Annotated in this window: 40 protein-coding genes, 2 tRNA genes and 3 rRNA genes (1 of these 45 only partly in view); 15 read left to right on the forward strand and 30 right to left on the reverse strand. The window is 68.5% G+C overall.

The genetic code is table 11. The features are described 5' to 3' along the window. Positions 1-285: 285 nt before the first annotated feature. The 7 genes from ACTIMO_RS14635 to ACTIMO_RS14665 all read right to left on the reverse strand — a co-directional run bounded on the left by ACTIMO_RS14635 (position 286) and on the right by ACTIMO_RS14665 (position 16,171). The gene (locus ACTIMO_RS14635; RefSeq protein ID WP_448182865.1) at positions 286-576 is read right to left on the reverse strand and encodes a hypothetical protein; all 291 of its coding nucleotides are present in this window, start codon (positions 574-576) and stop codon (positions 286-288) included. A gap of 1,870 nt (positions 577-2,446) precedes the next feature. Next, a 5S ribosomal RNA gene (rrf, locus tag ACTIMO_RS14640) occupies positions 2,447-2,563 on the reverse strand. 270 nt (positions 2,564-2,833) lie between these two features. Beyond that, positions 2,834-5,989: ribosomal RNA gene (locus ACTIMO_RS14645) — 23S ribosomal RNA — on the reverse strand. A gap of 557 nt (positions 5,990-6,546) precedes the next feature. Continuing rightward, positions 6,547-8,081, reverse strand: a 16S ribosomal RNA gene (locus tag ACTIMO_RS14650). Together the 16S, 23S and 5S rRNA genes form the textbook arrangement of a ribosomal RNA operon. Before the next feature lie 463 nt (positions 8,082-8,544). Next, positions 8,545-12,366 carry a 1,4-alpha-glucan branching protein GlgB gene (glgB, locus tag ACTIMO_RS14655; RefSeq protein WP_448182866.1) on the reverse strand — a complete coding sequence of 1,274 codons (3,822 nt, stop codon included), beginning with the start codon at positions 12,364-12,366 and terminating at the stop codon, positions 8,545-8,547. After that, positions 12,363-14,132 carry a maltose alpha-D-glucosyltransferase gene (treS, locus tag ACTIMO_RS14660; RefSeq protein WP_055765119.1) on the reverse strand — a complete coding sequence of 590 codons (1,770 nt, stop codon included), beginning with the start codon at positions 14,130-14,132 and terminating at the stop codon, positions 12,363-12,365. The genes glgB and treS overlap by 4 nt, the downstream gene beginning before the upstream one ends. Then, a complete protein-coding gene (locus ACTIMO_RS14665; RefSeq protein WP_448182867.1) occupies positions 14,132-16,171 on the reverse strand; it encodes an alpha-1,4-glucan--maltose-1-phosphate maltosyltransferase in 2,040 nt (679 codons plus the stop codon). Before ACTIMO_RS14665 ends, treS begins: the two co-directional genes overlap by 1 nt. Positions 16,172-16,302: 131 nt before the next feature. On the opposite strand from ACTIMO_RS14665, the gene glgP reads away from it, so the two are divergent. Next, positions 16,303-18,915: an alpha-glucan family phosphorylase gene (gene glgP / locus ACTIMO_RS14670; protein ID WP_448182868.1), complete on the forward strand. Its 2,613-nt coding sequence runs from the start codon at positions 16,303-16,305 to the stop codon at positions 18,913-18,915. 114 nt (positions 18,916-19,029) lie between these two features. On the opposite strand, the gene glgX is transcribed toward glgP, so the two are convergent. The 6 genes from glgX to ACTIMO_RS14700 all read right to left on the reverse strand — a co-directional run bounded on the left by glgX (position 19,030) and on the right by ACTIMO_RS14700 (position 25,696). Then, positions 19,030-21,201 carry a glycogen debranching protein GlgX gene (gene glgX / locus ACTIMO_RS14675; RefSeq protein WP_448182869.1) on the reverse strand — a complete coding sequence of 724 codons (2,172 nt, stop codon included), beginning with the start codon at positions 21,199-21,201 and terminating at the stop codon, positions 19,030-19,032. A 10-nt stretch (positions 21,202-21,211) separates the two neighbouring features. Continuing rightward, positions 21,212-22,195 (reverse strand): 23S rRNA (guanosine(2251)-2'-O)-methyltransferase RlmB, encoded by a 984-nt coding sequence (rlmB, locus tag ACTIMO_RS14680; protein WP_055765130.1) that lies wholly within the window; start codon positions 22,193-22,195, stop codon positions 21,212-21,214. A 156-nt stretch (positions 22,196-22,351) separates the two neighbouring features. Beyond that, positions 22,352-23,815: a cysteine--tRNA ligase gene (cysS, locus tag ACTIMO_RS14685; RefSeq protein ID WP_448182870.1), complete on the reverse strand. Its 1,464-nt coding sequence runs from the start codon at positions 23,813-23,815 to the stop codon at positions 22,352-22,354. Between the two features lie 25 nt (positions 23,816-23,840). Next, the gene (ispF, locus tag ACTIMO_RS14690; RefSeq protein ID WP_448182871.1) at positions 23,841-24,374 is read right to left on the reverse strand and encodes a 2-C-methyl-D-erythritol 2,4-cyclodiphosphate synthase; all 534 of its coding nucleotides are present in this window, start codon (positions 24,372-24,374) and stop codon (positions 23,841-23,843) included. After that, complete coding sequence (gene ispD, locus ACTIMO_RS14695; protein WP_448182872.1) at positions 24,361-25,143, reverse strand: 2-C-methyl-D-erythritol 4-phosphate cytidylyltransferase; 783 nt, start codon at positions 25,141-25,143, stop codon at positions 24,361-24,363. Before ispD ends, ispF begins: the two co-directional genes overlap by 14 nt. Positions 25,144-25,213: 70 nt before the next feature. Further along, positions 25,214-25,696 (reverse strand): CarD family transcriptional regulator, encoded by a 483-nt coding sequence (locus ACTIMO_RS14700; protein ID WP_028280415.1) that lies wholly within the window; start codon positions 25,694-25,696, stop codon positions 25,214-25,216. Positions 25,697-25,953: 257 nt separating this feature from the next. Here ACTIMO_RS14700 and ACTIMO_RS14705 point away from each other — a divergent pair, with 257 nt between their 5' ends. After that, a complete protein-coding gene (locus tag ACTIMO_RS14705) occupies positions 25,954-26,484 on the forward strand; it encodes a hypothetical protein (RefSeq protein WP_055765139.1) in 531 nt (176 codons plus the stop codon). A 71-nt stretch (positions 26,485-26,555) separates the two neighbouring features. Here the strand turns inward: ACTIMO_RS14705 and ACTIMO_RS14710 are convergent, their stop codons facing one another. Both ACTIMO_RS14710 and ACTIMO_RS14715 read right to left on the reverse strand, forming a co-directional pair. Beyond that, entirely contained in the window at positions 26,556-27,236 is a 681-nt protein-coding gene (locus tag ACTIMO_RS14710) for a response regulator transcription factor (RefSeq protein WP_055765141.1), read from the reverse strand. Next, entirely contained in the window at positions 27,233-28,486 is a 1,254-nt protein-coding gene (locus tag ACTIMO_RS14715) for a sensor histidine kinase (RefSeq protein ID WP_448182873.1), read from the reverse strand. Before ACTIMO_RS14715 ends, ACTIMO_RS14710 begins: the two co-directional genes overlap by 4 nt. 171 nt (positions 28,487-28,657) lie before the next feature. On the opposite strand from ACTIMO_RS14715, the gene phoU reads away from it, so the two are divergent. Next, positions 28,658-29,317 (forward strand): phosphate signaling complex protein PhoU, encoded by a 660-nt coding sequence (gene phoU, locus ACTIMO_RS14720; RefSeq protein ID WP_422391203.1) that lies wholly within the window; start codon positions 28,658-28,660, stop codon positions 29,315-29,317. Between the two features lie 93 nt (positions 29,318-29,410). Here phoU and ACTIMO_RS14725 read toward each other — a convergent pair whose 3' ends face one another. Further along, positions 29,411-30,157 carry a phosphoglyceromutase gene (locus ACTIMO_RS14725; protein ID WP_055765147.1) on the reverse strand — a complete coding sequence of 249 codons (747 nt, stop codon included), beginning with the start codon at positions 30,155-30,157 and terminating at the stop codon, positions 29,411-29,413. An 89-nt stretch (positions 30,158-30,246) separates the two neighbouring features. Between ACTIMO_RS14725 and ACTIMO_RS14730 the strand changes: the two genes are divergently transcribed. Further along, a complete protein-coding gene (locus ACTIMO_RS14730; protein WP_055765151.1) occupies positions 30,247-31,047 on the forward strand; it encodes a class I SAM-dependent methyltransferase in 801 nt (266 codons plus the stop codon). Positions 31,048-31,125: 78 nt separating this feature from the next. Here the strand turns inward: ACTIMO_RS14730 and ACTIMO_RS14735 are convergent, their stop codons facing one another. Further along, a complete protein-coding gene (locus ACTIMO_RS14735) occupies positions 31,126-31,455 on the reverse strand; it encodes a DUF2516 family protein (RefSeq protein ID WP_055765154.1) in 330 nt (109 codons plus the stop codon). Positions 31,456-31,567: 112 nt separating this feature from the next. Beyond that, positions 31,568-32,752, reverse strand: a complete 1,185-nt coding sequence (locus ACTIMO_RS14740) for a trans-sulfuration enzyme family protein (RefSeq protein WP_448182874.1) — start codon at positions 32,750-32,752, stop codon at positions 31,568-31,570. A gap of 84 nt (positions 32,753-32,836) precedes the next feature. Between ACTIMO_RS14740 and tmk the strand changes: the two genes are divergently transcribed. Genes tmk through ACTIMO_RS14755 form a run of 3 tightly spaced genes read left to right on the forward strand, consistent with a single transcriptional unit; the run spans position 32,837 to position 36,296 of the window. Next, positions 32,837-33,484, forward strand: a complete 648-nt coding sequence (tmk, locus tag ACTIMO_RS14745) for a dTMP kinase (protein WP_448182875.1) — start codon at positions 32,837-32,839, stop codon at positions 33,482-33,484. Continuing rightward, entirely contained in the window at positions 33,481-34,674 is a 1,194-nt protein-coding gene (locus ACTIMO_RS14750; RefSeq protein WP_055765159.1) for a DNA polymerase III subunit delta', read from the forward strand. Before tmk ends, ACTIMO_RS14750 begins: the two co-directional genes overlap by 4 nt. Beyond that, positions 34,671-36,296 carry an alpha/beta hydrolase gene (locus ACTIMO_RS14755; protein ID WP_448182876.1) on the forward strand — a complete coding sequence of 542 codons (1,626 nt, stop codon included), beginning with the start codon at positions 34,671-34,673 and terminating at the stop codon, positions 36,294-36,296. The genes ACTIMO_RS14750 and ACTIMO_RS14755 overlap by 4 nt, the downstream gene beginning before the upstream one ends. Here ACTIMO_RS14755 and ACTIMO_RS14760 read toward each other — a convergent pair. Continuing rightward, the gene (locus ACTIMO_RS14760) at positions 36,251-36,997 is read right to left on the reverse strand and encodes an HAD family hydrolase (RefSeq protein ID WP_422391200.1); all 747 of its coding nucleotides are present in this window, start codon (positions 36,995-36,997) and stop codon (positions 36,251-36,253) included. The genes ACTIMO_RS14755 and ACTIMO_RS14760 overlap by 46 nt on opposite strands. A gap of 219 nt (positions 36,998-37,216) precedes the next feature. On the opposite strand from ACTIMO_RS14760, the gene ACTIMO_RS14765 reads away from it, so the two are divergent. Then, positions 37,217-37,292 (forward strand) — tRNA-Thr (locus ACTIMO_RS14765). A 152-nt stretch (positions 37,293-37,444) separates the two neighbouring features. On the opposite strand, the gene ACTIMO_RS14770 is transcribed toward ACTIMO_RS14765, so the two are convergent. Together ACTIMO_RS14770 and ACTIMO_RS14775 are read right to left on the reverse strand one after the other, a co-directional pair. Beyond that, a complete protein-coding gene (locus ACTIMO_RS14770; RefSeq protein ID WP_152816396.1) occupies positions 37,445-37,687 on the reverse strand; it encodes an acyl carrier protein in 243 nt (80 codons plus the stop codon). 212 nt (positions 37,688-37,899) lie between these two features. Beyond that, positions 37,900-38,739, reverse strand: coding sequence for an aldo/keto reductase (locus ACTIMO_RS14775; protein ID WP_448182877.1), 840 nt, complete (start codon positions 38,737-38,739; stop codon positions 37,900-37,902). 111 nt (positions 38,740-38,850) lie between these two features. Between ACTIMO_RS14775 and ACTIMO_RS14780 the strand changes: the two genes are divergently transcribed. Beyond that, positions 38,851-40,632 (forward strand): hypothetical protein, encoded by a 1,782-nt coding sequence (locus tag ACTIMO_RS14780; RefSeq protein WP_448182878.1) that lies wholly within the window; start codon positions 38,851-38,853, stop codon positions 40,630-40,632. Between the two features lie 37 nt (positions 40,633-40,669). Here ACTIMO_RS14780 and ACTIMO_RS14785 read toward each other — a convergent pair whose 3' ends face one another. Genes ACTIMO_RS14785 through ACTIMO_RS14800 form a run of 4 tightly spaced genes read right to left on the reverse strand, consistent with a single transcriptional unit; the run spans position 40,670 to position 43,736 of the window. After that, positions 40,670-41,125 (reverse strand): hypothetical protein, encoded by a 456-nt coding sequence (locus ACTIMO_RS14785; RefSeq protein WP_055765171.1) that lies wholly within the window; start codon positions 41,123-41,125, stop codon positions 40,670-40,672. A 7-nt stretch (positions 41,126-41,132) separates the two neighbouring features. Then, positions 41,133-41,768: a bacterial proteasome activator family protein gene (locus ACTIMO_RS14790; RefSeq protein ID WP_448182879.1), complete on the reverse strand. Its 636-nt coding sequence runs from the start codon at positions 41,766-41,768 to the stop codon at positions 41,133-41,135. 37 nt (positions 41,769-41,805) lie between these two features. After that, on the reverse strand, positions 41,806-42,408 hold the full coding sequence (locus ACTIMO_RS14795; protein ID WP_055765173.1) for a response regulator transcription factor: 603 nt from the start codon (positions 42,406-42,408) through the stop codon (positions 41,806-41,808). Next, positions 42,405-43,736 carry a sensor histidine kinase gene (locus ACTIMO_RS14800; protein ID WP_448182880.1) on the reverse strand — a complete coding sequence of 444 codons (1,332 nt, stop codon included), beginning with the start codon at positions 43,734-43,736 and terminating at the stop codon, positions 42,405-42,407. Before ACTIMO_RS14800 ends, ACTIMO_RS14795 begins: the two co-directional genes overlap by 4 nt. 113 nt (positions 43,737-43,849) lie before the next feature. Between ACTIMO_RS14800 and ACTIMO_RS14805 the strand changes: the two genes are divergently transcribed. Beyond that, positions 43,850-44,836, forward strand: coding sequence for an ABC transporter ATP-binding protein (locus ACTIMO_RS14805; protein WP_448182881.1), 987 nt, complete (start codon positions 43,850-43,852; stop codon positions 44,834-44,836). A gap of 36 nt (positions 44,837-44,872) precedes the next feature. Further along, the gene (locus ACTIMO_RS14810; protein WP_422391195.1) at positions 44,873-45,640 is read left to right on the forward strand and encodes a hypothetical protein; all 768 of its coding nucleotides are present in this window, start codon (positions 44,873-44,875) and stop codon (positions 45,638-45,640) included. A gap of 64 nt (positions 45,641-45,704) precedes the next feature. On the opposite strand, the gene ACTIMO_RS14815 is transcribed toward ACTIMO_RS14810, so the two are convergent. The 4 genes from ACTIMO_RS14815 to ACTIMO_RS14830 form a co-directional block, all read right to left on the reverse strand. Then, positions 45,705-45,914, reverse strand: a complete 210-nt coding sequence (locus ACTIMO_RS14815) for a YbdD/YjiX family protein (RefSeq protein WP_422391194.1) — start codon at positions 45,912-45,914, stop codon at positions 45,705-45,707. Then, a complete protein-coding gene (locus tag ACTIMO_RS14820) occupies positions 45,914-48,190 on the reverse strand; it encodes a carbon starvation CstA family protein (protein ID WP_448182882.1) in 2,277 nt (758 codons plus the stop codon). The genes ACTIMO_RS14815 and ACTIMO_RS14820 overlap by 1 nt, the downstream gene beginning before the upstream one ends. A 197-nt stretch (positions 48,191-48,387) precedes the next feature. After that, positions 48,388-48,621, reverse strand: coding sequence for a hypothetical protein (locus tag ACTIMO_RS14825; RefSeq protein ID WP_422391192.1), 234 nt, complete (start codon positions 48,619-48,621; stop codon positions 48,388-48,390). Between the two features lie 121 nt (positions 48,622-48,742). Beyond that, a complete protein-coding gene (locus ACTIMO_RS14830) occupies positions 48,743-49,717 on the reverse strand; it encodes an NAD(P)H-quinone oxidoreductase (protein ID WP_448182883.1) in 975 nt (324 codons plus the stop codon). Between the two features lie 63 nt (positions 49,718-49,780). On the opposite strand from ACTIMO_RS14830, the gene ACTIMO_RS14835 reads away from it, so the two are divergent. The 3 genes from ACTIMO_RS14835 (at position 49,781) to ACTIMO_RS14845 (ending at position 55,300) form a co-directional block, all read left to right on the forward strand. Further along, positions 49,781-49,868 (forward strand) — tRNA-Ser (locus ACTIMO_RS14835). 164 nt (positions 49,869-50,032) lie between these two features. Continuing rightward, a complete protein-coding gene (locus ACTIMO_RS14840; RefSeq protein WP_422391190.1) occupies positions 50,033-50,563 on the forward strand; it encodes a septum formation family protein in 531 nt (176 codons plus the stop codon). Positions 50,564-50,782: 219 nt separating this feature from the next. Continuing rightward, positions 50,783-55,300: an ExeM/NucH family extracellular endonuclease gene (locus tag ACTIMO_RS14845; RefSeq protein ID WP_448182884.1), complete on the forward strand. Its 4,518-nt coding sequence runs from the start codon at positions 50,783-50,785 to the stop codon at positions 55,298-55,300. A 142-nt stretch (positions 55,301-55,442) separates the two neighbouring features. Here the strand turns inward: ACTIMO_RS14845 and ACTIMO_RS14850 are convergent, their stop codons facing one another. Further along, entirely contained in the window at positions 55,443-57,458 is a 2,016-nt protein-coding gene (locus ACTIMO_RS14850) for an FAD/NAD(P)-binding protein (RefSeq protein WP_448182885.1), read from the reverse strand. A gap of 90 nt (positions 57,459-57,548) precedes the next feature. On the opposite strand from ACTIMO_RS14850, the gene ACTIMO_RS14855 reads away from it, so the two are divergent. Next, positions 57,549-57,671, forward strand: partial view of a prolyl oligopeptidase family serine peptidase gene (locus ACTIMO_RS14855; RefSeq protein WP_448182886.1) — the beginning only. 1,974 nt of this gene lie beyond the right edge of the window; only the first 123 of its 2,097 coding nucleotides appear in the window; the start codon lies at positions 57,549-57,551; the stop codon falls past the right edge of the window.

Raw genomic sequence — 57,671 nt, forward strand, 5'->3', positions numbered from 1 at the left:
CGTCGTTCCGCCGACATCAGGTGTGGGCGCCGGCTGCGCAAGGGGCGCCTATCCGGAGGCAGAGGCGAGTGTTCACCTGCCTCCGTTGTCGCAGCGGAGCAGCACTGTGGCCGCAGCTCGGATCGCCAAGGGCGCGTCGAGGGCACCACGGAGCGCTGCGTCGACGTGCGTCGGATGGTGCGGCACGATCGCTTGCGCGCCATCGTTGCCCGAGCATCCGCATCAGTCTCGACCTCTTGGGAGATCGCAGGACGAAGAACTGCCGGGCTCCGTACTGGAGGGTTGTCAGAGCTGAGTCAGGTCTCGTCCGATGTGCCGCAGATGTGCCCACTCCTCCTCCTCCTCCTCCTCCTCGTTTTGGATGACCCGAAGACGATCGCCGGCTGTCGGGATCCACGAATCGTTACCCTGCGGGTTGCTCAGCTCCTCGTCGAGCACCTCGGCAGTAGCTGGCGCAAGGAACTCCATGATCTGTCGTTGTCGATCAGCTCTAACATCGGGCACCTCCTCGTAGGTCGGCTCCCCGTCGCCAAGGGTCGACATGTCGAGACCTGATTCCTCCGCTTCCGCGAACATCAGTCCGATCTCGCGAGATGGTTGATCGACGCCGAGGACGCTCTTACGAAGCCCAGGCATCGCTGGCCAGGATCAGATGACGCACTGTCTCGGCGAGTGACCATTCATCCTGCACATGCGCGTCGACCCTGCACTGCGGCGTATCGGTCATCATCACTCGCCCAGGAGGTATGGCTGCACCAGCCGTCCTGCAACCCTCCAGGCCTCCGAGCCTTCTGGAGTTCACGCTCGAGGAACTTCTACTTCAGATCTGGGGCGGCCAACGGCGCGACGTCGACCTAACTCGCCATGAGTCGTTTGTAGAACAGGTCACGGCTGTCGATGGCGAGCCCGTCGAGGTCGACTCCCAGCACGAGCATGCTTCTCACGTCCGAGAAGCGAAGCCTAGCGCCCCTGAAACCCACATCCACGCGTTCTGAGCCTTCAAATTGCGCCATGGCGTCGTGGGGTCGTCGTCACCCCAGGATGCGCGCTGGTTGTTCGATCTCGAGCTGACCCTTGACGATGGTCCTCGCCGTCCACACCCCCGAATCTGCATCACGCTACGAGGGAAAGCAGATGATGTTGCGGTGGCATTGCAGGCAATCGAACGCCACATTCGCCCTCGCCCCGCGGCGAGGGCGTACGGGCCTATGCCCGGGGCCTTCCTGGCAACAGGACATGAGGAAGAGCTCGCAACGTTGAGGACTGTCGTCCGGGCTCCTCGTGGATGCTGCCATGTCCGACGGCCTACCTTTGAGCGTGGACGGTGAGCGCCAACGCAGTGTGTGGATTCTGAGCGGCGCTCGATCGGCTTGCGGGCCGGCTGTGCGCCTGGTGACGTCGTCTGTCGACTTCTGCCCACGTCTCCCAGGATCAGGACGCTGCGACGGGGCTCGATGCTGACGATAGCCGGCTGTGCCGGCTGCGCAAGCCAAAGGTCGACTGTTCCTCCCAAGCGTTGGCGTCATCAGTGTCTTGCCGCCTTCGACGGCTGGACGTGGACAGGTTGCAGCTCGGCGGCGACGAACACGGACTGGAGGGTAGTACCGGTACTGCGGGTAGGCGCAAGGTCTAGAGCATGGCTGTGCCTCGGTGCCGGCCGGGGCTTGCCGGCATCAATGAGCGCTAGGTACCTCTGGAGCTCCGCTGAACAGTGAGCAGTCCGCGCAGTTGGAGTCTGCCCACACGCTGGCCGAGCGGTGGTGACCTGTGGTGACACCGCGCCTGACCGCACTCCTGCCCGAGCTGTGAGCCGCCGCCTGCCCGCCTACGCTCACGACAAATCCCCGGCTCGAGCGAGCAGCGGCTGGGCACCAGCAGCGAGTCGACCGGGTGCTTCGCCTACCGCCGCCTGGTGACCTCGAACCGCATCTCCCGACGGGGAACGGGCCGGCTGGTCGGGACTGGGGCGGCCTCCTATGGATCGTCGGTCCACTCCTGTTTCGACGCTGTCGGCCTCCTGCCGGTTGGTCGGGTCTGGGTCGGCACCCTGCGGATCGTCAGTGCTGTCACTCGACGGGCGAGCGGTGGGGCCGGCAGGCGGCCGGGCGGGTAGTGGTGGTGTCGTCGTGCGTCAGGGCATGGCCGCGCCGGGGCGATCGGTTGCGCCTGTGCCCCGGGCGATCGGTTGCGCCTGTGCCCGGGGCGATCGGTTGCGCCTGTGCCCGGGGCGATCGGTTGCGCCTGTGCCCGGGGCGATCGGTTGCGCCTGTGCCCGGGTCGGCCGGCCAGGCTGGCTGGCTGTGGGCCTTCGAACCTGGCCTGGCCTCGGTGCTGAGTGTTCGAATTCGCCCGGGGGTGTTTGCCGTGGGGGTGCTTGCTGTGGGGGTGGGGTTAATGGGGTGAGGCCCCGCACCTGGTGGTGTGGGGCCTCAGCCTGTGAAGTGTTGTCCGGCGGTGTCCTACTCTCCCACACTCTCTCGGGTGCAGTACCATCGGCGCTGTGGGTCTTAGCTTCCGGGTTCGGAATGGGACCGGGCGTTTCCCCCACGCTATGACCGCCGTAACTTTGTTTACCGTGTCCGTCCAGTGTCCTGCCCGGGGTCCGTGTCACCCCTTGGTGCCCGTTAGGGGTGTGGGGTGGGGTGGTCCGGGTGGTGTTGGTGGTGGTAAGTCTGTGGTTACAACTGTGACAACTGTGCTGTATGGAGTTGTGGTGGTGGTTCCTGTTGTTGGTTGGGAACCGCATAGTGGACGCGTAGCATGTTTGATCTTCACTCACCCCTTGTGGTCATCCTGTGATCATTGCTGGTCACGGGGTGGGGGGGGTGGGTGTGTGGTGTAAGTTATCGGCTTATTAGTACCGGTCAGCTTCACAGGTCTGTAGTCCCTGCTTCCACATCCGGCCTATCAACCCAGTGGTCTGGCTGGGGGCCTCTCACACTCTAGGTGTATGGAAATCTCATCTTGAAGCAGGCTTCCCGCTTAGATGCTTTCAGCGGTTATCCCATCCGAACGTAGCTAATCAGCGGTGCACTTGGCAGTACAACTGACACACCAGAGGTTCGTCCGTCCCGGTCCTCTCGTACTAAGGACAGCCCTTCTCAAATTTCCTGCGCGCGCAGCGGATAGGGACCGAACTGTCTCACGACGTTCTAAACCCAGCTCGCGTACCGCTTTAATGGGCGAACAGCCCAACCCTTGGGACCTACTCCAGCCCCAGGATGCGACGAGCCGACATCGAGGTGCCAAACCATGCCGTCGATATGGACTCTTGGGCAAGATCAGCCTGTTATCCCCGAGGTACCTTTTATCCGTTGAGCGACGGCCATTCCACAATGTGCCGCCGGATCACTAGTCCCGACTTTCGTCCCTGCTCGAGATGTCTCTCTCACAGTCAAGCTCCCTTGTGCACTTACACTCGCCACCTGATTGCCAACCAGGCTGAGGGAACCTTTGGGCGCCTCCGTTACTTTTTAGGAGGCAACCGCCCCAGTTAAACTACCCATCAGGCACTGTCCCTGACCCGGATTACGGGCCGAAGTTAGATATCCAGAGTGACCAGAGTGGTATTTCAACGATGACTCCACGTGAACTGGCGTCCACGCTTCACAGTCTCCCACCTATCCTACACAAGCCACACCGAACACCAATACCAAACTATAGTGAAGGTCTCGGGGTCTTTCCGTCCTGCTGCGCGTAACGAGCATCTTTACTCGTACTGCAATTTCGCCGAGTTTATGGTTGAGACAGCGGGGAAGTCGTTACTCCATTCGTGCAGGTCGGAACTTACCCGACAAGGAATTTCGCTACCTTAGGATGGTTATAGTTACCACCGCCGTTTACTGGGGCTTAAATTCCCAGCTTCGTCCCACGCAAGCGTGAAACTAACCGGTCCTCTTAACCTTCCAGCACCGGGCAGGAGTCAGTCCGTATACATCGTCTTGCGACTTCGCACGGACCTGTGTTTTTAGTAAACAGTCGCTTCCCCCTGGTCTCTGCGGCCCTGATCCGCTCCGGTGAGCTAGTCACCATCACAGTTGGGGCCCCCCTTCTCCCGAAGTTACGGGGGCATTTTGCCGAGTTCCTTAACCATAATTCTCTCGATCGCCTTAGTATTCTCTACCTGATCACCTGTGTCGGTTTGGGGTACGGGCGGCTAGAACCTCGCGCCGATGCTTTTCTAGGCAGCATAGGATCACCGAATTCCCCCATACGGGGGTCCCATCAGATCTCAAGCACGGTATCTAAACCAGAACCACGGATTTGCCTATGGTTCGCCCTACATCCTTAGACCGGGACTACCATCGCCCGGCTCGGCTACCTTCCTGCGTCACACCTGTTAATACGCTTACCTCCCGAGATCAGGTCCCGCGATCCACAAAAAACCACGTCACCACAAGGGTGGGCGGTCATGCTTCTGGCGGTTAGTATCCCTCGATCAGTATTGGCGGTTCTTCGCCGGTACGGGAATATCAACCCGTTGTCCATCGACTACGCCTGTCGGCCTCGCCTTAGGTCCCGACTTACCCAGGGCAGATTAGCTTGACCCTGGAACCCTTGATCATTCGGCGGACGGGTTTCTCACCCGTCTTTCGCTACTCATGCCTGCATTCTCACTCGTGTAGGCTCCACCGCTGGTTTACACCGCGACTTCACTGCCCACACGACGCTCCCCTACCCATCCACACCCTTGAACCAAGAGAACAAGTCTCCGGCTTGGGATATATGTGAATGCCACAACTTCGGCGGTGTACTTGAGCCCCGCTACATTGTCGGCGCGGAATCACTTGACCAGTGAGCTATTACGCACTCTTTCAAGGGTGGCTGCTTCTAAGCCAACCTCCTGGTTGTCTGGGCAACTCCACATCCTTTCCCACTTAGCACACGCTTAGGGGCCTTAGTTGGTGGTCTGGGCTGTTTCCCTCTCGACTATGAAGCTTATCCCCCACAGTCTCACTGCTGCGCTCTCACTTACCGGCATTCGGAGTTTGGCTGACGTCAGTAACCTTGTAGGGCCCATTAGCCATCCAGTAGCTCTACCTCCGATAAGAAACACGCAACGCTGCACCTAAATGCATTTCGGGGAGAACCAGCTATCACGAAGTTTGATTGGCCTTTCACCCCTACCCACAGCTCATCCCCTCCATTTTCAACTGAAGTGGGTTCGGTCCTCCACGACGTCTTACCGTCGCTTCAACCTGGCCATGGGTAGATCACTTCGCTTCGGGTCTAGATCACGCCACTCTGGTCGCCCTATTCAGACTCGCTTTCGCTACGGCTTCCCCACACGGGTTAACCTCGCGACGTAACACTAACTCGCAGGCTCATTCTTCAAAAGGCACGCCGTCACAGAAACAAGTCTGCTCCGACGGTTTGTAGGCACACGGTTTCAGGTACTATTTCACTCCCCTCCCGGGGTACTTTTCACCTTTCCCTCACGGTACTGGTCCGCTATCGGTCATCAGGGAGTATTTAGGCTTACCAGGTGGTCCTGGCAGATTCGCACGGGATTTCTCGGGCCCCGTGCTACTTGGGATCCTCTCCAAACGGCATCACGCATTACGGTTACGGGACTAACACCCTCTCCGGCCGGGCTTTCAAACCCGTTCACCTATACGCATGCACTCATTTCACCAGTCCGGCAGAACTGGAACGGAAAGTCCCACAACCCCAGTGATGCAACGCCCGCCGGCTATCACACACCACTGGTTTAGCCTGTTCCGCGTTCGCTCGCCACTACTAACGGAATCACTATTGTTTTCTCTTCCTGTGGGTACTGAGATGTTTCACTTCCCCACGTTCCCTCCACGTACCCTATGTGTTCAGATACGGGTCACCCGGTCACTCGCGCGCCGGGCGGGGTTTCCCCATTCGGACATCCTGGGATCAAAGTTCGGTTATCAACTCCCCCAGGCTTATCGCAGATTCCCACGTCCTTCTTCGGCTCCTGATGCCAAGGCATCCACCGTGTGCCCTTAAAAACTTGACCACTAAGATCAAAAACATATCGAGAAAACCAGGCCCGAACACACACGCACCCTCCCCCAAAAGGAAAGACCACGCATCCACTCGAAACCAGATTTATCTTAGAAATTGCTTCTTTTTAAGATGCTCGCGTCCACTATGCAGTTCTCAACCAACAACCCCAACACACCCCCAGCAACCAGCCACCCACACACACCGAAGCGCATACAGACAACCACCACCAAGGCCACGCCCACCAAAGGACACAACACCACGACAGATAAGAGCCCTGTTATCTCAGGACCCAACAGTGTGCCAAACGATCAACCCGATACCACCCACCAACCTGAGCTTTCCACAACCAGAACACCCACGAACCCACCCCGAAGCCGAAACCCCAGAACAAGACCATGAACGAACCAATCCGTACTCACCAGCTAAGCAGGCACCACCAGGCACCTATCCGTTGATATTCCACCCATGAGCACCCACCGCGGAACAAACGCCCGCGCTATGGGCTGACTCCTGCGAACACCACCCCCACCACACAGGACGAGGACGGACATTCGAGGCGCTCCTTAGAAAGGAGGTGATCCAGCCGCACCTTCCGGTACGGCTACCTTGTTACGACTTAGTCCCAATCGCCGGTCCCACCTTCGACGGCTCCCTCCCACAAGGGGTTAGGCCACCGGCTTCGGGTGTTACCAACTTTCGTGACTTGACGGGCGGTGTGTACAAGGCCCGGGAACGTATTCACCGCAGCGTTGCTGATCTGCGATTACTAGCGACTCCAACTTCATGAGGTCGAGTTGCAGACCTCAATCCGAACTGAGACCGGCTTTTTGGGATTAGCTCCACCTCACAGTATCGCAACCCTTTGTACCGGCCATTGTAGCATGCGTGAAGCCCAAGACATAAGGGGCATGATGATTTGACGTCGTCCCCACCTTCCTCCGAGTTGACCCCGGCAGTCTCCCATGAGTCCCCGGCATAACCCGCTGGCAACATGGAACGAGGGTTGCGCTCGTTGCGGGACTTAACCCAACATCTCACGACACGAGCTGACGACAACCATGCACCACCTGTAAACCGGCCACAAGTGGCTGACACATCTCTGCATCATTCCGGTTCATGTCAAGCCTTGGTAAGGTTCTTCGCGTTGCATCGAATTAATCCGCATGCTCCGCCGCTTGTGCGGGCCCCCGTCAATTCCTTTGAGTTTTAGCCTTGCGGCCGTACTCCCCAGGCGGGGCACTTAATGCGTTAGCTACGGCGCGGAAAACGTGGAATGTCCCCCACACCTAGTGCCCAACGTTTACGGCATGGACTACCAGGGTATCTAATCCTGTTCGCTCCCCATGCTTTCGCTCCTCAGCGTCAGTTACAGCCCAGAGACCTGCCTTCGCCATCGGTGTTCCTCCTGATATCTGCGCATTTCACCGCTACACCAGGAATTCCAGTCTCCCCTACTGCACTCTAGTCTGCCCGTACCCACCGCAGATCCGGAGTTAAGCCCCGGACTTTCACGGCAGACGCGACAAACCGCCTACGAGCTCTTTACGCCCAATAATTCCGGATAACGCTTGCGCCCTACGTATTACCGCGGCTGCTGGCACGTAGTTAGCCGGCGCTTCTTCTGCAGGTACCGTCACCAACCCCGAAAGGCCAGCTTCTTCCCTACTGAAAGAGGTTTACAACCCGAAGGCCTTCATCCCTCACGCGGCGTCGCTGCATCAGGCTTGCGCCCATTGTGCAATATTCCCCACTGCTGCCTCCCGTAGGAGTCTGGGCCGTGTCTCAGTCCCAGTGTGGCCGGTCACCCTCTCAGGCCGGCTACCCGTCGTCGCCTTGGTAGGCCATTACCCCACCAACAAGCTGATAGGCCGCGAGTCCATCCAAAACCACAAAAGCTTTCCACCAACATGGCATGCGCCAGAAGGTCGTATCCAGTATTAGACCCGGTTTCCCAGGCTTATCCCAGAGTCAAGGGCAGGTTACTCACGTGTTACTCACCCGTTCGCCACTAATCCCCCCACAAGTGAGGTTCATCGTTCGACTTGCATGTGTTAAGCACGCCGCCAGCGTTCATCCTGAGCCAGGATCAAACTCTCCGTAAATGATTCACAGACACAACACGGAACCCCGGGAAAACGAGGAACCACGCTGCACAAAATTCGAAACCAGCCAAAAAAACCAGCCACCACACACAAAATGCGCGACAACCAGCAAATTCAACCAATCAAAAAACAATCGGTATCAACAAACTTGGCACACTATTGAGTTCTCAAACAACAGGAGCTACCGGCACCAAACACAACCAAACCGCTGCATTATCGCTCCGAAGCAACTTTTCAAGCTTACCCACACCGGTTCCGTTTCTCCAAATCGGCCGATTCCCGTCTTCCCCGCGTCCCTGGTCCATTCCATGCGGAAAGAACGAGATCCTCGGTTCTGTGGTTGTCGGCCGACCAGATGACTTCATCAGCGCGGATATAAACACTAACACCGGATCGTCAGGAAGTACAACAGCGGCGGATCGTCTCCCTCGAGATGATCCGCCGCTACCCTGCCGAACCCCGGTTAGGCGGTGGCCGGCTTCAGGTACAGCACTCCGAGCGGCGGCACGCGGACGTCCCCGTACGCCGGCTGGCCGTTGTGGGCACCCTCGTGCGCGGTGACGGAGCCGTCGTTCCCGACGCCCGATCCGCCGAACTCCTCCGAGTCGGTGTTGAGGACCTCGGTCCACTCCCCCGCCCAGGGCAGCCCCACGCGGAACCCCTCGTGCGGACCCCCGGCGAAGTTCGCTACGCACACCAGCGGATTGCCCTGATGGTCCCAGCGGATGAAGGACAGGGTGTTGTGCTCGCCGTCGTTCTCGTCGATCCACTGGAAACCGGCCGGCTCGTTGTCGCGTGCGTACAGTGCCGGGGTGTCCTTGTAGACCGTGTTGAGCGATCGCACGAGTTCCTGGACACCCTTGTGGGACGGCGTCTCCGTCAGCCACCAGTCGAGGCTGTGGTGCTCGGCCCATTCGGCTTCCTGGGCGAACTCGGAGCCCATGAAGATCAGCTGCTTGCCGGGGTGCGCCCACTGGAAGGCGAGGTAGGCGCGCACATTGGCGAGCTGCTGCCAGCGGTCGCCCGGCATCTTGCGCAGGAGCGAGCCCTTGCCGTGCACCACCTCGTCGTGACTGATGGGCAGCATGAAGTTCTCGGTGTAGGCGTAGACCATCGAGAACGTGGCCTTGCCATGGTGGTGCACCCGATTGATCGGGTCCTCGGAGATGTACTGGAGGGTGTCGTGCATCCAGCCCATGTTCCACTTGATCCCGAAGCCGAGTCCGCCGCTGCTGGTGGGACGGGTGACCCCGTCGAACGCCGTCGACTCCTCGGCGACCATGACGATGCCGGGGGCCCGCTTGTAGGCCGTGGCGTTGACCTCCTGCAGGAAGGAGATGGCCTCGAGGTTCTCGCGGCCCCCGAACTTGTTCGGACGCCACTGCCCTTCCTCGCGGGAGTAGTCCAGGTAGAGCATGGAGGCGACCGCGTCCACGCGCAGACCGTCGATGTGGAACTCCTCGAGCCAGTAGAGGGCGTTGGCGACGAGGAAGTTGCGGACCTCGCGACGACCGAAGTCGAAGATCAGGGTCCCCCAGTCCTGGTGCTCTCCGAGGAACGGATCGCCGTGCTCGTAGAGGGTGCCGCCGTCGAACTTCGCGAGCGCCCACGCATCCTTCGGGAAGTGCGCCGGGACCCAGTCCATGATGACGCCGATACCGGCCTGGTGCAGCGCATCGATCAGGTACTTGAAGTCGTCGGGCGAGCCGAAGCGCGAGGTCGGGGCGAAGTAGGAGGTGACCTGATAGCCCCAGGAACCGCCGAAGGGGTGCTCCGCCACCGGCATGAGCTCCACGTGCGTGAAGCCCTGCCAGGTCACGTACTCCACCAGCTGCTTCGCGAGCTCGCGGTAGCTCAGGCCCTGGCGCCAGGACCCGAGGTGCACCTCGTAGACGCTCATCGGGCCGTTGTGGGGATCGTTCGCCGCACGGGCCGTCATCCACTCGTCGTCGCCGAAGCTGTAGGTCGACTCGACCACCTTGGACCCGGTGAGCGGCGGGATCTCGGTGCCGCGCGCCATGGGGTCCGCCTTCTCGCGCCACTGCCCGTCGCTGCCGAGGATGTGGAACTTGTAGCAGGTACCCGCACCGGCCCCGGGGATGAAGATCTCCCAGATCCCCGAACTCCCGAGGGCGCGCATGGCGTTGACGCTGCCGTCCCAACCGTTGAAATCACCCATCACCTGCACCGATCGGGCATTCGGCGCCCAGACGGCGAACGACACGCCCTCGATGTCGCCCAGCACCGACGAGTAGTGGCGGACATGGGCGCCGAGCGCAGTCCACAGCGTCTCGTGGCGGCCTTCGCCGATGAGGTGCATGTCGATCTCGCCCAGGGTGGGCAGGAAACGGTAGGGGTCGTCGACCATGACCGGCTCGCCCTCGTAGGTGACCTCGAGCCGGTAGTCCGGCACGTGGCCCGGGTTCTCCGCGGGCAGGGCGCCGACCCAGATGCCGTTGTGCTCATGGGTCAGTTCCGTGCGCCCCGTGCCGGTGACGACGACGACGGAGCGGGCGAGACGCCGCAGTGTCCGGATGGTGACGACGCCGTCCTCGCTGAGGTGCGCGCCGAGGACGGCGTGAGGCTGGTGGTGGACACCCTCCGACACCTGCTGGAGGGTGGCGGTATCGACACCCACGGGCTCGACGACCGCCGGTGGAGCGCCGGCGGCAGGCGAGGATGGCGTGGATGGCGTGTTGCCGGACTCCTTCGCCTTCTCGGCGATACCCGCCGTCGCATCTTTGGCCTTGTCCGCGACGGCCTTCGCGGTGCCGGCGACGGCCTCCGCGGCCTTGGCGGCCTTCGCGGCCAGGTTCTTGCCACCGGCGCCCTTCTCGGGGCCTGTCTTCTTCGAGGATTTCATGTCAGCTGCTTTCGTAGCGTCCGCGCCGGGCTGTGCACCCAGGGCGCGTCGGACGTCGCGGACGGGCATCTCGACCCAGTCCGGCCTGTTGCGGATTTCGTAGACCACTTCGTAGAGGGCCTTGTCGAGCCAGAGTGCTCGGAACAGGGGGCCGTCGGTCTCGACGGGCGCACCGCTCTCCAGCGCATACCCCTCGAGGAAGGCGTGCCGTGCGGCGTCGGACCACTGCTCGGTCTCGAGCGCTTCGGGGGACCCGACGGGGGCCGCCCCGCGGGAGGCGGCCGCGTACTCGAGTGAGCGCACCATGCCGACGACGTCGCGGATCGGCACGTCGGGGACGCTCCGCTCGGCGGTCGGCCGCAGGGGCTCACCCTCGAAGTCGATCACGAGCCACGTGCCGTCCGGAGCCTGGAGCACCTGGCCGAGGTGGAGATCGGCGTGGATGCGCTGGAGGGGCGGGATGTCCGAGAGGTTCCGGACGTCGCGGATGACGGCGTCGACCTCGGCAGCCAGCGGTCCGACGGCGTCGCCCGCCTCGTCCCAGGCCCAGCGGATCCGCTGCACGAGGGCGTCCTTGAACTCCTGCTCCTCGGTGGGGGTGGCGGTGCGGCTGCCGAAGGCGCTGTCGAGCTGGCGGTGGATGCGGGCGACGGCCTGGCCCAGGCCGCGCGCCTCCGCCGAGAAGTCGGCGGCCTCGGCCGCCGCGAGCGAGGCGGTCCGCCAGGCGTCGGTGCTGCCCTCCACGAAGTCCCGGAGGACGCTGACGTGACCCGTGACGTGGCGGCCGGGCTCGCCGTGCGCCTCCTGCCACGTCCCCGTGACCCACCCGAAGGTGTCCGGGGTGTCGGTGGATCCGCCGGCGGTGAGCTGTGCGCTGATCTGCACATCCGGGCTCTCGCCGGCGGCCAGGACCCGGAAGAACTTGACGATCATGGAGCCGGCGCCGGAGCCGTAGACCACCGACGTGTTGGACTGCTCACCCTGGAGCACCTTCACCGGCTGGGCGACCCCGGGTTCCTGGTGCTCGGGCGCCTTGACGACGACGCCGTCGAGGCGCCCGTCGGGCGTCGAGCGCGAGGCCAGGATGAAGTCGACCCAGAGCCGGACGAAGCCCGCGTCGTGGGTGGCGTCGTAGGCCCAGCGGGTCCCGAGGGCGGGGTGCTCCACCTGGCCGATGAGCCCGGCGGCGGCATCGTCCAGCGGCGTGGCGCGGTAGCTGATCGGCACGCTGACGACGTCGGTGCGGGGGCCGGACTCGACTGCGAGGAAGTGCACCTCGAACCCGGCGTCGCCGGACGGGTCCTCCAGCACGGTACCGCCGACGACGGTCACCTCGACGGACCGCCCCTTTGCGGGGAACCACCGCTGGGACGGGAGCCACTCGGTCAGGATCTCCGGGATGAAGGGGGTGTGCGTCGTCATGAGCGGATGGCCTCCGGGAGGGGGATGACAGGCATCGCCTGCGTGTGCGGCGAGGAGGTGTTGGAGTGTGCCGACCGGACACGCAGCCAGAAGAAGTCGTGGCTGCCGAGCGTCAGGGTGATCTCCCCGTCCTCGGCGAAGGCCGGGAAGATCGCTCCGCCGAAGAGATCGCGCAGGCCGCGGCCGGCGAACTCGGGCAGGCGCATCCGGGCAGCGACCGGGTGCTGCGACAGGTTGAAGATGCAGAGCACGGCTTCTGCGGGCTCACCCTCCGCGTTCGGCTCCTCGACCTCGCGGAGGAAGGCGAGCACGTTCTCCGACTCAACGGGCACGTTGCGGTACCCGCCGAGGCCGAAGGCGGGGTGGGCCTTCCTGACGGCGAGCATCTGCCGGACCCAATGGAGCAGCGAACTGGATGTGGCCATCTGCGCTTCGACGTTCACGTGGTTGTAGTGGTAGACGAGGGACTGCACCACGGGAAGGTAGAGCTTTCCGGGGTCCACCGGGGAGAAACCGGCGTTGCGGTCCGGGTTCCACTGCATCGGTGTGCGGGAGGCGTCCCGGTCCTCGAGCCAAATGTTGTCCCCCATGCCGATCTCGTCCCCGTAGTACAGGAACGGACTTCCCGGCAGCGAGAGGAGCAGCGAGTGGATGAGCTCGACCTCCGCCCGCGAGTTGTCCAGCAGCGGGGACAGCCGACGACGGATGCCCACATTCGCCCGCATGCGGGGGTCCGGCGCGTACCAGCCGAGCATCGCCTCGCGCTCCTCGTTGGTCACCATCTCGAGCGTCAGCTCGTCGTGGTTCCTGAGGAAGGTACCCCACTGGGCACCCGCCGGGATGTCCGGGGTGTCCCGCATCGTCTCGATGATGGGCGCTGCCTTCTGGTCGCGCAGGGCGTAGAAGAGCCTCGGCATGATCGGGAAGTGGAAGGACATGTGGCACTCGGGGCCGTCCTCGTCACCGAAGTACTCCACGACCTCGTCCGGCATCTGGTTCGCCTCCGCGATGATGACCCGGCCGGGGTAGTTCTCGTCGACCATGGCGCGGAGGCGCTTCAGGAACTCGTGTGTCTTCGGGAGGTTCTCGCAGTTGGTGCCCTCCTCCTCGAAGAGGTAGGGGATGGCATCCGCACGGAAGCCGTCGATGCCCTGGTCCAGCCAGAACTTGACGACGTCGAAGATGGCTTCCTGCACCTTGGGGTTCTCGAAGTTGAGGTCCGGCTGGTGGCTGAAGAAGCGGTGCCAGAAGAACTGGCGGCGCACGGGGTCGAACGTCCAGTTCGACTCCTCGGTGTCCACGAAGATGATGCGGGCGTCCTCGTACTTCTCGTCCGTGTCGCTCCAGACGTAGAAGTCGCCGTACGGGCCCTCGGGGTCGCTGCGCGATTCCTGGAACCAGTGGTGCTGGTCCGAGGTGTGGTTGACGGGCAGGTCGATGATGACGCGGACGCCGCGCGCGTGCGCCTCGGCGACGAGTCGCTTGAAGTCGCTGAGCGAACCGAACTCGTCGAGGACGTCGTAGTAGTCCGAGATGTCGTACCCGCCGTCCCGCAGCGGGGACTTGAAGAACGGGGGCAGCCAGAGGCAGTCGACGCCGAGCCACTGGAGGTAGTCCAGCTTCTCGATCAGGCCGGAGAGGTCACCGGAGCCGTCCCCGTTCGCGTCGGCGAACCCGCGGACCAGGACCTCGTAGAAGACCGCCTTGCGGTACCAGTGGGGGTCATGGGCCAGTCCCGGTGCGTTGAGCTGGAAGGGGTTGGGCACTAGCGCTGCCTCCTGATCGAGAGAATGTGTGCGGGCTCCACGTGCGCATCGAGGCGGACGTAGTTGTGCTCGCCCCAGGCGAAGGTCTGTCCCGTGATGAGGTCGTCCACCAGGAACGTGCCGTTCTCGTCGAGGTCCGCGGCGTCGAGCTCGAGCTTCGCGAGATCGAGCGACACGGTACTCTCCCGCGTGCTGTGGGGGTCCACGTTCACGACGACGACGATCGTGTCCTTGCCCTCCGCCGTGCGCTTGTGCTTGACGAACACGAGGGTGGCCGGGTCGGTGCTGCGGTGGATGCTGAGGTTCTCGAGGTCACCGAGCGCGGGGTGCGAGCGCCGGATGGCGTTCAGGCGCGTGATGAACGGTGCGAGCGAGCGACCCTCCGCCTCGGCGGCAGCGTAGTCACGGGGGCGGAACTGGAACTTCTCGTTGTCGATGTACTCCTCGGCGCCCGGGCGGGCCACGTGCTCGAACAGCTCGTACCCCGAGTACACCCCCCAGAGGGGGCTGGCCATCGATGCGAGCACGGCGCGGATCTTGAATCCGGCCGGTCCGCCGTACTGGAGGTACTCCGTGAGGATGTCCGGGGTGTTGACGAAGAAGTTGGGCCGGAAGTAGGCGGGCGAGACGTGGCTGATCTCGGTGAAGTACTCCTCGAGCTCCTCCTTGGTGTTGCGCCAGGTGAAGTAGGAGTAGGACTGCTGGAAGCCTGCCCGTCCCAGGGCATGCATCATCGCGGGGCGTGTGAAGGCCTCGGCGAGGAAGATGACGTCCGGGTGCTTCCTGTTCACCTTCGCGATCAGCCACTCCCAGAACTGGACGGGCTTGGTGTGGGGGTTGTCCACCCGGAAGATCTTCACGCCGTGCTCGATCCACATGAGCACGATCCGCAGCACCTCCTTCGACAGGCCCTTCGGGTCGTTGTCGAAGTTGATGGGATAGATATCCTGGTACTTCTTCGGGGGGTTCTCGGCGTAGGCGATGGACCCGTCCACCCGCGTGGTGAACCACTCGGGGTGGCTCTGCACCCAGGGGTGGTCGGGTGAGGCCTGCAGGGCCAGGTCGAGGGCGATCTCGAGGTCCAGTTCCCTGGCGCGTGCCACGAAGGCGTCGAAGTCCTCGAAGGTGCCGAGATCCGGGTGGATGGCGTCGTGGCCGCCCTCGGGGGACCCGATGGCCCAGGGCGAACCGGGATCGGCGGGACCGGCGGTGAGGGTGTTGTTCGGCCCCTTGCGGTGTGCGCGGCCGATCGGGTGGATCGGGGGCAGGTAGACGACGTCGAAGTTCATCGCGGCCACCGCGTCGAGGCGCCTGGTCGCGTCGCGGAACGTCCCGGACGTCCACTCGGCGGTCTCGGGGTCGTAGGTGGCGCCCTCCGACCGGGGGAAGAACTCGTACCAGGCGGCGCGGCCGGCGAGTTCCCGCTCCACGTTCAGGGGGTAGGGGGTGGAGGCGGTCACCAGGTCGCGGATGGGCCGGCGGGCGATCGCCTCGTGGATCTGTGGCGAGAGTCCGGCGGCCAGGCGCGCCTCGACTCCCTGCGTGGTGTCGGACAGTGCGTCGGCGGTCCGACGGAACAGTGCGGCATCCTTCGCCGGGCGGTCGGCCGCCGCGCGGGTGAAGAGGGCAGCACCCTCCGCCAGCATGAGTTCGACGTCGACACCGGCCGCGATCTTGATCGTCGCGTCGTGCTCCCAGGTACCGAAGAGGTCGGACCAGCCCTCGATCGTGAAGGTGTGCAGCCCCTTGGTGCGCGGGGTCAGGGTTCCGGCCCAGCGGTCGAGCCCCGCCCCGACGGGCGTCATGCGGACGCGCTGCACCTCCTTGCCACGGGGGTCGTGGAGGACGGCGGACACGCCCAGCTGGTCGTGTCCCTCCCTGAAGACCGTGGCACCCACGGAGACGTCCGACCCGGGGATGGCCTTCGCCGGGAAACGGCCGTCCTCGACGACCGGGCTGACCGCCGTGATGGGGATGCGGCCAAACCGCAGTCCCTCCGGATACTGGGCATTTCGGTTCTGCTCGCTAGTGGTCGTCACGGGTACGACGTTAGCGAGTAATGGCCCGAATTGCTAAGGGAGCTTGGCGTAACACGCGCGCCATCGAGTATGACGCAAGCGTTTACGCCCAACCCTCCCCACCGCTTGGCAAGTGCGCTAGCGTAACCGGGGTGAAGGCAATCCGCAGATTTACCGTCCGTACCGTCCTCCCCGAGAAGATCGCGCCGCTCGGCAAACTCGCCGGAAACCTGCGGTGGTCGTGGCACCTGCCGACCTCGCGGCTCTTCGAGGAGATCGACCCTGCCGCCTGGGCGGAGAGCGGCCACGATCCCGTCTCCTTCCTCGGTTCGGTCACCCGCGAGAAGCTCGAGCAGCTCGCCGGCGACGACGCCCTGGTGCAGCGGATCCAGGCGGTCGGCGCCGACCTCGAGAACTACCTGACCGAGCCGCGCTGGTACCAGTCCCTCGGCGACGACGCGCCCCGCAGCATCGCCTATTTCTCCCCGGAGTACGGGATCAGTGCCGTCCTCCCCCAGTACTCCGGCGGCCTCGGCATCCTCGCCGGTGACCATCTGAAGTCCGCGTCCGATCTCGGCGTCCCCCTGGTCGGGGTGGGGCTGCTCTACCAGGCCGGCTACTTCAAGCAGTCGCTCTCGCGTGACGCATGGCAGCAGGAGACCTACCCCGTGCTCGACCCGGACGGGCTCCCGCTGACCCTGCTCCGAGAGGAGGACGGTTCCGCGGCGACCGTCGTCCTGCCCCTGCCCAACGGACGCCAGCTCTCCGCGCACATCTGGCGCGCCGACGTCGGCCGCGTCCCCCTCCTCCTGCTCGACTCGAACGTCGCCGGGAACGACGAGGCCGCCCGGAACGTCACCGACCGCCTCTACGGCGGCGGCGGGGACCAGCGCCTGCAGCAGGAGCTGCTGCTCGGCATGGGCGGGGTGAAGGCCCTGCGCATCTTCCAGCGCCTGACCGGCATGCCCGCTCCCGAGGTCTTCCACACCAACGAGGGCCATGCCGGCTTTCTCGGCATCGAGCGCATCCGCGAACTGATGGACCCGGCCAACGAGTCCCCGATGAGCTGGGAGGAGGCCCTCACCGCGGGCCGTGCCTCGACCGTGTTCACGACGCACACCCCGGTCCCCGCCGGGATCGACCGCTTCGACCGCTCGCAGATCGAGCACTTCTTCCACGCCGGCCTGGCTCCTGCCGTCCCGACGGACCGGGTGCTCGCGCTCGGTGCCGAGAACTACGCCGACGGCGATCCCGCCAAGTTCAACATGGCCGTCATGGGGCTGCGCCTGGCCCAGCGGGCCAACGGTGTGGCGAAGCTGCACGGGGAGGTCTCGCGCGGCATGTTCTCGGGCCTGTGGCCGGGCTTCGACACCCGCGAGGTGCCCATCACCTCCGTCACCAACGGCGTGCACGTGCCGAGCTGGGTCGACCCCGAGATCGCCGACTTCGCCCGCTCCACCTTCGGTGCCGAGTCGATCCTCGATCCGCAGTGGAACAAGGTGTACGACGTCCCGGACACCGACATCTGGGCGTTGCGCCGCAGTTTGCGCTCCAACCTGGTGGACGACGTCCGCCAGCGCCTGCGGTCCTCCTGGAAGAAGCGCGGGGCCGCCGATGCGGAGCTCACCTGGACCGACTCCGTCCTGGACCCCGACGTGCTGACCATCGGCTTCGCCCGGCGCGTGCCGACCTACAAGCGCCTCACGCTCATGCTGCGGAACCCGGCCCGACTGAAGGCCCTGCTCCTGCACCCCGAGCACCCCATCCAGCTCGTGATCGCCGGCAAGTCGCATCCCGCCGACGAGCAGGGAAAGCGCATGATCCAGGACCTCGTCCGGTTCACCGACGATCCCGAGGTGCGCCACCGCATCGTCTTCCTGCCCAACTACGACATCGCGATGGCCCGGACCCTCTTCCCCGGCTGCGACGTCTGGCTGAACAACCCGCTGCGTCCGCTCGAGGCATGCGGCACCTCCGGCATGAAGGCCGCCATCAACGGTGGGCTGAACCTGTCCGTCCTCGACGGCTGGTGGGACGAGATGTACGACGGCGACAACGGCTGGGCCATCCCGACTGCCAACAACGGCGCCTCCGCCGACGAGCGCGACGACATCGAGGCCGCCGCCCTGTACGACCTCCTCGAGACCCAGGTGGGACCGCGCTTCTACTCGCTCGTGCCGGCCGAGGGAGCAGGAGCGGCAGGCCCGTCCGAGCCCTCCCGCGACGGCGTGCCGCACGCGTGGATCGCCATGATCAAGCACACCATGGCCACTCTCGGGCCGGCAGTGTCCGCGGAACGCATGCTGCAGGACTACGTGGAGAAGCTGTACCGGCCGGCCTGGCGGGCGGGCCAGGAAGCCGCCGCCGACCAGTTCTCGCTCGCCAAGCGGACCGCTGCCTGGCGCTCCCGCGTCCAGGGCAGCTGGCCCGCTGTGCAGGTGGAGCACGTCGATTCGACGGGCGTGTCCGAGGACCCGCAGATCGGCGATTCGCTCACAGTCAACGCGTACGTCTCGCTCGGTGGACTCGACCCCGACGACGTCGCGGTCGAGGTGGCCTACGGCCGCGCTCTGGACAGCGACGAGCTGAGCGATGTCACGGTCGAGGACCTCGACGTCGCCGAGAACCTCGGCAGCGGACGCTACCTGTTCACGGGTGGGATCCGGATCGACCACTCTGGGTCCTTCGGCTACACCGTGCGGGTGCTGCCCAAGCACACGACCCTGGCCACGAAGGCGGAACTGGGGCTCGTCGTCAACGCCTGACCGGCGTCCTGCCGGCGGCCAGGAACGACGAAGCCCGGGACCTCTGGTCCCGGGCTTCGTCGCTTCCGGCAGCGTCGTCAGGTGTCCCGTCGCGTACCGACGCGTCCGGGCCGGTCAGCAGCGGTAGATGCGGACCGAATCGGCGGCGACGACATCGGCCTCGCCCGAGCGGAGCCGGCCGTCGACACCGCCACCGACACCGCCACCGGTGCCACCGCCGGCCCCGGCACCGTGCACCCGCGGGTCATCGCCACCGGCGGAGTCGAAGGTACGGCTGAACCAGCGCGGCTGCTCCCCCTCCACACCCTGGCCCTGCAGGATCCAGGCCGACGGCAGGTGGATGCGCGCCGGCTCGAGCGACCCGTTGATGACCACCAGGCCGTTGATCGTGCCGCCCGTCGATCCGAGGAGGAGCTGCACGGTCCGGGTGGAGGGGTCGTTCCACTCGTGCGGCGTCATCGGCAGTCCGGCGGCGTTGAACCACAGCAGCGTCGACTGGTCGCCCCGGGACGGGAACGTCGGGGGCTGGCAGGCCAGGAAGTCCCGCCGGATGGCGAGCAGGGTCCGGGTGGCGTCCAGCATGCGGCGGGAGGCGGCGTCATCGGGCCAGTGCACCCATGCGAGCTCCGTGTCCTGGCAGTAGGCATTGTTGTTGCCGCCCTGTGTCCGTCCGAACTCGTCGCCGGCGGTGAGCATCGGCACCCCGAGGGAGATGAGCAGCGACGCCATGATGTTGCGGGCGCTGCGCTCACGGGCTGCGAGGATGCCCTCGTCCTCCGTGCGCCCCTCCGCACCGTGGTTGTAGCTGCGGTTGTCGTTGTGGCCGTCCCGGTTGCCCTCGCCGTTGGCTTCGTTGTGCTTGCGCTCGTAGGCCGTCAGGTCGGCGAGCGTGAAGCCGTCGTGCGCGGTCACGAAGTTCACGGAGGCGAGGGGACTCCTGCCGGACGCACCGAAGGTGTCGGCCGATCCGGCGAGGCACCCTGCGAGCCGTCCGGGTGAGGAGGCCGCCCCGCCACCCGTCAGGGATGCGATGTCCCGCAACCAGAAGTCGCGGACCGTGTCGCGGAAGCCGTCGTTCCAGTCCGCCCAGCCGACCGGGAAGCGCCCGGTCTGCCACCCGTCGGGACCGATGTCCCAGGGTTCGGTGATCAGTTTCGTCCCGCGCAGCACCGTCGACGCCCCGGCGGCGACGAGGAAGGGATGTCGCGGGGTGAAGACGTTGCGCTCGTCCCGTGCGAGGGTGACCGCGAGGTCGAACCGGAATCCGTCGATGCGGCACTCCTCCGCCCAGTACCGCAGCGAGTCGAGGGCGAACTCGACGACGCGCGGCTGGGAGAAGTCGAGGGTGTTCCCGCAGCCTGTGGTGTCCAGGTAGCGTCCGGCGTCGTCGTGCCGGTAGTAGTCGCGGTCCCCGAGACCGCGCCAGCACAGGGCGGGCCGGTGCTGCTCACCCTCCGCGGTGTGGTTGTAGACGACGTCGAGGATGACCTCGAGGCCGCCCTCGTGGAGCGCCTTCACCATGCCCTTGAACTCGTCGAGCACGGCAGCGGGGCCGGCGGTCCGGGCCGCCGCCGTCGCGTAGTCGGTGTGCGCGGCGAAGAAACCCAGGGTGTTGTAGCCCCAGTAGTTGCTGAGGCCGAGCGGCTCGAGGTGCGGCTCGTCGATGTGGAAGTGCACCGGCAGGAGTTCGACGGCGGTGACCCCGAGCTCGCGCAGGTAGGTGACCATCGCCGGATGGGCCAGCCCGGCGTAGGTGCCGCGGAGTTCCTCGGGGACGTCGGGGTGCAACTTCGTGAGGCCCTTGACGTGCGCCTCGTAGACGACGGTGTCCCGCCAGGCCGTGTTCGGGCGCTCGCTCGTACCCCAGTCGAACGCGTGCTCGAGGAACACCGAGTAGTAGGCACGCGAGTCGGCTTCCCCGGCCGCGTCGGTGCCGGGCGCCCCGACGGTGTCGATCGTCTCGATGGCCCGCCCGTAGGGATCGAGGAGCAGCTGCGCCTCGCCGATGGCGCCGGGCAGGTCCTCGCCCGTGGGCCAGAACGCGTACAGGGCACCCGGATCCACCGGCCCCACCACGCCGTGGTGCACGCCGCCGTCGAGCCCCACCAGCGTCTCGGACGTCCACGACCCGTCGCCACGGCGCCAGTGCACGTCCATGGACGGGATGCCGGGGGCCCAGACGGCCGCGTTGGCGTGGGCATCACGCTGCTCCCCCCGCCTGATGGCGTGGAGCCCGAGGGGGAACTCGCGGGAGGCGCGCGGAAGCTGCTGTGCCGGCTGGATCATCGTCGGGCGATCAGGACGAACGCTGGCGTGACACCTCGTACAGCGTGATGCCCACCGCCATCGACGCGTTGAGCGACTCCATGGCGGAATCGATGGGGATGGAGACGATCTGGTCGCAGTTCTCGCGCACGAGGCGCGAGAGGCCCTTGCCCTCTGATCCGACGACGATGCAGATCGGGTCGCGGCCGAGGGACAGCTGGGGCAGGGACACGTCGCCGTCGCCGTCGAGACCCAGGACGAAGATGCCCTTGCCCTTCATGCTCTTCAGGGCGGCGTTCAGGTTGCCGACGCGCGCGACCGGCACCCGTACCGCGGCCCCCGCACTCGTCTTCCACGCCGATGCGGTCACGCCGACCGAGCGGCGTTCGGGGACGATAACCCCGTGGCTGCTGAAGGCGGAGGCGGAACGGATGATCGCGCCGAGGTTGCGGGGATCGGTGATGCCGTCGAGGGCCACGAACAGCGGCGCGTTGCCGATGTGTCCGCGGCGGTACTTCTCGATGGTCTCGTCCACCAGGTCGAGGGCGTCGGCGTACTCGTAGGGCGGGATCTGCAGCATGAGGCCCTGGTGCACCGCGCCGTCGGTCATGCGGTCGAGCTCCGGCTTGCCCGTCTCCATCACGGGGATGCCCCGCTCGGCGGCCATCTTCAGCGAGTCCCGGACGCGGTCGTCCATCTCGATCCGGATGGCGACGTGGAGGGCCTTCGCGGGGATGCCGGCACGCAGCGCCTCGACCACCGAGTTGCGGCCGGTGACGGCTTCTTCGGCCGCCTTGCCCTTGGTCCGCCCGGTCCCGGCGCCCTTGCCGCCCGCGCGCTTGGCGGCGGACCGCTCGGCGAGCTCCTTGCTCTTGTACGCCTTGTGGTACGGGCGGTCCTCCGCCTTCGGCGTGGGGCCCTTGCCCTCGAGGGACTTGCGCCCGTGTCCGCCGGTGCCGACGGAAGGGCCCTTTTTCGACTTGCGCACCGCGCCTGGACGTCCGTGACTGACCATGGAACAACACCTTTAAATAGAGGAAGAATCGCCTCCAGTTTACCGGGCGGCGGCGCCTTCCCTCTGCGCGCGGCCGGGCGGTGGTCACGACTCCGGCGCGAGGCGCCCCGGGACGGCGGCCCCGGCTCCGCCGACGTCCTCCGGTCAGTCCTCCGGTCAGTCCTCCGCCAGGGACCAGCGCGCCCCGTCCGCCGTGTCCTCCAGGACGATCCCGGCGCCCGAGAGCGCCTCGCGGATGGCGTCCGCGCGCGCCCAGTCCCGCGCCGACCGGGCGTCGAGGCGTTCGGCGATGCGGTCCCCGACGAGCGCATCGAGGGCCTTCGTGAGCGCGGCGTCCGCCCCGCCCGCACGGGCGTCCCCGGCGTCGTCGAGCCCGAGCACCCCGGTCATGGCGACGACGGCGGAGAGGGCCGCTCCCACCGCGGCGTCATCACCCGAGGCCAGCGCGGTGTTGCCGCTGCGCACGGTCGTGTGGAGGACCGCGAGTGCCTGCGGCACGTTGAGGTCGTCATCCATTGCGTCGGCGAAGGCCGCGGGCAGGTCCGCCGCCCGGACCTGCTGCACGGCGGGCGCGCCGACCCGGGCCGAGGCCTTGCCGATGAATCCGTCGATCCTGGCGACCGCCGCGGCAGCCTCCTGCAGCGACGTCTCGCGGTAGTCCAGGACGGAGCGGTAGTGCGCCTGCCCGAGGTAGTAGCGCACCACGCGGGGGCCCGCTGCGTCGATCATCTCCTGCGGACTCACGGTGTTGCCGAGGGACTTGGACATCTTCTCCCCCTCGAAGGTGACCATCCCGTTGTGCATCCAGAACCGGGCGAAGCCGCGCCCCGCGGCCTGCGACTGGGCCATCTCGTTCTCGTGGTGGGGGAAGCGGAGATCCAGTCCGCCGCCGTGGATGTCGAACTCCGTGCCGAGGTACTTCGTGACCATGCTGGAGCACTCGAGGTGCCAGCCGGGCCGCCCCACCCCCCACGGACTGGCCCAGGACGCCGTCACCGGATCCGACTCCTTGGCGCCCTTCCACAGCGCGAAGTCGCGAGGATCCCGCTTGCCGCGCGGATCGGCGTCGGGCGCGGCCTGCATCTCGTCGATGTCCTGGCGCGTGAGGCTGCCGTAGGCCGGCCAGGAGCGGACGTCGAAGTAGACGTCCCCCGATCCGTCCGGCGCCGGGTAGGCATGGCCGCGGTCGATCAGGAGCTGGATCAGCGCATGCATCTCGGGGATGTGGCCCGTGGCGCGCGGCTCGTAGGTCGGCGGCCGGACACCGAGTGCGGCGTAGGCACGCTGGAACTCCTGCTCGAAACGGTAGGCCAGGGCCCACCACGGCTCGTCCTGGACGACGGCCGGATCGGCATCGGCGGCGCCCTCGCGGAAGGAGTCCCGGGACTTGGCGAGGATCTTGTCGTCGATGTCCGTCACGTTCCGGACCACGGTGACGCGCAGGCCGCGGGCCTCGAGCCACCGGGTGAGCTGGTCGAAGGCGATCGCGGACCGCACGTGCCCCACGTGGGGCATGCCCTGCACGGTGGCGCCGCAGTAGTAGAGGCTCGCCCTGCCCGGTTCGAGGGGTTCGAAGGGACGCACCTCGGCGCGGGCGGTGTCATGGAATCGCAGGCTCACCGGTCCAGATTACCCGCCGGACTCCTCAGGCCCCCGCGGTGTCGCCGGGCACCCGGCCACCGGACCGCACGACGACGGCGGTCGCGATCGCGGCGATCCCCTCGCTCCGTCCGGTGAGGCCGAGCCCGTCGGTGGTGGTCGCCGAGATGCTGACCGGCGCCTGCGCGGCGTCGGACATGGCCGCTTCCGCCTCGGCGCGGCGCGGCGCGAACTTCGGCCGGTTGCCGACGAGCTGGACGGCGATGTTGCCGATGTCGAAGCCCGCCGCCCGGACGATCCGCGCGGCCTCGGAGAGCAGCGCGTGCCCGGAAGCGCCGGCGTACTCGGGCCGGTCCGTGCCGAAGTGGCTTCCGAGGTCACCGACGCCGGCAGCCGAGAACAGGGCGTCCGCGGCCGCGTGCGCCACGACGTCCCCGTCGGAGTGGCCGCTCAGCCCCCGTTCGCCCTCCCAGAGGAGGCCGGCGACCCACAGCGGCGCCGGCGCGTCCTCGGGGGCGAACGCGTGGACATCCACGCCGATCCCGGTGCGGGGAAGGTGGAGGTGCTCACTCAGGTACATCGGTACTCCTGCCGGATGGGGAAGGGTCTGCTGCACCGCGGCCGTCACGCCTGAGCGCCAGGACGGCCTCGGCCACAGTGAGGTCCAGGGGGGTGGTCACCTTGAACGCGAGGGGGTCGCCGTCGACCACGCGGACCGGCACGCCGAGTGCCTCCATGAGCATGGCGTCGTCCGTGATGCCCGGATCCGCGGCGGCGGATCCGTTGTGCGCCGAGCGCAGGGAGGCTGCGGCGAAACCCTGCGGTGTCTGCACCGCGCGCAGGCCGGCGCGGTCGGGGGTGGACTCGACGACGTCCGCGCGGACGACCTTGACGGTGTCCGCCACCGGCACCACGGGGATCACGGCGGGGGCGCCCGCGCGGACCGCGGCCGCGACGCGCTGGAAGACTGCAGGAGGAGTGAGGGCGCGGGCGGCGTCGTGCACCAGCACGATCTCCGCCGCCGGCGGGAGTGCAGCCAGTCCCGAGCGGACGGAGGCGACCCGCGACGCGCCACCGGGGACCGAGGTGATCCGGCAGCCCCGTGGTGCGGCGCCGGCCGCTGCCTCCACGACGGCGGCCAGAACGGTGTCCCCGGGCGGCAGGACCACCACCACGGCGGCGGCCACGCCCGAGGCGGACACGGCGTCCAGCGCGTGCTCGAGCAGCGTGCGCCCACCGCACAGCACGCGGGCCTTGGGGATGCCGTGCCCGAGGCGCTGGCCGGTCCCAGCTGCGACGACGATCAGGCCGACGACGGGCGGGGCGGGCTGCTGCAGGTTCGGTGGCACTCCGTCACCCTATGACAGGGCAAAGAAAAAGAGGGACCCGGGGGTCCCTCTTCGACGATCAGTCCCGCTCCTAGGAGGCGAGGACCTCGTCGAGGACGCTGGCGGCCTTCTCTTCATCGGTCTTCTCCGCGAGTGCGAGCTCGGAGATGAGGATCTGCCGCGCTTTCGCGAGCATCCTCTTCTCACCGGCCGACAGTCCGCGGTCGTGGTCGCGACGCCAGAGGTCCCGGACTACTTCGGCGACCTTGATGACGTCGCCGGAGGCGAGCTTCTCGAGGTTCGCCTTGTACCGGCGCGACCAGTTGGTCGGCTCTTCCGTGAATTCGGCCCGCAGGACATCGAACACATGCTCGAGGCCTTCCTTGCCCACCACGTCGCGGACCCCTACGAGGTCGACGTTCTCTGCTGGTACTTCTATGGTCAGATCACCCTGTGCCACCTTGAGCTTGAGATACATCTTCTCTTCGCCCTTGATGACGCGCATCTTGATCTCCTCGATCTTCGCTGCGCCGTGGTGAGGGTAAACAACTGTTTCGCCAACCTCAAAAACCATGTGGACTTTCCCCTTTCCCGCCAGTCAGTTTATCACGGCAACGACACGCCGATGGCGCGTTTTCGCAGGTCAGACGGCTTGAACAGGGCGAATTGACTATCATTCGCCTCTTGACGGAAGGGGCTTTTGGTGCTGCTGCAGCATTCGGGCGGCCGCAACGGACACCACGGTTGATGCTCGTAGCCGATAGTCTGTCCTGTAGGTCCGCATCGGATTCCGTCCCTGTCCCACCTGTTGAGCCCCCAGGAGTTTGTGCCGTGAAGAGTGCACCGAAGAACCGAGTGCAGCGGTCCGTCGCTGCCGGCGCCGTGTTGCTGATGCTGGGGGTCTCCGGCTGCAGCTTCACCGCTGAGCAGTCGACGACGACGCAGTACGCCGCATCGGACGGCATCGTGAAGGATCTCGGGCCCGTGCTCATGCGCAACATCCTGATCGTCGGCCGCGATGACGAGACGGCGGGCCGCCTCGTGGGCACGATCTTCAATTCGGGCGACGACCCCGTGAACCTCTCGATCAGCGCCGGCGGTGCCTCCACGAGCTTCACGATCGAGGGCCAGGGCCAGATCAAGCTCGAGGACGAGACCTCGGACGACGCCTCGCTCGAGGGTGTCGACGACATCCCGGGCTCCCTCGTCGACGTCGACTTCGAGGTGAACGGCGACCAGGCGACGTTCGAGGTGCCCGTGCTCGACGGGACGCTCGAGGAGTACCGCGAGTTCGTCCCCGGCGGCTACACGCCGCGCCCGAGCGAGCCTGCGGCCACCGAGGAAGCGTCCGAAGGCGAGTAGGCGGATCCTGCCGACGACACTGCTGCCCGCCTCCGGACCATCGGAGGCGGGCAGTTCTGCGTCGTGCCCCCTCAGGGCTCGTACTTGTACCCGAGTCCCCTGACGGTGATCAGGTAGCGCGGATTCGAGGGGTCGGGCTCCACCTTCCCGCGCAGGCGCTTCACGTGCACGTCGAGCGTCTTCGTGTCCCCGACGTAGTCGGAACCCCACACGCGATCGATCAGCTGGCCACGGGTGAGCACCCGGCCGGAGTTGCGCAGCAGCATCTCGAGGAGCTCGAACTCCTTGAGCGGCAGCGCCACCTGCTCGCCGTCGACGCTCACCACGTGCCGTTCGATGTCCATCCGGACGGGGCCCGCCTGGATGGTGTTCGAGATCAGTTCCTCGGGCTCACCCTGCCGCCGCAGGACCGCACGGATGCGGGCGACCAGCTCGCGGGACGAGTAGGGCTTGGTGACGTAGTCATCGGCACCGAGCTCCAGGCCCACCACCTTGTCGATCTCGGCGTCCTTGGCGGTCAGCATGATGACCGGGACGCTCGAACGCTGGCGCAGCTGGCGGCAGACCTCCGTCCCGGACAGCCCCGGCAGCTGGAGGTCCAGCAGCACGAGGTCGGCACCGGAGCGGTCGAACTCGGTGATGGCGTCGAGGCCGTTGTCCACGACCGACACCTCGAAGCCCTCCTTGCCCAGGAGGTAGGACAGCGGGTCGCTGAAGGACTCCTCGTCCTCGACGATCAGAATGCGGCTCAAGCCTTGACTCCCTGCTCATGGGCAGCGGCGCTGCCCCTCTTGCCCGACGTCGTGTCGGAAATCTGGACGCCCGGGGCATCGGTGCCCGACGTCGTCTCGTGGCCGGGTGCACCGCCGTCCTCCGGGTTGACCTCCATCTCGGGCAGCCGGACCGTGAACGTGCTGCCCTGACCGGCCTGGGACCACACGGTGACCTCTCCGCCATGATTCGCGACCACGTGCTTCACGATGCTGAGGCCGAGGCCGGTCCCTCCGGTCTGGCGGGACCGCGCGGCGTCGATGCGGTAGAAACGCTCGAAGATGCGCTCCTGCTCCTCGGGCGTGATGCCCGTGCCCTGGTCCGTGACCGAGACCTGCACCAGTCCGTCGCGCGACCGCACGCCCACGCCGACCCGCGTGCCCTCGGGCGAGTAGCGGATGGCGTTGTCGATCAGGTTGCGGAACGCCGTCATCAGCAGGTCGCGGTCGCCGTACACGGGCGCCTGGACGGTCCCGCCGACGACGATGTCGATCTGCTTGCTCTCCGCGGGCAGCTTGTTGCGGTCCACCGCCTCGGCGATCACCGCGTTGACGTCCACGGGCTTACCGCGGCGGACGACGTCGGCGCCCTGCAGACGGGAGAGTTCGATGATGTCCTGGACGAGCGCGGAGAGCCGGCCGGACTCCTTGTGCATGCGCTGCGCGAACCGGCGCACGGCGACCTCGTCCTCGGCGGCGTCGTCGATCGCCTCGGCGAGCAGCGAGATGGCGCCGACGGGAGTCTTGAGTTCGTGGGAGACATTCGCGACGAAGTCGTTGCGGATCTCCTCGCTGCGGGTGATCTCCGTCCGGTCATCGGCGAGGATCAGGATGTACTCCGCGCCGAGGGCCGCGACGCGCACCTGGACCACGATGGTCCCCTGCCCCAGCGGACCCCGCGGGAGCTCGAGCTGCTCCTGCTCGATCACGCCGTCGCGCCGCACCCTGGAGGTGAGGTCCAGCAGCTCCGAGTGCACCACGGTGTGCCCGCGGACCAGGCCGAAGGCGTAGGCTGCGGGGCTGGCCCGGACGACGCCGTCGATCGCGTCCACGATGACATAGGCGCGGCCGATGATGGAGAGGACCTCGGCGGCGCCGTCGGGCAGCGAGGGCTCGTCCTCGTAGAGCAGCCTGAGCCGCTGGGCCTCGCTCGCACGGAAGGCCGCCATGCCGCTCACACCGAGGGCTAGGCCGACCAGCCCGGCCACGAGCGTCAGGAGAAGGGGGTCCACGGACACAGCTTATGCCGTTCACTTTCCGGGCCGGCCTCATCCGGTGGCAATGGCTGAGGGGTTCAACTAACGTTCACACAATGCGGGGAAACAGTTCACCGACGGCTGGAAGGCTCGGCGGCAGAACTGTGGATACGGTTGCAGTGCAAACTTCCAGGGAGGGACCCCTACGTGCGTAAGGTTTTTCAGGCCGAGCTCCACCAGATCGGCGAGGAGCTGATCGAGATCTCGCAACTGGTGTCCGAGGCCATCCGGAAGGCCAACAGCGCTTTCCAGGGAGCGGACACCGAACTGGCCCAGGAGGTCATCGCGGCGGACGCGCGGATCGACTTCCTGCAGAACGATCTCGACGAGCGCGCGATCGACATCCTGGCCCTGCAGGGCCCCGTGGCCTCCGATCTCCGCATGATCGTGGGAGCCCTGCGCATGAGCGCCTCCCTGGAGCGCATGGGTGACCTCGCCCGCCATGTGGCGCAGCTCGCCCGCCTGCGCTTCCCCGCGAACGTGATCCCCGAGAGCATCCGCGCCACCTTCGACGAGCTCGCCGACCTCGACGTGCAGATCGCGGACAAGGTGACCGAGCTGCTCGAGACGCGGAACCTGGAGCTGAGCAACGAGATCAATGCGGCCAATGCGCGCGTCAACGAGCTGCACGCGAGCGTCTTCCGCGCCGTGGCTGCCGAGGATTGGGCCGAGACCGCACCCACCACCGTGGACGTCACCCTCGCCAGCCGCTACTACGAGCGCTTCGCCGACCACGGTGTCTCCGTGGCGCGGAAGGTCACCTACCTGGTCACCGGCGAATGGCAGCCGAGCGCTCCGCTGACCTGATCCGCATCCGGCATGACAGGACGACGGCGGCCCCCGCAGGGACCGCCGTCGTTCTGGTTCTGCGACGACCGGTGGGAGTCGCGCTCCCCGCGGCTAGTGCTTGCCCTGGTTCGCGACGGCCTCGATGGCGGCAGCAGCCGCATCGGCGTCGAGGTAGGTGCCACCGGCCTTGACGGGCGTGAGGTCCTCGTCCAGCTCGTACACCAGCGGGATCCCCGTAGGGATGTTGAGTGCTGCGATGTCCTTGTCACTGATGCCGTCGAGGTGCTTCACGAGGGCGCGCAGCGAGTTGCCGTGCGCCGCGATGAGGACGGTCTTCCCGGCCCGGATGTCGACGGTGATGTCGGACTCCCAGTACGGCAGGAAGCGGTCGAGGACATCCTTCAGGCATTCGGTGCGGGGGACGTCGTCGCCGAGGTCCGCGTAGCGGGGATCGCCGACCTGCGAGTACTCGCTGGAGTCCTCGAGCGCGGGCGGCGGGGTGTCGTAGGACCGGCGCCACTCCATGAACTGCTCCTCACCGAATTCGGCGAGCGTCTGGGCCTTGTCCTTGCCCTGCAGTGCACCGTAGTGGCGCTCGTTCAGGCGCCAGTTGCGCTTGACGTCGATCCAGCTGCGGTCCGCGGCCTCGAGCGCGAGGTTGGCGGTGATGATGGCGCGCTTCTGCCGGGACGTGTAGACGACGTCCGGGAGGATGCCGGCCTCGGTCAGCAGGTGGCCACCGCGGGTGGCCTCCTCGCGTCCCTTCTCCGTGAGGGCGACGTCCACCCACCCGGTGAAGAGGTTCTTCTCGTTCCATTCGCTCTGCCCGTGGCGCAGCAGGATCAGTGTGTAGGTCATGTCTCCTAGTCTGCCGTATCCACGTCAGCCGGGTCATGCCGGGAGCGGCCTGTTCCGCGAGTGTTAAGGCCGTGGCCTAGCCTTGACGGGTGCCACCGAGACGACCGCCGACCAGACCCCTCGGGACCATCACGCGCGGCACCACCAACCCGAACCGCCTGCGCCGGGTGGACCGCTGGCTCGCCGGCCCGCAGTCCTCCCGCCTGCGCCGGGCCGCTGATCCGCTCGTCGTCGACCTCGGCTACGGGGCTGCTCCCGTGACGGCCGTCGAGCTCTTCGCACGCCTGCGGGCGGTGCGCGACGACGTCGAGGTGATGGGCGTCGAGATCGACCCGGCGCGGGTGGCGGCGGCGGAACCGCTCGCGCGGCCGGGACTCAGCTTCCGGCAGGGCGGCTTCGAGCTTCCCCTCGACGGACGCCGACCCGTGGTTGTGCGGGCCTTCAACGTGCTGCGCCAGTACGGGGAGGACGAGTACGCCGCCTACTGGGACGAGGTGCGGGGCCGGCTCGCGCCGGGAGGACTCCTCGTCGACGGGACGTGCGACGAGATCGGCCGGCGCGCCACCTGGGCTGCGGTCGAGGCCGACGGGCCGAGCACGCTGAGCATCTCGCTCAGGTTCGGCGCCTTCACCCTGCCCTCGGACGTCGCCGAGCGCCTCCCGAAGGCACTGATCCACCGGAACGTCGAGGGCGAGCGGGTGCACGCCTACCTGCGGGCGCTCGACAAGGCGTGGCTCGACGCGGCGGCGCTCGCGTCCTTCGGCCAGGCGCAGCGATGGCGGTCCATGTGCGCGTCCCTGAGGAGCGCGGGCTGGCCGCTGGTGGACGGTCCGGCGCGCTGGCGCCTGGGCGAGGTCACCGTGGCGTGGGACGCCGTCAAACCCGGCTGAGACGGACGGTGGACCGGGCCCGCCCTCCGCGCTCGGCCTTTCGGCCGGGAGACGCGATCGATCAGGGGAAGCTGTTCCCTACCAGGGGCCGTAGGGGCCGGAGTTGCCGCCGCGTCCGGAGGTCTGGCTGACAGCGGGCTTCACGTCCGCCAGGTACACGCACGCCGCGATGATCGCGACCAGCTGGAAGAGGTTGAAGCCCCCACGGCCGCCCAGGGCGGAGAGGAGGCCGACCACGACGGCGCCACCGGTGAGCGCGAGCCAGAAGCCCTTGGTGCGCTTGAAGGCGGCCTCGAAGGCCGTGCCGGGACGACGCACGCAGTCGGAGAGGGCCCACACCTCGATGCCCAGGGCGACGAAGCCGAGCGCGAGGTACAGGAAGTACTGGGTCTGGAGTACGAGGTCCACGCCCTCAGCTTAGCGGGCCGCCCCGTCCGTGGCGCACCGGCGACACCGACAGACACCGACAGGCACCGACCGACACCGGCGCGTGCTGCGGACCCGACGACGGGTGGTCCGGTCAGAGGCCGCCGTCACGCCCGCCCGTGGCCCGGCGGAGTGCCTGCTCGAGGTCGGCCCACAGGTCCTCGGGGTTCTCGATGCCGACGGACAGCCGGACGAGGGCCTCGGGCACGGTCGCCGGCTCGGCGGGCTGGCGACGGCGGCGCTCCACGAGGGACTCCACGCCACCGAGGGAGGTCGCCGGGAGCCAGAGCCGCACTGCATCCACCACGGCGTCCGCGGTGGCGACGTCGTCGAGCTCGATGCTGACGATCCCGCCGAAGCCGTTGAACTGGGCGGCGGCGCGCTCGTGTCCGGGATCCGAGGCGAGACCGGGATAGCGCACCCGGCGGACGGCCGGGTGGTCGGCGAGGTGCAGCGCGAGGAAGGCCGCCGTCGACTGGCTCCGCTCCATGCGCAGGGCGAGCGTCCGGAGTCCGCGGAGGGCCAGCCAGACCTCGAACGGCCCGGCGATCGCCCCGTGGAGGGTGCGGTGCGCCAGCAACCTCCCGCGCAGCGCCGCGTCGGACGTGGCGAGCGCCCCGAGGACGACGTCGGAGTGGCCCGCCAGCCACTTGGTCACCGAGTGCAGGACGACGTCGACCCCCGCTTCCAGCGGCCGGTGCACCATGGGCGTGTTGAAGGTGTTGTCCGCGACGACGAGGGCACCGTGGGCATGCGCCGCGTCCGTCAGGACGGCCAGCTCCGCGACCTCGAGCATGGGGTTGGTGGGACTCTCGAGCCAGAGCATCACCTGGCCGGCATCGAAGCGGTGCGCGAGCGCGTCGAGCGTACCGAGCACCGCGTCCGTGTCCGCGATGTCCACGGCCAGCAGCTCGAAGCGGCCCTGTGCCGCGAGGTCGCCGGCGAGGCTGATGGAGCCGGCGTAGGCGTGCCGCGGCATGACCACAGCTCCTCCGGTCGGCACGAGGGAGAGGGCTGCGGCAGCTGCGCCCAGTCCGGAGCCGAAGACGAGGGCCGGCAGGTCGGCTCCCTCGAGCGCCCCCAGGGCCTCCTCGAACGGATCCCAGGTGGGGTTGGAGCCCCGGGCGTAGATGCGGTCGCCGGGTTGCGGCGCCCGGGTCTCGTGGTAGGTCGTGGAGAGGACGATCGGCACGTTGACGGGTGCGTCGTGCTCCCGCGGCGGTCGTCCCGCCGCGACGGTCAGGGTGTCCGGGGCGAGGTCGGGGTGGTCGGTGGCCATGGACCCGAGCCTAGCGCCGCTCCAGTTCACCCCGGCACGCGTGACCCCGCCCGAAGGGTCGCTGCCACTCGGTAGGCTTGGCGCGTGACCTATCCCCTCCCGCACGGCCTGCCCGGCCTCTTCGTCGCGTTCGAGGGCGGCGACGGCGCCGGCAAGTCGACGCAGGCCTCGCTCCTCTGCACGGCGCTCGAGGAGGGCGGCCGGACCGTGGTCCGGACCCGCGAACCCGGCGGCACCCCGATCGGGGAGGAACTGCGGTCGCTGGTGCTCGAGCACGGCCACGGGGACATCGACGCGCGGACCGAGGCACTCATGTTCGCCGCATCCCGCGCCGCCCACGTGCAGCAGGTGATCGTGCCCGCCCTGGGCCGCGGCGACGTCGTCGTCTGCGACCGCTACATCGATTCCTCCGTCGCGTACCAGGGCGTGGGCCGGGGCCTCGGCGCCGTTTCCGTCCTGGACCTGAATCTCTGGGCCACCGACGGCCTCCGCCCCGACCTCACGGTCCTCCTCGACGTGGACCCCGCGGAGGGACGCAGCCGGCGGACCGCCGGCACCGTCGCCGAGGACCGGCTCGAATCGGAGCCCGACGGGTTCCACGCCGCCATCCGCGACGCGTTCCTCGACCTCGCCCGCCAGGATCCCGGACGCTACCTGGTGCTGGCCGCCGCTGCTCCACCGGCGGACCTGCACACGGCAGTCCTCGCTTCCCTCCCCCGGGCGGCGGCATGACCGCCGTGGCACACGCCCTGCCCTCGACCGGCGTCTGGGCGGAGCTGCGCGGCCAGGAACAGGTGGTGGAGCAGCTCCGCCGGGCCGCGCAGTCCGGAGCACCCACCCACGCATGGCTCTTCACGGGGCCCCCCGGTTCCGGCCGGTCGAACGCCGCACGGGCCTTCGCCGCCGCTCTGCTGTGCGAGCGTGACCTGTTGGCCGAGCGCGGGTGCGGGACCTGCAAGGCGTGCCGCACGGTCCTGTCCGGGGCGCACGCCGACCTCACCAACGTCACGACGGAGAAGGTCACCATCAGCATCGACGAGGCCCGCGAACTCGTCCGGAAGGCGCAGGACAAGCCCTCCACCGGCCGGTGGCGGATCATCATCGTCGAGGACGCCGACCGCATGCAGGAGCGCAGCACCAACGTGCTCCTCAAGGCCATCGAAGAGCCGCCGCCGCGCACCATCTGGCTGCTGTGCGCGCCGAGTCCGGGCGACGTGCTCGTCACCATCCGCTCACGCTGCCGTTCCGTGGGTCTCCGGCTGCCACCCGTGCAGGACGTCGCGGAGTTGCTCGTGGCCCGGGACGGGATCGATCCCGTGATCGCCGAAGCAGCCGCGCGGGCCGCGCAGAGCCACATCGGGGTCGCCAAGCGGCTGGCGACGGACGACGGGGCGCGCGAGCGCCGCAACCAGATCGTCCGCCTTCCGCTGACGCTGCGCTCGGTCTCCGGCGCCATGCGGGCGGCCGCGGACCTCGTGCGCCTCGCCGAGGCGGAGGCGCAGAGCTCCTTCGAACAGCGCGACGCCGAGGAGCGGGCCTCGCTCCTCGCGACCCTGGGCGCTCCCGAATCAGGAACGCTGCCACCCTCGATGCGCGCACAGATCCGGCGCCTCGAGGAGGACCAGACGCGGCGGGCGAAGCGGTCGAAGAACGACTACTTCGACCGGGCCCTCACCGACCTCATCTCGTTCTACCGCGACGTCCTGATGCTGCAGGTCTCCAGCGGGCAGATGCTCGTCAACGAGCCCCTGCGCCCGGAACTGGAGGACTTCGCCCGGCGTGAAGGCCCCGAGGACACCCTCCAGCGACTCGAGGCGATCAACGAGGTGCGGACGCGACTGGTCAGCACGAACGTCTCGCCCCTCCTGGCCATCGAGGCCATGACGGTGAGCCTCCTGTCCCGGAAGGACCTCGATCGATGACCCAGGATCCATCCCTGACCCGGCCCGTGACCCCGCCCGTGACCCCGCGCGGAATCGCGCCCGTGAGCCCTCCCGCCCGGCGCCGCCCGCCGTTCGCCCTCCTCGCCGGAGTCGCTGTCGTCCTCGGGCTGGCCGGCTGCACGCTGTCCTCCCCCTCCCAGACGTCCGCGGACGGCTCGGTCAGTGTCGAGACCGCCGATCCCGCCGCCATCGGGGACGTCCCCGAGGACCTGCGCAGCTTCTACGAGCAGGAGGTGCGCTGGGAGGACTGCGAAGAGGAGTTCTCCTGCGCGACCATCGAGGTCCCGCTCGACTACGCGGACCCGGGCCGCGCGAGCATCGACATCTCGGCCATCCGCGCGGACGCGACGGGTGACGCCCAGGGTACGCTCCTCGTCAACCCGGGTGGACCCGGCGGATCAGGCGTGGCCATCGTCCGGGATTCCCTGGACTACGTGGCGAGCGAGCGGCTGCGGGAGGACTACGACATCCTCGGCTTCGATCCCCGCGGCGTGGGCCGCTCGACCCCCGTGCGCTGCTACGACGCCGCCGAGCAGGACGCAGCCCGCCAGGAGTCCTACCCGGCCGACGCCTCGGACGACGAACTGCTCGCACTGCTCACCGCCGAGGCGAAGGAGTTCGCCGACCTCTGCGCCGAGCGGACGGGCGAGGTGCTCGGCCACGTCGACACCGGGTCGGCCGCACGCGACATGGACATCCTGCGCGCCCTCGTCAGCGATCCGACGCTGACCTACCTCGGCTTCTCCTACGGGACCCAGCTCGGTGCCACCTACGCCGAGCTCTTCCCCAGGCGCGCAGGGCGGCTGGTGCTCGACGGGGCCATCGACCCCTCGCTCAGCAACGAGGAGATCACGCTCGGTCAGGCCGACGGCTTCGAGAAGGCGGTCCGCGCCTACGTGGCGGACTGCCAGCAGGGCGCGGAGTGCCCCTACAGCGGGTCGGTGGACGACGGCGTCCGGCAGATCCAGGAGTTGTTCGCCGCCGTGGAGCGGGAGCCCATGACGGCGGACGACGGACGGCTGGTACCGGTCTCGACGTTCGTCCAGGGCTTCATCCTGCCGCTGTACGACAACGGGAACTGGTCGACGCTCACGCAGGCCGTGACCGACGCCCTCGACGGCGACCCCTCCGCCATGCTGTATCTGGCGGATCTGTCCGCGGAGCGACGCCCGGACGGCACCTACGCCTCGAACTCCACCGCGGCGTTCCTCGCCGTGAACTGCCTCGACTACCCCATGACGAGCGACCCCGCGGAGATGAAGGCCGACGAGCAGCGGCTCATCGAGGCGTCCCCGACCTTCGGCCGCTTCCTGGCCTTCGGTGGCGTCACCTGTGCGCCCTGGACGTACCCGCCCGTCGCCGAACCCGCCCCTCTCAGGGCTCCCGGCGCCGATCCGATCCTCGTCATCGGCACCACCGGCGATCCGGCGACGCCCTACGCGTGGTCCACGGCCCTCGCGGACCAGCTCGAATCCGGCGTGCACGTCACCTGGGAGGGTGAGGGCCACACCGCCTACGGCAGGTCGAACGACTGCATCCTCGATCTCGTGGACGACTACTTCATCGACGGGACGGTGCCGGCGGACGGTGCGCGGTGCTGATCGGAGGCTGCCGCACCGCCTGACTGCAGCCACTGCGGCAGCCCGCACATGGAGGGCAGGACGGCGTCGGCGCCCGCCCGGCGTAGCTCCGGCTCGCTGTGCGCGCCCGTGAGGACACCGATGACCGCACCGGCGCCGGCGCGCCTGCCGGCGATCAGGTCCGACGTCGTGTCCCCCGCCACCAGGACCGACCGGACGTCCTCGATGTCGAGGGCGAGCACCGCCGTGAGGATGATGTCGGGATAGGGCCGTCCGCGGCCGGCGTCGGAGGGGCAGAGGCTGAGATCGGCGAGTCCCATCCAGCCCAGCGACGCCAGGATCATATTCTGCGTATGGCGTCCGAAACCGGTGGCAAGGCAGATCTTCAGGCCCGCGTCACGCAGGGCGAGGATCGCCTCCTCGGCGCCCGGGATGGGCTGCACCCCGTGCCGGGCCAGCAGGGTGTCGTACACCTGCTCGAAGGTCCGGTTGACGTCGAGTGCCGTGGGCGTGTCGGCGAAGAGGTGGCGGAAGACGAGTTCCTTCGAGGTGCCCATGGTGCGGCGGGCATACGCCGTCATCGAGGTGAAGGCTTCCGTGCCCTGGGCGACACCGTGGGAGGTCAGGGCCCGGGTGAACGCCTCCTCCTGCAGGGCGCCCTCGTCGACGGTGGTCCCCGCCATGTCGATCACTGCGAGGGTGAATGGGCGGTCCTGCGTCATGCGGCGTCCCCTTTGCCGGCCGAGCCCGTTCCGGTCTCGGTGACGGGTAGGAGCCACGCTTCGCGACAGGGCTGGCCCGCCAGGAAACGGGAAGCGGCGCAGGCGTGAACGGGAGACGAATTCGCGTCAGGTCCGGCCATTTTGACCACGAGCGGGACCTGCCTATAAAGTTGTGGCTTGTGGATCGGCGTCGGGCTCAGCCCCGGACCGGGAAGCATTGCCTCCTTAGCTCAGTCGGTAGAGCGTCTCACTCGTAATGAGAAGGTCGCCAGTTCGACTCTGGCAGGAGGCTCCAGCAGAAGCCCCGGACGGTTCGCCGCCGGGGCTTTTCCGTGTCCCGTGGCCGTTCGGAGCCCGGGGTCCGATGACGACGACGGCGGACACCGAAGCAGCCGCCGTCGTCCTCGTCCCGTAAGGGGTCGGCATCAAGGGCCTCCCCGAGGTCGATCAGCTCATGGCCGGGCCCGACTCGGAGGACGTGGTGAGCTCCCCGAGGAACCGATGGCACGTCGCGGCGCGCTCGGAGTCCTGGGCCATGACCTGCTCGAAGAACTCGGCGATGTCGTCGCGGCCGGCGTTGCGGGCGTCACGGACGTACTGGCCGTAGTCATGCCCCGCCTTCAACGAGTGATACTGCAGCGAGATCAGGTCGAACGAGACGTCGTCGAATCCGGTTTCTCCGGTAGCCATCAGGCACCTCCATGTAGGGGATGAACAGGTGCAGGAAACGCTAGGTCGCGCTCCGTGGGGGCGGCAACGACGATTCGCGGGCCCACGGGTCTCGCCTGCGCGGGAGCGGTCTGCTAGGGGCGCCGCGGCGTCACACCCGCGACCCGGAACGACGAGAGCCGCCCGGCGCTGCCGGGCGGCTCTGAAGATCCTGCCAGGATCCCGAGTGGGGATCAGGCGAAGTCGGACGTCGCGGGGTCGGCTCCGATCCGGCCTTCCGCACCCTTGTCGAGGGCGTTGATGGCCTCGACGTCCTCGTCCTCGAGCGTCACGTCGAGGGACTCCCAGTTCTCGATGATGCGCGACTCGGTCACCGACTTGGGGATGACCACGTTCCCGAGCGCGAGGTGCCAGGCGAGGACCACCTGGGCGGGGGAGGCGTTGCGCTTCTGCGCGATGTCCTGCAGGACGGCGTCGTCGAGCAGTCCCTTACCGGAACCGATGGGCGACCACGACTCGTGGAGGATGCCCTTCTCGGCCTCGAACGCGCGCAGCTCCGCCTGGTTGAGGTAGGGGTGCGTCTCCACCTGGTTGATGACGGGCGCCACGCCGGTGGCGTCGATGATCTCGGTGAGGGCCTCGGCCGTGAAGTTCGAGACACCGATGCTCTTCACACGACCCTGCTTCTGCAGTTCGATGAAGGCCTTCCAGGTGTCGAGGTACTTGCCCTGCTGGGGCTGCAGCCAGTGGATGAGGTAGAGGTCCAGCGTCTCGAGGCCGAGGCGCTCCATGGACGCGTCGAACGCCTTGAGCGTGCTGTCGTAGCCCTGATCCGCGTTCCACAGCTTGGTGGTGATGAACATGTCGGCGTGGCTGAGCCCCGATGCCGCGATCGCACGGCCCACGCCGGCTTCGTTCCCGTAGATCTTCGCCGTGTCGATGTGGCGGTAGCCGGCCTTGAAGGCCTTGCCCACGACGTCCTCGGCGACGTTGTCCTCGACCTGCCATACGCCGTAGCCGAGCTGCGGGATGGTGTGGCCGTCGTTGAACGTAAGGTGTGGTGATGTAGTCATACAGGCGGGAACCACCCGCTGCGCCGGATTATTTCTGTTTCACCTGACAACTATCAGTCTGCGTGGCATGTCGCCGCTCGCGGCCGGGGCGCAGGCGGCCGGACGACGGGGGTGGATCTGCTGGACGAGACGTCCCTGCACGACGCCGCCTACCGCTACGCCTTCCGTCGCTCGCTCTCGGTGCGCCTTGCCTCGGCGGCCGCCCACGAGGCCACCGGTCACCTCCCGCCGCCGTCGCCCGGGTGGCCTGCGCTCCCGGCGCCGCCCGTGCTGCCGGACGTGGACGACGGACGGGACGACCGACGGGGCGACGTGCTGGGCGACGTCCTGGTCGCGGCGAGGTCGGCACTGGAACGCTTTCTTCCGCCTGACCTGCCGCCCCGCGTCCCGGACGATCCGGGCCTGAGGTCCGCCCTGGCGGCGCTCCGGCCGGACGAGCGGGAGTTCCTCCTGCTCCGGCACTGGGACGGCCTCGAACCCGCCGAGGCTGCGCGTGCCACCGGTCAGGCCGTCGACCAGCTGCGGATCGTCGAGGACGCCGTCGCGCGGCGGTTGGCCGGCACGGAGGAGCCCCACCCTGCGGAAGGGCTCCCGGCTGTGGGGAACGACCGTCCGGGACCGCGACGGGGTACGGGTGGGACCGACGGACCGGGCGCTGCGCCGGATACTCCGCCGCACACGGCCCGGCCCTGCCCTGATCCGCTCACCGAGCGGTTGCGGCGGGCTGATCCTGCAACGACCGTCACCGAGGCGCAGCTCGACGCGAGCCGGCCCCTGCCCGCACCACGGACGCCCCCGCCCGGCCCGTCAGCAGGCCGGGGCGTCCCACCTGCCGGACACGACCTCCGCGAGCGGCCGGAGCAGTCCGGCAGCGAACCTCGCCGCCACGACGTCGACGACGAGGACGGGCTGTTCACCGCCCGGGACACCCGCGTCGGTGTCCCGAGGCCCGCAGTGCACGGCGCCCGGGCCGGCCGGGTGCGGACCGCCGTCGGTGCGGCGTGCCTGCTCGCGCTCGTCGCGGTCCTCGCCAGCGTGATCGTTCCGCGCCCTCCCTCCGGTCCGTCGGAAGGCGTCGAGCGCCTGTACGGCCTGGCGGACGTCGTCGCGATCGTCTCCGACGCGGCGGTCGAACCGACCACGGTGGACGGCGACGTGCGGATCCTCCAGGCCTCCGTGGTGGTGCAGATCGTCAAGGGCGAGGCCGACGGCGACGTCCTGACCGTCGACGTGACCGGACGGAGCACCCTCGAGCGCCCCTACAGCAGGAACTTCTTCCCTCCGCACCAGCTCCTCTTCCTGGTGCGCGACGGCGACGGGGTGCTCTCCCCGATCGAGGGGGAGGGCTCGGTGCTGACCCTCGTCGATCGGCGGTCGCCCGAGGCCACGACGGTCTCCGGGGACCCTGCACCGTTGCCGCCGGAACTGCGCGATGCCATCGACACGCTCCCCGCGCCGGAGCTTGCCCTGGCGACGAGCGGCGTGGAGCCGGGTGGGCTCGATCCCGCGGACATCGTCGGCATCCTTCCCGCGGAGGGGCGCTCTGCGCAGAATCTGCCCGCGAACCAGCTGGGGACGTTCCGGATGGCTGCCGACGGCGGCAGGGCCTGCGTGTGGTTCGAGTTCAACGGTCGCTCGGTGGTGCTCCGCTGGCCCGAGGGCTTCTCCGCGTACGAGCGCGAGGAGGTTCTGTCCTACCCCGACGGCGATCCGCGGGTCGGGCGGCGCGTCCTGACCGTCCTCAACGAGCGCGGCTACCCGTACGTGGACGAGAACAGGCCGACCCCGTACATCCGCGGTGTGGCCACCGGTGAACGGGCCACGTGCGGCGGCCAGGAGCTCGATGTGTGGGACATAGCGGCCGGACCGGGCAGCACGCTGCTCTTCTACTGAGCGGCGGGACCATGCGCAGTGCGGGGGGACGGACCGCCTAGCAACCGTCCGGCATCGACCGCTCGGCCTCCTCGACGTCATCGGCCACCAATTGGGCCCGCCGGCGGACGTTGTCGAGGCCGGCGGACGCGACGCCCCACCGTTCGCCGTCGAGCCGTGTCATCGCGGCGGCCTCCGCCGTGGTCGCGAGCGTGTTGCCCGCCCTCGAGAGCGCCCGGTGCACCTGGAGCAGGGCGCCCGGGATGTCCAGGCCCGTGCTCGGGGAGGACGACTGCGCACGGACGCACACGGACCGCACCCGCGGCAGCATGGCGCCGAGCTCGTTGGCGACGGTGACCAGTTCGTTGTAGACGTCGTCGTCCTCGATGCCCTCGAGGATCTGGTGGTAACGGTCGAGGCCACGCCGGAAGCGATCGTGGGCGCGACGCCACACGCCCGTACCGAGTTCGGCGTCGTCCTTCCGTCCCTGCCGCGCCGCCGCGAAGAATGCCACCCAGGCGCTACAGGTACTGGCCGGGGCCGTGGGTGTCCGCGGACGCCTGGGCCGGGCGGGCGGGCGGGGTGCGGCGCGGCTCGCCGTCCTCCCCGACGACGACGCCGGGCGCGATCACCGTGCCGGCGGGGAGCTGTCGCAGCTGGAGGCGGGCGGCGAGCTGCTGGTTCGCCATCTGCTGCGCCGCGAGGGCCGTCTGGATCCCGTGGAACAGGCCCTCCAGCCAGCCCACGAGCTGCGCCTGCGCGACCCGCAGCTCAGCGTCGGTGGGCACCGAATCCTCGTCGAACGGCAGGTTGATGCGGTGGAGTTCCTCGACGAGCTCGGGTGCGAGACCGTCCTCGAGCTCCTTGACCGAACGCTCGTGGATGGACGCCAGCCGCGTGCGGCCGGCGTCGTCGAGGGGCGCGCTGCGGACCTCCTCGAGGAGCTGCTTGAGCATCGTGCCGATGCGCATGACCTTCGCCGGCTCGTCGACGAGCTCGGCGAGGGTCGCGGGACGTCCGTCCTGCGACCCCTGGGCACCCTGTGCAGCATCGAGCTGCTCCGGTGTGCCGATGGTGCCCGTCTGCGGCTCGTCCGGAGTGCCCGAACCGGTCGCGGGGGCGGTCCGGAAAGGGCCTGCGGGCTGCTGTTCCGTCATGACGCTATGCTCCCACAACCGTCGGGAGCCGGGCACGTCAGATCCAGCCTTGCTCCCATGCCCTGGCCGCGGCCGCGTGGCGCGACGGTGCGTCCAGCTTGGCCATCGCGGAGGAGACGTAGTTGCGCACCGTCCCGGGGGCCAGATGCAGCTCTCGGGCGATGGTCTGGAGGCTCGCTCCCTGGTGCCCGTGCCGGAGCACGTCGAGCTCGCGCGCCGTCAGGGGGCAGGACTCCCCCGTGAGCGCGCTCGCGGCGATGTCCGGGTCCACGTAGCGACGTCCGGCGGCGACATCGCGGATGACCTCGGCCAGCTGGTCCGCCGGCGTGGACTTCGGGACGAAGCCTGACACCCTGCTCGTCAGCGCCCGCCGCAGGACACCCGGCCGCGCGTGGCGCGTGACGATGACGACGCGCGTCGCGACACTCCGGAGGATCTCCTCCGCGGCGTAGATCCCGTCCGTGGGCGGCATCTCGAGGTCGAGCACGCAGACGTCCGGGACGTGCAGCTGCGCGAGCCGCACGGCATCCGTCCCGTTGTCGGCGCTCGCCACGACCTCGAGGTCCTCCTCCAGCCCGAGCAACGCCTCCAGCGCCCCGCGGATCAGGTGCTCGTCATCGGCGAGGACGATCCTGATCATGGCCGGCCCCGGTCGCCGGCCGTCGACGAGGGCGCCGGGACCGCCGTGCCGGCGGGTGCTCCGGCCGCCGTCATCGCCGGAGCGGGAGCAGTACCGGCAGGTGCTTCGGCCGTCAGGACGAACGATCCGCCGTCGCCCCCGGCCGTGACGCGCCCGCCGATCGCCTCGAACCGGCGCCGCAACCCGTCGATCCCCGACCCGCCCGCGCGACCACCGCCGGTACCGAGGACGCCGTCGTTCCGCACCACCAGGACGCGCCGGGCGTCGGAGCACTCCAGCCTCAGCTGCACCGCGCCTGCTTCGCTGTGCCGGAGGATGTTCGTCGTCGCCTCCCGGATGACCAGGCCGAAGAGGGTGCGGAGCTCGGCCGGCAACCCCTCGCCGTCGACGTCCACGGAGCAGGAGATCCCCGCCGCGCCGAGCACCTCCGCCGCGTTCGCCGCCTCGGCGGCCAGCGAGACCGCCCGGTAGCCGTGGACGAGGGCCCGGGTGTCCTCGAGCGCCGTCCGCGCGAGCTGCTGGGCCTCGGTGATCTGGACCCGCGCGGCTTCCGGGTCGGTGTCGAGCAGGCGCCCGGCGAGCTCGGTCTTGAGGGCGATCACCTGGAGGTGGTGGCCCTGGATGTCGTGGAGGTCCGCGGCGAAGCGCAACCGCTCCTGCACGACCGCCAGCTCACCGGAGGTCCGGCGGCTGTCGTCGAGACGCACCACGATCTCCCACCACCAGATGCTCCCGACGAACAGCAGGGGGGTCATGAGTGCCCACAGCGCGACCGATGCGAACCCCCCGGTGTCCGCGACCGCGCTCTGCCCGCTGTTCCCGAGGAGCATGCCGAGCATCCCGTGCAGCACCAGGACGGGCACCGTGAGGGCGAGCACCCGGGTGCGCTCACGCCGGGTGACGACGACGGCCACCGCGTTCGAGGCGAACCAGAGCGGCAGGGCGGCCACCCACAGCGTGTGGGACTGCAGCAGCCCGAGCACGTACAGCGCCCCCGCGGGGAGGAGGAGCCACAGCGTGTACCTCCGGGCGGGAAGCCCCCCGCCCAACCCGTTGCGGAAGAACCAGCAGTAGCGCACGAGAGCAGCGAGGGAGGTGACGGCGAGCAGGACCAGCGCGACATCGAGGAACTGCAGGCCGTAGGAACCCCCGCTGAGGAGCAGGAGGGTGTTCACGAGGCCGACGACGACGACGTAGAACACGATCGAGACGATCGTGTACCGCCAGGTGGCGCGAACCCCGCGGCCCGCTTCCAGGGCCGTCACCACCGCGTCGACCGCCTCCGTCCCCTCGTCCGGGGGACGTGATCGATCCGTGAAGAGCGCCATGCCGTCCATCGTAGGACCATGACATCTGTCATGGTCCGGGCGTGCGGACCTGCACGGGCACGCGTGACGCCCGGGCACTGACCCTGCCGCCCCGGGCTCGGAAGGATGGAGGCATGACCACGACTCCCAGCTCACAGTCCACGTCCACCCGGGCCGTCGAACCCGACACCATCGCGGTCGCCGCCTCGGGCCTGCGCTGCTCCTACGGTTCGTACGAGGCCGTCCACGGGATCGACCTCAGTATCCGCAACGGCGAGTTCTTCGCCCTCCTCGGGACCAACGGTGCCGGGAAGACGACGACGATGGAGACCCTCGAGGGGCACCGCCCGGCGAGCTCGGGGACCGTCTCCGTCCTCGGTGGTGACCCGTACCGCGACAAGGCGTCGATCCGGCCACGCATCGGCATCATGCTGCAGGAGGCCGGCTTCGCGGACGACCTCACGGTCGAGGAGACGTGCCGGCTCTGGCTCCGCCTCTCCTCCGCCGATCCGCGGGGCCGCGCCGCCGCCGAGGTGATCACCCACGGCCTCGACGTGCTGGACCTGGCCGGCAAGGCCTCCACCCGGGTGAAGATGCTCTCCGGCGGCCAGCGCCGTCGCCTCGACCTGCTGCTCGCCACGGCCGCCGAACCGGACCTCCTGTTCCTCGACGAGCCCACCACGGGCCTGGACCCCGAGTCCCGCGAGCGCACGTGGGACCTCGTCAGCGCACTCAACGACGACGGGACCACCGTGGTGCTCACCACCCACTACCTCGAGGAGGCGGAGATGTACGCGGACCGCCTGGCGATCATGCACGACGGCGCGATCGCCGTCGAGGGAACGCTCGCCGACGTACTGGCCCGCGAACCCGCGGTCATCGCCTTCGAGGTCGACGCCGCGGTCGACGTCCTGCCGCTGTCGGCCCTCGGCCTGGAGCCGGACTTCACCCCGACACCGTCCACCACCCGGGTGACCCTGCCCACGGGGGACCTGCAGGGCGATCTCTGGAAAGTGCTGTCCTGGGCCGACTCGCACCGGCTGCACCTGGACCGTCTCTCCGCGTCGGAGGCCTCCCTCGCCGCTGTCTTCCGCCGGGTCAGCCTCGGCGCCTCCGCCTGATCCATCCCCTCCGATCCCCGACACCTGGAGACCTTCATGACCACCCTCACCCCTGCCTCGACCCGGGGCCCGTCCGCCGCACAGCGCGTACTCGCGATCGCCCTCATGGAACTGCGGATCATCGTCCGCAACAAGACCGTGCTGACCGGCGCGGTGATCATGCCCGTCGGCATGGCCGCCTACCTGTACTTCATCGGCGCCGACCAGCTCGCCGAGCCGTCCGGCGCGGCCGTCCTGGGAGGTCTGACCCTCATGCTCGTGGCCCTGCTCGGTGTCTACCTGACAGCGACCACCACGCTCGCCACCCGGAGGCAGGAGCTCTTCCTCAAGCGCCTGCGGAGCGGGGAGTCCTCGGACACGGTCATCTGGCTGGGTATGCTCACGCCCATCGTCGTGCTCGTCGCGGCGCAGCTCGCGGTGATCACGGCGGGCTTCGGGATCGCCGGTGTCGATGCGCCGGCCCAGCCGCTCGTCGTCCTCGGCGCTGTCCTCGGCTTCCTGGCCCTGTGCGCCACGGCCGGCATGCTCACGAGCATCTACACGCCGTCGGCGGCGGCCGCGCAGATCACCACCCTGCCGTTCATCGCCGCCGTGGTCGGCTCGTTCTTCTGGACCGCCTTCGACGACGGCTTCGAGTTCGCCTCACGCCTCACCCCGGGCGGGGCCCTGCAGAACCTGCTCATGACCGGCTGGGGCGTCGAGCCCCTCGGTGCGTCCACGGCAGGTGCCGCCGTCGTGCTCCTCGCCTGGACCGTTCTGCCCTACCAGGTGGCCGCCCGGCGCTTCCGCTGGGAGAAGCGCTGAGCCCCGGACACGGTGAAGCCCGGTCCTCGCGGAGGACCGGGCTTCACCGGTGGAACGGGCGTCGCTAGCAGCAGCGCCCTTCGGGGTTGGCATCCTGCCGGTCGGTCCGGTCCCGCCAGAACTCGCGCTCCGTCATCGGGTCGCCGCCCGCGTGGGAGCGCTCATGGTGGTCGAGGTACGTCTGGTACGCGTTCTCGCCCATCACGCCCTTGAACAGCCAGGCCAGTTCACGGGCCGTGTCACGTGCCCGCTGCAGGACATCGGGGACGGTCATCAGTGGCCCGACCGGGCGGGCCGCTTGCCGGGTTCGAGGGCGGACCACTGCGCCTCGAGGTCCTTCTCGGCCGGCGTGGCCACGAGGCCCGCCGGAGCGAAGATGCGCGACGCCGTCGGGGCGTCCTCGGCCCCCGGGCCACCGCCCTGGCGGTAGGCCTTGATCGTCGCGAGGATCGCCGTGGCGATCACGATGATCGAGAGCACCACGAACACGATGGAGAGCGTGCCCTGGATGAAGGTGTTGCGGACCACCGCCTCCATGGCGGCGACGGTCTTCGCGGTCCCGAAGCTCTCCTCGCCCGCGTCGAGGGCGTTCCTGAAGGCCGTGTGCTGCGCCCAGTACCCGATGGCCGGGGTGGGCGAGAAGATCTTCAGGAACGACGCCGTGATGGTCACGACGGCGGCGAAGGCCAGCGGGAGCGCGGGGATCCACAGGAACTTGAAGAGCCCGCGCTTGGCGCAGATGGCCATGCAAACCGCGAGCGCGATCGCCGCGAGGAGCTGGTTCGCGATGCCGAACAGTGGGAAGAGCGTGTTGATGCCGCCGAGCGGATCGGTGACGCCCATGATGAGGATCGCCCCCCAGCCGGCCACCATGATGGCGGTGCAGATCCACGCGCCGGTCCGCCACGAGGTGTCGCGGAAGCGGGGCACGAAGTTGCCGATGCTGTCCTGCAGCATGAAACGGGCCACGCGGGTCCCGGCATCGACCGCCGTGAGGATGAACAGCGCTTCGAACATGATGGCGAAGTGGTACCAGAACGCCATCATGCCCGCGCCGCCGAAGACGCCCTGCATGATCTGGGCGATCCCGACGGCGAGGGTCGGAGCGCCGCCGGTGCGGGACACGATCGACTCCTCGCCGACGTTCGTCGCCATGGTGCTGAGCGCCTCCTGCGTCAGGTTGACGCCGGTGAGTCCGAGCCCGTTGACGAACGCGACGGCACCCTCGATGGTGCCGCCCGTCGCAGCGGCCGAGGAGTTCATCGCGAAGTAGATGCCGCGGTCGATCGACAGGGCTGCGACGAGCGCCATGATGGCCACGAAGGACTCCATGAGCATGCCGCCGTACCCGATGAAGCGTGTCTGGCGCTCCTTCTCGATCATCTTCGGCGTGGTGCCGGAAGCGATCAGCGCGTGGAACCCGGAGAGGGCGCCGCAGGCGATGGTGACGAAGAGGAACGGGAAGAGCGTTCCGGCGACCACGGGGCCCGCGCCGGTGGTGGCGTACTCCGTGACGGCAGGGACGCTGATCTCGGGGCGGGTGATGACGATCGCGACGGCGAGCATGACGATCGTGCCGATCTTCATGAAGGTCGAGAGGTAGTCGCGCGGTGCGAGCAGGAGCCAGACGGGCAGGACCGCGGCGATGAAGCCGTAGATGATGATGCCCCAGGCGATGGTGATGCGGTCCAGCGTAAAGAGCTCGACGCCCCAGGCGGTCTCCGAGATCCAGCCGCCGCCGATGATCGCGAGCAGGAGCAGGACGAAGCCGATCAGGGACACCTCGGTGACCTTGCCGGGCCTCAGGTAGCGCAGGTAGACACCCATGAAGAGGGCGATCGGGATGGTCATCGAGACGGAGAAGACGCCCCAGGGGCTCTCGCCGAGGGCGTTGACGACGACGAGCGCCAGGATCGCGACGATGATGATCATGATGGTGAGGGTGGCGACGAGCGCCGCCGTCCCGCCGATGACGCCCAGTTCCTCCCGGGCCATCTGGCCGAGCGACCGGCCGCCGCGGCGCATGGAGAAGAACATCACGAGGTAGTCCTGGACGGCGCCGGCGAAGATGACGCCGATGATGATCCAGAGCGTGCCGGGCAGGTAGCCCATCTGCGCGGCCAGCACGGGTCCGACCAGGGGCCCGGCACCGGCGATGGCGGCGAAGTGGTGGCCGAACAGGACGCGGCGATCGGTGGCGGCGTAGTCCTTGCCGTCGGCCTTGTACTCCGCCGGTGTCGCCCGGCGGTCGTCCGGCTTCAGCAGGTTGCGCTCGATGAACTTCGAGTAGAACCGATAGGCGATCAGGTAGGTGCAGACCGCCGCGAACACGAACCAGATGGCGTTCACGGTCTCGCCGCGCACGATGGCGAGGATGGTCCAGGAGACACCACCGAGGAGGGCGATGCCCACCCACAGCGCGATCTTCGCCGGTGTCCACCGGCGGTCCTCTGCTTCGGCCTGCTCCGGGTCGACGGCGACCGGCGGCAGGTCCGGATCCGTCACCAGCACGTCGGCGTGCCGGTGGGATCCGCTCTGCTTGTTACTCATGATGCTCCTCGAGTGCGAGAGTGTGGTGCACACGAAGGTAGCAACGTAGTGAGGCGTGCGTCACATGGCAAGCCTGCCGTCGGGCGGCGAGCGCCGAACGCGCGTGGGTGTGCGCCGAACGGCTCGGCGGCGGCCCGGCCGCTCCCGTGCCTCCACCCATGGGCGGGACCACGCGAGCGGCTGCCACTGCTCAGGTCCTACCGGCGCGCGTCGTCCCGCACCGCAGGGGGTTCGTCGTCGTCGTTCGCGTTGAGGCCCTCGCTGATGCTCGAGTGCGTCCTCGTGCGCCCGTCCGCCGGCTCGTCCGCGTCGTCGGTGGGACCGTTGTCGACGCCGTCGGGCACCTGGTCGCCGAGGTTCTCCGCGAAGCTGTCGGCCGCCTGCTCCAGCCCGCCCTCGTGCCCGTCGTGCCCGTCTTCGCTCGTACCCATGGCTGTGCTCCTTCCGTCGGTCGTCGATCCAGCCTCGCACAGCGCCGGCCGAATCGGAAGCATGCTGATGATCGTGCTGCGCCGACCCACTTCGTGCGCTCCACCGGCGCCTGCGCAGCTCCTACCCGAGCGCCAGCAGGACCTTCCCCGTGTGCTCGCCCGAGTCGAAGTAGGCGTGGGCCTGCGCCACCTCGGCGAGCGGGAAGATCCGGTCGACGAACGGCTTGACCGCACCCGAGGAGACCAGCGGCCAGACGTTCTCCTCGACGGCCGCCATGATCATCGCCTTCTCCTCCGCCGGCCGGGCCCGCAGGGTGGTTCCCGCGACACTCGCGCGCTTGCCCATGAGCATGCCGAGGTCCAGCTCGGCCGTCGAGCCACCCTGCAGCCCGATGACCACCAGCCGTCCGCCCGTGGCCAGCGCCTCGAGGTTGCGCGACAGGTACTTCGCCCCGACGACGTCGAGGATCACGTCCACGCCCCGACCGCCCGTCGCGGCGAGGACCTCCGCCACGAAGTCCTGCCTCCGGTAGTCGATGAGGGTCCGCACCCCGAGGCCCCGGGCGACGTCGAGCTTGGCCGGCGACCCGGCGGTCACGTGGGGCACGGCCCCGAGGGCCAGGGCCACCTGGATCGCCATGACGCCGATCCCTCCGGATGCGCCGTGGATGAGGACGTGCTCGCCCCTGCGCAGGCCGGCCTGCAGCACGAGGTTCGACCAGACGGTCGCTGCGGTCTCGGGCAGGCCGGCGGCGTGGGTGAGGTCCACCCCCTTCGGCGCGCGCACCACCTGACCGGCGGGCACCGCCACCCGTTCGGCGTAGCCCCCACCCGAGAGGAGCGCGACGACGGCCTCCCCCCGCGTGAGATCCGAGGTCCCCGGCTCGGCGATCCGCCCGGACACCTCGAGGCCGGGCACGGTGGACGCGCCGGGAGGTGGCGGGTACAGCCCGCGCCGCTGCTGGACGTCGGCCCGGTTGAGCCCGGCGGCGACGACGTCGATCAGGACCTCGCCATCGCCCGCCACGGGGTCCTGGACCTCCTGCACGGACAGCACCTCCGGCCCTCCGGCACCCTCGATCACCACTGCGCGCATGCCCGGCTCTCCCGTCCCTCGATGGTTGGGCGTCCCACGCCCTTTCGTGAAACACTATCGGCGGGAAGGTTGTCCGAGCGGCCGAAGGAGCTGGTCTTGAAAACCAGTGGGCGGTCACCCCGTCTCAAGGGTTCGAATCCCTTACCTTCCGCTCCCGAGGAGGCTCCGCAGTGCGGGGCCTCCTCTTCTCGTGGTCGACGTGCCGGATCCACGTCCGGTGGTCCGCCCGGATCGTGGTGCGGTCCGTCGCCGTCCGGTACTGTCCCGAGGAGCAACAGCCGTGCCGCGGTGGACGCGGCTGACGACGGGGTCTCGATGCGTACTGGGAACATCAGTGGAACGAACGAGCGCCGGAGCGCCGGGTCGGTCAGGCGCCGTGCGGTGGCCGTCTCGCTCCTGGCCCTGATGGCGTCCTCGGGGTGCAGCCTCCTGCCGACCCCGGAGCCGGACCGGGACGCCCAGGGCACGGTCACCGCCGAGGCGGGGACGGACGCGCTCCCGATCGCCGTGGGTGACTGCATCGACGACCCGGGCATGACCGACGTCTCCGACATCACCGTCCTGCCGTGCGCGGAGCCGCACACGTTCGAAGCCTTCGCGACGACCACCATGCCCGACGGCGACTACCCCGGCGAGGCCGCCGCGAACACCGCGGCGGGCGAGTTCTGCGCCGGCGAGTTCACGGGGTTCGTGGGTGTGGAGCACGACGCCTCCGTGCTCGAGCTGCTCGTCTTCTACCCGGTGGAGGAACGCTGGGATACCGAGGCGGACCGCCGGATCCTCTGCTTCGTCGCCGAAGCCGGCGAGACCCCTGTGACCGGTTCGCTAGAGAACGCCGGCCGATAGGCCCCTTTCGTCCACGGATCACCGCCATCGGCACCCGTTCTTCCGGTGCCACTGGCTTTTTGGTAACCCATTGTTAACGATGTTCTGGTTGGCTACTCCCGGGGATAGGAATGTCACCTGCGTCACATATGGTGCACATGCCAACGCGCCCACCCCTCCAGCGGGTCGGCGGGCTTCACTCGCGGCCGTCACGGCCATCGTCAAGGAGAGTACGAACGAATGGGTAATTCGTCATGGAAGGGAGCGCTCGGTGCGGCGCTGTCGGTAGGGCTCATGGCCTCGCCGATGATCGCACTGCCGGCGAGCGCGGTGGAGACACCGCCGGCCACCGCGTCCGTCACAGGAGACGGCGTCATCATCAACGAGGCCTATGTCTCGGGCGGGTCCGCCGGGACGCCGTTCACCAACAAGTTCGTGGAGCTCTACAACCCGACCGACGCGCCGGTGAGCCTCGACGGCTGGTCGCTGCAGTACCGCGGAGCGACGTCCACCGCCGCACCTACGGCCACCGCACTCCGGGGCACCATCCCGGCGAAGGGCTACTTCCTGGTCCAGGGAGGCAGCAACGGCACGGCCGGAGCAGCACTCCCGACTCCCGACCTCACCGCCCCCGGCCTCAACGTCGGAGCGCCCGGTGGCGTGATCGTCCTGTCGAACCAGGCCGCCACCGTCGGCGCCCTGCCGTCCGGCAGCATCGTCGGAACGCCCGGCGTCGTCGACGCGCTCGGCTACGGCAGCGCGAACGCCTTCGAGGGTTCGGTCGCCACCACGCCCGGTTCCGGCAGCACCAGGTCCACCGCCCGCACCGCGTTCTCCGACACGGATGTCAACGGCGCCGACTTCAGCCTCCAGGAGGCCACGCCCACCAGCAGCGCCGCCACCCCGGGCGGCCCGACCCCCACACCGACACCCACGCCGACGCCGACCCCGACGCCGGGCGTCGTCACGCCCATCCGCGACATCCAGGGAACGGGCAGCGCGACGCCGCTCTCCGGCCGGACCGTCACCACACGCGGCAAGGTCACCGCGGCGTACCCCACGGGCGGATTCGCTGGGTTCTACCTCCAGACCGCGGGAAGCTCGGCGACAGCCGACCAGACCGCCTCGGACGCCGTCTTCGTCTACTCCCCCGCGACGGTCGCCTCCGTCGCCGTGGGTGACTACGTGGAGGTCACCGGGACCGCCGGTGAATTCGCGGGCCTGACGCAGATCACCGTCGCGGCCGGCGGCACCACCGAGCTCACCGAAGCGGCCGAGGAGCCCAAGGCCTCCGCCATCGCACTGCCTGCCACCGAGACTGCGCGTGAGGCAGTCGAGGGCATGCTCCTCCAGCCCGCTGACACCTTCACCGTCGCCGACAACTACACGCTCAACCAGTACGGCGAGGTCACCCTCGCCGCCGGTACGGAGCGCCTCCTCCAGCCGACCGATGTCGCCCGCCCCGGTACGCCCGAGAACGCGGCGGTCATCGCCGACAACGCGGCGCGCGGCATCCGGCTCGACGACGGCGCGTCGACGAACTTCTTCGCGCAGGCGAACCGCGGCAAGGTGCTCCCGTACCTCACCACCGCGCAGTCCGTCCGCGTGGGCTCCACCGCGCAGTTCACCTCGCCGGTGGTCCTCGACTACCGCAACAGTGCCTGGAAGTTCCAGCCTCTCGCCGAGCTCGACGGCGCCAACCCCGGTGGCGTCCAGCCCGTGCAGTTCACGGGCGAGCGCCCGGCGGCACCGGCCGAGGTCGGTGGAGACGTGAAGATCGCGTCCTTCAACGTCCTCAACTACTTCCCGACCACCGGTGACGACCTCGCCGGCTGCACCTTCTTCACCGACCGCGCCGGCAACCCGATCACCATCAATGGTGGCTGCGACGCCCGTGGCGCGGCGGACAAGGAGAACTTCGAGCGCCAGGAGGCGAAGATCGTCGCGGCGATCACCGCCCTCGACGCCGACGTCGTGACTTTCATGGAGATCGAGAACTCCGCCAAGTTCGGCAAGGACCGCGACGCCGCGCTGGCCACCCTCGTGGAGGCACTGAACGAGAAGGCGCCGGGCACGTGGGACTACGTCCGCTCCCCTGCGGCCGTCCCGGCCCTCGCGGACGAGGACGTCATCCGCACCGCCCTCATCTACAAGAAGGCCGTCGCGGAGCCGGTCGGCGAATCCGTCATCCTCGACGACGACGTCGCGTTCTCGAATGCGCGGAAGCCGCTCGCCCAGGCCTTCAAGCCTGTCGGCGGCTCCGACGCCGAGACGTTCGTCGCGATCGTCAACCACTTCAAGTCGAAGGGCTCCGGACCCAGTTCTGGTGCGGACGCCGACACCGGCGACGGCCAGGGCGCCTGGAACGCGGCTCGCGTCGCCCAGGCACGCGCCCTCGTGGCCTTCGCGGACTCGGTGAAGGCCGCGGCGAAGACCGACCGCGTGTTCCTCACGGGCGACTTCAACTCGTACACGCAGGAGGACCCCATGCAGGTCCTCTACGAGGCGGGCTACGTCAACCAGGGCGAGAAGGACGGGAACTACTCCTACGTCTTCTCCGGCCTGAGCGGCTCCCTCGACCACATCCTGGCCTCTCCCGCGGTCGATGCCACGGTCTCCGGCGTGGACACCTGGAACATCAACTCGGTGGAGTCCGTCGCGCTGGAGTACAGCCGGTTCAACAACAACGTCACCGACTACTACGTGGCGGATCCGTACCGCGCCAGCGACCACGATCCCGTGATCGTCGGATTCGACCTCGCCGCCGCGGACACGACCACGGATGTCAACCTCCTCAACATCAACGACTTCCACGGCCGCATCGATGCCAACACGGTGCGGTTCGCGGGCACTGTCGAGAAGCTCCGCGCCGAGTTCGGCGAGGACGGCACCGCGTTCCTGTCCGCAGGTGACAACATCGGCGCTTCCCTCTTCGCCTCGTCCCTGCAGGACGACGAGCCCACCCTCGACGTCCTGGACGCCCTGGGCCTGGAGGCCTCGGCCGTGGGCAACCACGAGTTCGACAAGGGCTTCGACGACCTCACCGGTCGCGTCAGCGACTCTGCGGGCTTCCCCTACCTCGGCGCGAACGTCTACACCAAGGGCACCACCGATCCCGCGCTCGATGAATACACGATCATCGACGTCGACGGCATCGATGTCGCCGTGATCGGCGTCGTCACCGAGGAGACGGCGACGCTGGTCAGCCCGGGCGGCATCGAGAACGTCGACTTCGGCGATCCCGTGGCGGCCGTGAACCGCGTCGCTGCGCAGATCGAGGAGCAGGATCTCGCAGACGTCATCGTCGCCGAGTACCACGAGGGCGCCGGTAACGGTGTCGTCGAGGGTGCGACCATCGAGGAGGAGATCGCCGCGGGAGGCACCTTCGCCCGCATCGTGAACGAGACCACGCCCCTCGTGGACGCGATCTTCACCGGCCACACCCACAAGCAGTACGCGTGGGACGCTCCGGTCCCCGGTGCAACCGGCACGACCCGCCCCATCCTGCAGACCGGTTCCTACGGCGAATTCATCGGCCAGATCACCCTGACGGTGGACACCGCCACGGGAGACGTGCAGTCCTACACCGCCCGGAACGTCGCGCGCACCACGGACACCGACGCCACCCTCGTCAGTACCTTCCCGAGGGTCGCCGAGGTCAAGACCATCGTCGACGCGGCGCTCGCGCAGGCGGCGATCATCGGCAACCAGCCGGTCGGCTCGGTCACCCAGGACATCACGACGGCGTTCACGGGCACGACGCGTGACGATCGCGCCTCCGAGTCCACGCTGGGCAACCTGGTGGCCGACTCGCTCCGAGCGAGCCTCTCACCCGCCGAACGCGGCGGAGCGCAGATCGGCGTCGTCAACCCCGGCGGACTCCGCAATGAGCTCTACTTCGCACCGGACGGGGTCGTGACCTTCGCAGAGGCCAATGCGGTCCTGCCCTTCGTCAACGACCTCTGGACCACCACGCTCACGGGCGCGGAGTTCAAGGCCGTCCTCGAGCAGCAGTGGCAGCCGGAAGGTAGTTCACGCTCCTTCCTGGCGCTCGGCCTCTCGGACAACGTGAGCGTGACCTACGATCCGGCTCTTGCACGCGGCTCGCGGATCACCTCGGTCCTCGTCGACGGACAGCCGCTCGACCCGGCGAAGGACTACCGCATCGGTACCTTCAGCTTCCTCGCACAGGGCGGCGACAACTTCACCGCCTTCCGCGAGGGAGCCGACACGCGTGAGTCGGGCCTGGTGGACCGCGATGCCTGGATCGACTACATCCGTGCCAACAGTCCGCTGTCGCCGTCGTTCGATCGCCGCAGCGTCCAGGTCCAGGGAGCTCCGACCACGGTGAAGGCCGGCGCAGCCGTCTCCTTCGCCGTCTCGAAGCTGGACCTCACCTCGCTGGGCAGCCCGATCAACACCACCCTCGCTGCGAGCTACGTTGCAGCGGACGGGACGAGCACCGAGCTCGGCACCTTCCCCGTCACCGGGGGGAGCGCCACGGTCGAGCTGACCATCCCGGCGGCGGCCGGCGGCCAGGGCCGCATCATCCTGACCGCAGCACCGAGCGGAACGACCGTCACCCTGCCGGTGACGGTGGAAGCTGTCGCCGAGCCCGAGGTCCCCGTCAAGCCGGGCAAGCCCGAGAAGCCCGTCAAGCCGGAGAAGCCGGTCAAGCCCGGTAAGCCCGAGAAGCCGGAAAAGCCCGTCAAGCCGGGCAAGCCGATCAAGCCCGAGAAGCCGGGCAAGCCTGCCTGACACGCTCCACCACGACTCCGGTCGTCCTGAAGGACGAGAGGGACCTCCACCGCCACGGTGGGGGTCCCTCTCCTGTGTCACGGGAAGCACTGAACCAGGGTCCGGCCCGTCGCAGCCCCGCTGACCAGGCGCTGGGCTCAGCTCAGGAGGAGGTGGATGCCGCGCTCGAGGTATGGACTGCCGCGCCAGTGGAAGCAGCAGTGGAAGCAGAAGTGGCAGCAGCAGTGATGGCACCGGCGATCGCATCAGCGTCCAGGAGCGTCCTGGCTCCCGCTCCGAGCGGGGCTCCGGCCTCGGCCGCGATGGCCGTGCCCCACTGGACCGATGCCAGCTGCAGCCCGATCACGAACAGGGATTCCTGCTCCCGTCCCGTGTTGTCCACGGCGCGGTACGGCGGTGCGGTGACGTCGAGTCCGGCGGAGGTCACCGGGACGCCGTCCTCCGCCATGAAGGTGCGTGGACGCACCGTCCCTTTCGCCAGCAGGTCCCGCATCAGCGGGGAGAGACTCGTGGACACGCGGTTCGCCGGCATCATCGCCTCGACGAGGTAGCGGGCGGTGAACGCCTCCCCCCTCACCCAGGGCGAGGCCGCACGGAACAGTCCTTCGTCCGGGTCGAAGCCGAAAGCCGGGTTCGGCCCGACGAAGCGGACGATCCCCGCACGCACCAGCGCCGCAAGCTGTGCGATCCGCAGCGGCGGCGGCCCGCTCGCCAGCCCCTCCACGAGGGGCTCGAACCAGCCGCACAACTCCGCGTTCCACGACGCACCGGAGATCCCGCCGTCGGCCACGGCCTCCTTGATCACCGACCGGCCCGCGTTCATCGCGCCGATCGCCATCTTGAGGGGATCGTCCTCGCCCCTGGCCGAGCCCGCAGCATCCTCGTCGAGATACACCAGGACCGCCGCGGAGAATTCCTCGCCGTCGTCGAACCGACGTCCCGCGAAGGGATGCGCGAGGCTCTCGACGTCGATGCGTCGGTCCGCCGGAACGAGCGCGCCGATCGCCGCCGCGGCCGCGGCCTCCCACGCCGGGCCATCGAGATTCAGCGCCGCGTCGAGCTCGCCGAGCAGCACCTCGGGCGTACCCGTCAGGCAGTGCGGTTCCACCCGGCAGAGCGTAGAGTAGTACGCCCAGAGGGTGTCGCGATGCAGCAGGGGCCAGAGGTCGTGGTCGAAGCCAGGCTGGATCCCGGATCGGCGGAAGGCCAGGACGCGTTCCACGGTGCAGAACCTCAGCCTGACGCTCCGAGGGATGTAGGACTCGAGGGACGCCTTGGCCCGGTAGGGCACACCCCGGCGGGACGCGGCCACGAGGCGTGGCTCCTTCCCGGACGGCGTGTACTCGAGCCGGCCGTCCCCGGCGCTCGAGAAGCGGCCGCCCCTCCCCTCCGTCATCTGGATCATGGCGTCGAAGAAGTTGAGCCCCAGGCCCCGGATCAGGACGGTCTTGCCGGCGGGCAGCCGGTTCCACGCCACGTCGGCCGGTACGGCGGGCGGCCAGTACTGGAGACCGTGCCTGGCTGCCGCGTCCTGGAGCTTCTCCTGCTCGGGTGTCAGGGTCGCCGGGAGATGCCCGACGGCGAGCACTACGTCGTCGACCCGGAGGACCTGGCCGTCGTCGAGCCCGATGTCCCACCCCTGCCCGGCTGCACGGTCTGCACGGTCTGCACGGTCGAGACTGACCGCCTCCTTGCGGTGATGGACGATCGAGACCCCGGAAGGGGCGAGGCGCACCACCTCGCCGAACACCCAGGCGAGGTACCGGCCGTAGAGGGCCCGGCTGGGGAAGCCACTGGAGGTGAGCGTCGTGCACTCCGTGCGATCGTCGACGGTCAGGCCACTGATCAGTCCATCCACGGCACGCCTGCGCCACGCATCGAAGGACAGTGCGACGGGTGGCGCCGCCATCCGGTCCGCGGCGTCGCCGACGGGCACCACGGTCGGGTACAGGCAGGGGGTGTTCATGAGGAACAGCCGGGACTGGTCCGTGCGCCAGATGTGGCCGGGCCCCGGATCATGGGGCTCGACGACATGGATGACGAGGTCCGGAGCAGCATCACCGCGATGCCGGTGACCCGCGACGAGCCGCTCCACCACCGACGTGCCGCGGGGCCCGCCGCCGATGACGGCTACCTGCCGCGCCTCCCTGTTGTCCACGCGTCAAGAGTATCCAACGCGTCCGGCCGACCCCGCCGTACCCGCCGCCCGCGACGGCACCCCCTCCGGAGGCCTGCATAGGATGGGCGCATGACGCAGCCCACGGAGTCGTCCGCGACCACAGAGACCACCGATGACCCGTTCCTCTGGCTCGAGGACATCTACGGGGAGAGGCCGCTGGCCTGGGTGCGCGGCGAGAACGCAGTGACCGAG

Source organism: Arthrobacter sp. CP30, from assembly GCF_053470025.1.

Excerpts from the sequence above, each read along its gene's own strand:
- ACTIMO_RS14840 (WP_422391190.1), top strand. The coding sequence starts at position 50,033 with ATGCGTACTGGGAACATCAGTGGAACGAACGAGCGCCGGAGCGCCGGG.
- ACTIMO_RS14845 (WP_448182884.1), top strand. The coding sequence starts at position 50,783 with ATGGGTAATTCGTCATGGAAGGGAGCGCTCGGTGCGGCGCTGTCGGTA.
- ACTIMO_RS14815 (WP_422391194.1), bottom strand. The coding sequence starts at position 45,914 with ATGACCGTCCCCGATGTCCTGCAGCGGGCACGTGACACGGCCCGTGAA.
- glgX (WP_448182869.1), bottom strand. The coding sequence starts at position 21,201 with ATGATCCAGCCGGCACAGCAGCTTCCGCGCGCCTCCCGCGAGTTCCCC.
- ACTIMO_RS14830 (WP_448182883.1), bottom strand. The coding sequence starts at position 49,717 with ATGCGCGCAGTGGTGATCGAGGGTGCCGGAGGGCCGGAGGTGCTGTCC.
- ACTIMO_RS14635 (WP_448182865.1), bottom strand. The coding sequence starts at position 576 with ATGTTCGCGGAAGCGGAGGAATCAGGTCTCGACATGTCGACCCTTGGC.
- ACTIMO_RS14825 (WP_422391192.1), bottom strand. The coding sequence starts at position 48,621 with ATGGGTACGAGCGAAGACGGGCACGACGGGCACGAGGGCGGGCTGGAG.
- ACTIMO_RS14775 (WP_448182877.1), bottom strand. The coding sequence starts at position 38,739 with ATGACTACATCACCACACCTTACGTTCAACGACGGCCACACCATCCCG.
- ispF (WP_448182871.1), bottom strand. The coding sequence starts at position 24,374 with ATGTACCTGAGTGAGCACCTCCACCTTCCCCGCACCGGGATCGGCGTG.
- ACTIMO_RS14755 (WP_448182876.1), top strand. The coding sequence starts at position 34,671 with ATGACCCAGGATCCATCCCTGACCCGGCCCGTGACCCCGCCCGTGACC.
- ACTIMO_RS14795 (WP_055765173.1), bottom strand. The coding sequence starts at position 42,408 with ATGATCAGGATCGTCCTCGCCGATGACGAGCACCTGATCCGCGGGGCG.
- ACTIMO_RS14805 (WP_448182881.1), top strand. The coding sequence starts at position 43,850 with ATGACCACGACTCCCAGCTCACAGTCCACGTCCACCCGGGCCGTCGAA.
- ACTIMO_RS14760 (WP_422391200.1), bottom strand. The coding sequence starts at position 36,997 with ATGACGCAGGACCGCCCATTCACCCTCGCAGTGATCGACATGGCGGGG.
- glgB (WP_448182866.1), bottom strand. The coding sequence starts at position 12,366 with ATGACGACGCACACCCCCTTCATCCCGGAGATCCTGACCGAGTGGCTC.
- ACTIMO_RS14800 (WP_448182880.1), bottom strand. The coding sequence starts at position 43,736 with ATGGCGCTCTTCACGGATCGATCACGTCCCCCGGACGAGGGGACGGAG.
- ACTIMO_RS14700 (WP_028280415.1), bottom strand. The coding sequence starts at position 25,696 with ATGGTTTTTGAGGTTGGCGAAACAGTTGTTTACCCTCACCACGGCGCA.
- ACTIMO_RS14790 (WP_448182879.1), bottom strand. The coding sequence starts at position 41,768 with ATGACGGAACAGCAGCCCGCAGGCCCTTTCCGGACCGCCCCCGCGACC.
- ACTIMO_RS14820 (WP_448182882.1), bottom strand. The coding sequence starts at position 48,190 with ATGAGTAACAAGCAGAGCGGATCCCACCGGCACGCCGACGTGCTGGTG.
- ACTIMO_RS14810 (WP_422391195.1), top strand. The coding sequence starts at position 44,873 with ATGACCACCCTCACCCCTGCCTCGACCCGGGGCCCGTCCGCCGCACAG.
- ACTIMO_RS14740 (WP_448182874.1), bottom strand. The coding sequence starts at position 32,752 with ATGGCCACCGACCACCCCGACCTCGCCCCGGACACCCTGACCGTCGCG.
- rlmB (WP_055765130.1), bottom strand. The coding sequence starts at position 22,195 with ATGGTCAGTCACGGACGTCCAGGCGCGGTGCGCAAGTCGAAAAAGGGC.
- ACTIMO_RS14750 (WP_055765159.1), top strand. The coding sequence starts at position 33,481 with ATGACCGCCGTGGCACACGCCCTGCCCTCGACCGGCGTCTGGGCGGAG.
- ACTIMO_RS14725 (WP_055765147.1), bottom strand. The coding sequence starts at position 30,157 with ATGACCTACACACTGATCCTGCTGCGCCACGGGCAGAGCGAATGGAAC.
- ACTIMO_RS14770 (WP_152816396.1), bottom strand. The coding sequence starts at position 37,687 with ATGGCTACCGGAGAAACCGGATTCGACGACGTCTCGTTCGACCTGATC.